Source organism: Thermosynechococcus sp. PP555, from assembly GCF_031583225.1.
Lineage (GTDB): Bacteria > Cyanobacteriota > Cyanobacteriia > Thermosynechococcales > Thermosynechococcaceae > Thermosynechococcus.
Window position 1 is genome coordinate 2,415,004 of the sequence record NZ_CP134168.1, and the last position, 57,671, is coordinate 2,472,674.

Below are 57,671 nucleotides of genomic sequence, written 5' to 3' on the forward strand. Positions count from 1 at the left end.
AGGTAATCACAGCCAGAATAATGCCGCTGAGCAACAGCGCAAAGACAGACTGCAACTTGCCAAAACCAAACTGCAGACCCGCAAGGGCAAAGTTGCGTAATTCTGACTCCAGTTGCTGGAAATTGATGTCTAGATTCCATCGCGCCAGAAACTGCTGCATCCTCTCAAGGGAGTCAATCCACAGATCAATTTGGCTGGGCAAATTGGTGATCAAGTCCTGCAACTGGCCAATGATCGCCAACCCAAGGGTAATCCCCAAGCCGATTAGAATTGCCAATGTCCCGAGAAACACAATGGTAACCGCCAAACCATGGGGCAAGTAACGCTTGAGCCAGCCCACGGGATAGTTGAGTAAAAACGCCAGAATGGCTGCAAAAAGAAACATCAGTAAGACGTAGGCAAAGTAGTGCAAAAGTTGCACGCCAATCCAGCCAAGAGCAAAGAGCAGCAGCAGGCGCAGTAGACGGTGGTTTTCGAGGCGATCGAGCCAATTGAACATAGATTGATGTCGGATGCCCTCAACGCCTTGACTATAGCTCATAGGCTGCGTTTTGCGGCTTAGTTACATTACTTTACAAAGCGTCTGACCCTTTGGGATCATGGGATGGGGTTTTAATCGTACGGAGTAGATCGGCGTGGATCAGCACAGTTGGCAAACCAGTTCGCAGTGGATCATGGTGGGGTTATTGCTCTTGTTTGCGATCGCCCACAGTGGATTGGCAAGCTTACGTCCTTGGGCAGAAAAGCGCGTCGGTGCCCGCCTTTATCGCATTTTTTTTGCCTTAGTGAGTCTACCCTTAGCGACAATCTTGATTCTCTACTTTTTGGCCCATCGCTACGATGGCGTCCAACTGTGGCAACTCCAAGGGGTGCCGGGGATGGGTGCTCTGGTGTGGAGCCTCTCGGCCCTCTCGTTTCTCTTTCTTTATCCGGCCACATTTAACTTGCTAGAGATTGCCGCTGTGCAGAGGCCAGAGGTACACCTCTACGAAACGGGGATTATTCGCATTACCCGCCACCCGCAGTTATGGGGACAGGTGATCTGGTGTGTGGCGCATACGCTGTGGTTGGGCACGTCCTTTACACTGCTGACCTCCCTTGGGCTGATTGCCCATCACTGCTTTGGAGTTTGGCATGGCGATCGCCGCTGGTACGCACGGCATGGAGAAGCGTTTACTGCCCTGAAAGCCCGCACCTCAATCATTCCCTTCAAAGCTATTTGGCAGGGCAAGCAACAACTGGTGTGGCAAGAATTTTTGCGCCCCGCCTATGGGGGAGTAGCCATCTTTGTCGCCTTGCTGTGGTGGCTGCATCCCTACTTTTACCGTGTGACACCGCAACTCTTGCCCTTTTAGCGTCTCCCGTGGAAATTGCGCATAATTGCGCATAATTAAGTTAGAGCTATCCCGTTTCAGGCAAATTTTTTCCACCAGTGTCCTCCCTCTCCCCCCTTTTTGCTGCTGAATCTCGCCTCACTCGTCTTTTCAATCAATTGCAACCGCCCCCGGAAACCGTCGTACTGGTCTTGGCAGTACTCATTGGCGGCAGTGCCGGGCTAAGTGTGCTGCTGTTTCGTTACCTGATTGAGACAATTCATCACATGGCCCTTGAAGACTTGATGGGGCTTATTGGTCGATGGGGCGCTTGGACACTGGCCTGTGTTCCGGCCTTGGGGGGCTTGCTGGTGGGGATCATCCGCTGGTTTGTCCAAGAGTTTAGTCCCAACCTGATGTCATTGATGGGTGCTGTAGAAGCAGGCAAGGAAATTCCCTTCATTCGCCCCATTGCCAAAACCCTTGCGGCGGCGATTTCCCTTGGTACAGGTGCGTCCCTTGGTCCAGAAGGCCCCAGTGTGGAAGTGGGTGCCAACATCGGCATTCTCTTGGGTCAAGCGCTGAAGGTTTCCCGAGAACGGCAAAAGTTGCTCCTCGGTGCAGGGGCGGCGGCAGGGTTGGCAGCAGGCTTCAATGCCCCGATCGCTGGCGTGTTCTTTGCCCTAGAGGTGGTATTGGGCACCACGTTTGAAACAACGGCTGTGAGTGTGGTGCTTTTGGCTGCTGTGATTTCTGCCCTGATTACCCAAATTGGCTTGGGGGCACAACCCGCCTTTGATTTGCCCACCTATGAGGTGCGCAGTTCCCTTGAGTTGCCCTTGTATTTGGGCTTAGGACTGTTGGCCTACGGCGTTGCCATTGTCTATACCCAGTTACTTCAGTGGCTCCCCCAAGTCTTTCAGGGGAAAATTCCACCCATGCAGTTTTTAGGTCGTATTCCCCTAGCGCTGCGTCCCCTAGTGGGTGGCCTCTGCGTTGGCCTTGTGGCTTTGCATTTACCGCAAGTGCTGGGCATTGGCTATGAAACGGTGGAAGCAATTCTCAGGGATGTGAATTTTTCCCTCGGCTTGCTGTTGATCTTGCTACTGACCAAGATGGTCTTAACAGCAGTGAGTTTAGGCAGTGGTCTAGTGGGGGGCATCTTTGCACCGGCGCTCTTTTTGGGCGCGTCCCTTGGTGCCGCTTATGGTAAAGTGTTGCCCATCCTGCTACCCATGTTTGCCAACAGTATTGCTGCTCCTGCCGCCTACGCAACGGTGGGAATGGCCGCCGTCCTTGCCGCTAGCGTCAATGCCCCCTTAACCGCCATTTTGCTACTCTTTGAAATGACGCGGGACTATCGCATTATTTTGCCTCTGATGGCAGCGGTGGGCTTGAGTGTCTGGCTAGTGAATAGTTTGAGTGTTCAAAAACGGGGCGAACTGCCCGCATTGGCACCCAGCGCTCAGACCCAGAAGGAGGAGCAGGAGGAAAGTCCCCCCAATCTTTCTGTGGCGGAAGCCATGCAATCGGAGGTGCTGTTTCTTAGCGAAGCAATGCCTGTGGTTGAAGCTGGCTTGCAACTGATTGAAAAAAAAGCCTACTGCGCCTTTGTGACCGATAGTCAGCAGGACTTGATGGGGTTGGTCACCCTTGGGGATATTAATCGGGTGCTGACCCGTTGGGAAGCGGATCAGGAAACAACCGCCTATCAAACGCAAATGGTGGGGAGTGTCTGTACGCGAGACTTGTTACTGGCCTATGGGGATGAACCCCTGAAGGACGCCCTCGATCGCATGGCAGCGCGGGATTTAAGGCAGTTGCCCGTGGTCGATCGCCAGAACCCGCAACGGGTGTTAGGCCTACTCACCAGAGAGAATATCCGCCTTGCCTATTCTCTGGATCAAACGCGACGTAAGCTTTTGCCCTATTTGGAGCGGGCAATGCTGTCGGTGTCCCTAGAACCTGTTTCTTCAGACCTAGTGGAGACTTCCGATTAACTGGGAGCGCAGGTGAATGACCTCGCCAATGACAATCAAGGCAGGCGTTTGAATCTGTGCCTCGTCATAGGTGGCGATCGCTCGCTCTAGGGTTGTCACCACCACCCGTTGTTGCGGTGTTGTCCCTGATTCAATAAAGGCCAAGGGCGTCTGGGGCGATCGCCCCCCTGCCAGGAGTTGCGGCACAATTTCCCGCAGATGATGGAGTCCCATGTAAATCACAATCGTATCCACCGCCGTAGCCAGAGCCGACCAATTTACACGCGGTTGATAGCGACCAGCAGCCTCATGGCCCGTGACAAAAACCACCGAAGAACTAAAATCCCGATGGGTGAGGGGAATGTGCGCATAGGCAGGTGCAGCCACCCCACTGGTGACCCCCGGCACCACTTCGACAGTAATGCCAGCCTCGACAAGGGCAAGACACTCTTCACCCCCTCGGCCAAAGACAAAGGGATCACCCCCCTTGAGGCGCACAATCACCGCATGGCGCTGAGCCAAGTCAATCAACAGGCGGCAAATCTCCGCTTGGGAGAGGGTATGGTTGCCCCGCCGCTTGCCCACATGAATTTTTTCCGCTTCGGGGTTGATCAAGTTAAGAATTTCGGGGCTAATCAGCGCATCGTAGAGCACCACATCCGCCCACTCCAGTAGCGTCTTGGCACGCACCGTCAGTAGCCCCACATCGCCGGGGCCTGCGCCCACTAAATATACTTTGCCAATTAATTGCGATGAACTCATTCTTGAATCAAACCTTGTATAACGGTTTCTATCTGCTGAAAAGCTGGAGTGGCTCACTCAACAGTCACCAGTTCTGCTGGTAGCGCTTCCCACCCTTGTCCCTTGCGTACCAGTAGCGGCGGCTCCACAGTGAGATCAAGGATACTCGACATTTGCTGTCCGGGGGGTTCGCCGGTATCAATCATTAAATCCACCCGTTTGTCAAAGGCATCGAAGAGATCTGCGGTATTCACGTAATACGTCTCGTCGTCGGGCAGTCGTGCTGAGGTGGAAATAATCGGATTCCCCAAGGCGGTCAATAGCGCTTGGCTCACAACGTGGTCAGGTACGCGAATCCCTGTGGTTTTGCGTTTGGGATTTTGGACAAGGCGGGGCACCAGTTTGGTAGCGGGGAGCAAAAAGGTGTAGGGGCCTGGGATCAGGCGACGCATGAGGCGATAAGCAGCATCGCTGACATAGGCATACTGGGCAATGTTGGAGAGGGAAGAGCACAAAAAAGTGACGGGTTTATCGTTGGAGAGTTGCTTGAGTTGGCGTACCCGTTGCACCGCTCCTTTGTGGTTCATGTCGCAGCCAATGGCATAGACGGTATCCGTGGGGTAGAGCATGACTGCCCCTTCCTTGAGAGCCTCAACAATTTGGGCGATCGTGCGGGGCTGGGGGTTAACCGGATGAAGCTCAAAAATCGCTGCCATTCAAAGATCCGCAAGGGCACTGCCGCTATAACGTAGTTTTAGTTTAACGGCAATAGCACGGGCGAATGCACCTCATCTAATGCACCTCATCTAGTGTTTTGAGCTAAGTGTCCGTTTCGGGGAGCCAACTCTGGGTCAAAACCCTCTCTAGGGGATAAGGGCAGGTTTCAGGAAAGGTGCTCAGCGGTAAACCCGTTTGCTCTGCTGCTTGGCGGCGAGCGCGTTCATAGCTTATGGCAAGTTGGCTGGCCGGATAATCCCGCAAGCTCGGACTATCAGCTATGGTCAGCTCAATTTGAGTGCGGGCATCCGTGATCGAATCCAACCAACTATCGGATCGGCGCTGGGGTTGATATTGCCACTTTAAGAGGTGTAGCAGCAGACGAGTTAACTGGCTATTGATGGCGCGCCGTTCACTTTTGCCCAAGTCCTCTACCTCAGCAATGAGATGGGGCAGATCCAACTCTTGCCATCGTCCTTCTCGCAACAATGCCACTGTTTCTGCAATCCACGCACTGTAATCTTGGTCGTACTGCTGCTTCATTGTTCCTAGATAAGGCGTGCCAGCATGATTCTTAGATGCAATTTTCAGAATAGCGGAACTACAAGACGGTACTCGCGGTCTTTAGCTCTAGCACTATGTGGAGTACAGTACACTAGATTCGGTTAGTGGATGGTTCTCAATGAAAAACTCCTTGCGCTATCTCCTGTTTGGCTTGGGTGTGGGGCTGGCGATCGCCCTTGTGCCCCGTTTACCTGTTTTGCACTCTCCCGATATGGTCATGGCGCAGGGAACCAGTCAGACCATTTCCCCCCAAGGGCTGGCGAACCACCTCAAGAAAATCAATGCCAAGATGTACGGTGCCTACTGGTGTCCCGCTTGCATGAAGCAAAAAGAACTCTTTGGCAGCGCTTTCAAAAGTATCAACTATATTGAGTGCGATGCCCGCGGTACCAATGGCCAGCCAGAACTGTGCAAGCAGGCCAATATCCGTGCCTACCCCACATGGGAAATCAACGGTAAACGCTATGAGGGGGTCTATCCCCTAGAGGGTCTAGCTCAGCTTTCGGGGTATCAGGGGCGCTAATGCTCGCAAAGCCTAAAAACTCTTCATGAGGAGAGAACTTGGCACCAATTTTTATCGTCGGTTGTCAATTGATTGTCTTGTTGTTTATCATCAAAAAGTAGTAGGGCGTTTGCGCTAGTCAGCGATCAAAGGTACTTAAGTCATTCTTGTGATTAGGATCACGGGAAAAACGTGCTTTCGATCACCAGTTAACGATATGTTGCCTTCTATGATGCAGGTATGTTAGACCCTCTCAATTGTGCCCCTGAATTCCAGCACGGTCGGTAGCGGCGTGGCTTAGGAGCGCATTATCCCCTATGAATACTTGGATAAAGACAAACGACTACCAACTGATTTATGAACACTTGCTGGAATGCGTGCAGCACGAGAGTCCACAGCAAGTCATTGAGCGGTTTCGTGCCCTTTTTCTCATGGGCTATACCTATCCCGATCGCCAGATTCAAGAGGTGATGGATCGGATTGTGACGGGGGCACGGGTGGCAGATAATTTTCGTCCCTTTATGAACCGCTGCTGCCACATTTTGATTAACCGCTGGCAGTCGCGTCCTTTGCTCCAAGGGGCAGTTCCCGAATTTCTGGCTATGCTGCAAACGCCTGTGGCGATGCCGGCGGGGGGTCTGAGCCGGGCACCGATTGTGCGTAAGCTGCGGCTGCTCCTCAAGGATTATTTAGAGAGTGAAGCCTTTCAGAAGCTCCAGCGCATGGTGCAATTTCTGCAAGAAGATGCCCAAGACGTTTCACAGATTCAGCAAAATAGCGATCGCCCCCTTGCCACCTTAATTCGCCGCTATCCCTATCTCTATAACCACTGCTTGGTGGGCGATGACACGACACCCGAAGACCTGCGCTACATTCAAGACTTTCAGCAAAAGGCCACTCAGCAGTTTGAAATGAACCTGAGTCAATACCTCACGAGTGAGTTTCGCCGTGCTCAGGGGCATAACAATATCCCACTGGTGAAAAATCCTACGTTGCTCTCTGCTGAGGAAGTCAGAACCTCGATTCAACATTTTGTCGGTAAGGTGGATGGCCGCCACACCTATCGCGACTTGGCCAGTCAATTTGGACAGCGGCTGCAACGCCTGAAATCCACCCGCGACTTTCGGGATGCCTTCTTCCACTACTTGACGGACACCACAGCGGATGTGGGGCGGGGTCGCTTTCGCCAGCGCTTTTACCAGTATTTGGAAACGCTGCCCCTCTTTCAGCAGCCACAACCTCTGAATGAATTTACGATTGTGCGCACCTGTAGCCAGACCCTCAACTACTTAGTGGTGGATAGCGCCCAAAATCCTAACCATCTGGTTTTTGTTGACTTGCTCAATACCATCGGCACGGCGGCAACGATTGGCTTATTGCTCAAGGTTGTGCTCCTCAGCAAGAAAGTAAAACCCTACCTTGAAAAACGCTTTGCGATCCTGTTTAACCACTATCAGTCCTTTAGTCGCGGCAAGGTACGCTGGCTGGTGAATTGCCTAGAGCATTTTAATATCGCCCATGTCACCCACTTTGGTAAGTTGGATTTTTCCTTCTTTGCCCGCTGGTAGGTGACTCTATTCCAAGTCCTCAGCCAAGACCTTGGCGATCGCCACCTGAGATTGTTGGCGAAATTGACTGACATCCACTCGTTTCAGAAGCAAGACAGCGGCCAGCATTCCCAGCATCGGCAGACAAAAGACAAATCCATAGGCGAGGATCGGCACGCCAAACAGTTGACGCCCAATATCAAGGGCCGTTCCGCCGACAACAGTCGCTGATCCCCGGGCAATGGCCTGCGCTAAGCCCCAAGCGCCAATAAATGTCCCCGCTGTTTCCGCCGCCGTTAAGTCCAGCATGAGACTGAGGGCACCCGTTGTTGTCACCCCAGCGGCAATGCCAAAGAGAAAGAGTTGCAACTGAAAGAGCCACACCTGCTGCGTGACGCCTGAGATGATCAAGAGCAAGAACATCAAGGCCACCCCCCAACAGCCATAGGTGGTGGTGCGGATCTTGCCGAGGCGGGGCACAATCAAAAATCCGGTGAAACTTAGACCCACAAGGGTACCCATGCCCCAGTAGGCATTCAAGCGGGTGGTTTCGGCGATCGTCATGCCAAAAACTTCACCGCCAAAGGGTTCCAGAATCGGTTCCTGAATAAATAAACTCAGGGTCATCAGGACAAGGAAGAGAAAAAAGCGCCACGTTTGGGAGTTGGCCGTGAGAATTTTCAGGGCGCGACCAAGGGTAATGTTTTCCGGATTGTCACAGGCACGGCTGCGCACATGGTAGCGGGAATACTTGGCCTCAACTCCCCAGGTGCTGGCGATCGCGAGGGCAAAGACCACCGTCAAAACCACCAAAAAGAGGCGATTAACACTTTGTTGTAGCAGTTCAATGGGGGGGTCTAGCTCCAACTGACGCAGCAGCACACTACTGAGAATGGCACCCGCCACAATGCCCACGGTCAACATGGACCAGACAATGCCCACCAATTTGCCCCGATCTTCCTCTTCGGAGACATCCACGAGCAGGGCAGCAAAGGGGGTCGAGCTACTACTGACACAAATGCCATAGGCGGCAAAGAGCAATCCCAATAGGCCAATCCACCCTTGGGTGATGAGACTCCAGCCCGCTTGATCTAAACTCTGCCCCACCTGCCAGATCACTTGAACAATCGCGTAGGTGACCAACGTAAAGGCCAAAGCCCCACCCCAGACATACCCCGTGCGATGATAGCCGCCAATGGGATGGGCATCGGAGAGCTGACCAAACCACACGCGCACCGGTGAGACAAATTGATGCATGGCGATCGTCAGCGTCACCAATGTGGCCGGCACCGCCAGTTCTTTAATCAGGATGCGGTTGAGCACCCCCAACACCAGAATCGACATCATCCCCAGTGCCATCTGAAACAGACCCAAGCGAAACATGACCCACAGGGGCAGCGGCGGGGGTGCAGCGGCAGAACGAGTGGCCATACCTCACTCAACTCACATCACTGATAGAAGATGATAAATGATTTTCAGGGCAAATTTAGATTGCCATCAAGAAGGAAATCGTCAATGATACAACTAGGGCAATCAGTGTCAAAAAGAGCGATCGCTTCAAAGATTCCGTATAAGCAGACATGGGTGGCATCACCTCATCAGTAGGATGTTTTGGGCTGTGTCCAATCGATGGGAAAAGGACTGTATTGTGTTAAGTTGTAGTCTTTTATTGTACTGCCTTTTTCTGGGGGTCTAAACCCGCCAAGGCAGGCATCCATCAGTTGAGGACGTATCACATCAATGGGGATCAACCTACGCTCACCATTATTCATTGTTTTACTCACAATTGTCATCGACCGTTTGGGTGAGAGTCTGATTTTCCCCATTTTGCCCTTCCTCGTGGAGCGATTTAACTTTGATGCGTTGAGCTTGACGCTGTTATTTTCTGCCTTTGCTGCTGCCCAATTCATTGCTGCTCCCCTTTTGGGTGCCCTCTCGGATCATTGGGGACGTCGCCCGGTGTTGCTGATTTGCATTGCCGGTACGGCCCTGTCCTACATTCTCTTTGCTGTGGCGACGGTTCCTTGGCTGCTCTTTGTCTCGCGGATTATTGATGGTCTCACGGGGGGCGTGGTTTCAACGGCTCAGGCCTATATTGCTGACACCTCTGCTCCAGCAGATCGGGCTAAGAACTTTGGTTTAACGGGGGCAGCCTTTGGCATTGGCTTCATTTTTGGGCCGGCCATTGGCGGCAGTCTAGCAGCCATTGATCTCAAGTTGCCGATTTGGTTTGCAGCGGGCTTGGCACTGGTGAATGTCATCTTGGCCTATTTCATCTTGCCAGAGTCATTGCCCGCAGCCCAGCGATCGCCCCTGACCCTAAAGAGCTTTGCCTTGCAGCAACAGTGGTTGGAGCTATTCAATCAACGCACCCTCCAAGCCTTACTCATGGCCTTCTTTATTTTCAACTTTGCCTTTGCTGGCTTTACCAGTATCTTCGTCCTCTTCTTGAAGCGGCAATTGAGTTGGGGACCTGCCCAAGCGGGGATCATTTTTGTGATTATTGGCGTGGTGAGTACGATTGTGCAGGCGGGCTTGATTCGCTCATTGATTCCTCGCTTTGGTGAGCAGCGCTTGAGCTTGGGGGGATTGCTCCTAGTGGCCTTGGCCTTGTTGGGGATTGCGGCGGTGCCCAGTGCGGGCGGCTTTAGTGCGCCCTTGCTTTATGGGTGTGTGGTGGGTTTGGCCTTTGGCGTGGGAATCATGTTGCCCTCGCTGCGAGGGGTGATCTCCAATCGGGTGCGAGATCAAGATCAGGGGAAAATTATTGGCGCTAGCCAATCACTCCAAAGTGTGGCGGGGATTGCTGGACCGGCATGGGCAGGGTGGGTCTTCGATCGCTGGGGTGGGGTGGCGCCCGCTTGGCAAAGCAGTGTGATGATGGCGATCGCCCTTGGCTTTTTGGCGCTGGGATTGGGCAAGCCCAAGGATGCGACCCCTAGCACTCTCTAAGCAAAATATGTCAAACTGCTAAGCAAAGACCTTTATTCGCCCATTTTTTCAACCTTTGAACCCTCTCGACGCTCACCTATGATGCGGTTGTCTTTTCCTCAGCCTTCTCGACAGCCCCGTTGGCTCCATGCTTGGCGACGATCGCTCCGCTATCACTATTTGCGCTTGATGCGCTCCCACAGTAGCACTGAGAGTATTGCCCGTGGCCTTGGAGCAGGGGTCTTTGCTGGCATGCTGCCCCTGTTTGGGGGGCAAATACTTATTGCCGTCACGGTGGCCCTCCTTGTGCGCGGCAACAAGCCTTTGGCTGCCCTTGCCACTTGGGTGAGCAACCCCTTCACCTATGTCCCCCTGTTTTGGTTTAACTTTCAGGTGGGTTGGTGGCTGATGGGGCAGCCTGCCCTATCTTTTGGTGAGTGGCAATCTTGGGAAAAGCTCCTCGAACAGGGGGGGCAAATGGCAACGATTCTGATTTTTGGCAGTGTTTGGGTGGGCGTGGTTGCCGGACTCCTCACCTACGCCCTGTGTTTGCGACTGCTACCCACCCTGCGACAACGCTTTCGGCGGCGTTCTGCTATGGCTGCTGTAAATTTTCTAAACCGGCCACAACCTTAGCGGATTGCAGGCGATCGCCCTGTTGGATCCTGTCCACCACGTCCATACCATCGGTGACATAGCCAAAGACGGCATAATTGCCATCCAGAAAATCCAGTTGATCAAGGGCAATATAAAACTGGGCTGAGGCCGAATCGGGGAGTTGCGATCGCGCCATGGCCACCGCACCGCGCGTATGATTGAGAACGGGTGAGACTTTGCCCGCTTGGCTATAGGTGGGGGTGTCACTGCCCTGACCGAGAATTTCTAGGGGAATGTAGCGGGGGCGATTGGTCGCGGGGTCAATGAATGAACCCGTGCCGTAGAGTTGCGGCGACACACTGGGGTCTTTGCTCTGGGGATCCCCGCCTTGAACCACAAAGGGTCGGGGTTCACGAACCACACGGTGAAAAATCGTGCCATCATAGACTCCCCGCTGCACTAAATCCACAAAATTGCCAGCGGTAATCGGGGCAGCATCCCCCTTCACTTGAATCGTAATCGGGCGATCGTTGACTGTCAGTACAACCGTTGCATCGCCATTGAGTCGAGGTAAATTGGCCATAGGGGTTGGGCTTTGTGCTCCTGGAATTGAACTGGTGTCAGCCACTGAGGAGAGTGACGCGCAACTCACCAGCAGAAGCACACCGAGCACCATCACCAACTGTGGCAGAAATCGGGGCAATCTTGTGCCGAACTTCAGGGGTTTCATTGACCAGCCACTCCAAGCTAACCGTTCTATTATGCCGTGCCCTTGCGCCCTAATGACTGCGGGGAAGGGGTTGCTGTGTTGGTTGTTGCCGCAGTTGCACTAAGGGTTCATCGGGGTTCACCAAGTCAATAAAGACCATTTGGCGGGGATCCAAGTACTGAGGTAACTGCTTGAGGCTGGCTAGGGCACTGAGTTGTTTCTTCAATGTGGGACTATGCCACTGCACCACCCCAAGATGAACCGGCGCGAGGGGGGTTTGGACAATTAGATTCTGTTCATTGCGCCAATCTAAACCCGTAATCGGTAAATCCTGCTGCTGGAGAATCTGGTGAATTTGCTGCCACTGCTGCTGGCGATCGCGATCGATGGCCATTGTCTGCGGGCGCGGTGCATCCTTAACGGGTACAAAATACCCCTGCAATTGGAGTGTGGGCATTGGCTTCACGGCACTGGCTTGATAGCTACTCAGCGGGGCAACAAATCCGAGGCCATCCACCAACCAGCGACTGGCAGGCCCTTGCAGCTGCCCGCTTGCACTCATTACCCAGCATTGATTGCAGGTGGCGACTGCGACAGGCTTGCGTTCTTGGGCTTCGACAATCAGTGTCGGCGGAAAGAGTTGGCGGGCGATCGTCACCCGTTGCAGAGGCAGCGTCGTTTCTAGGGCATGAATGATCTCCTGTGGCCGCAAACGCAGCAGTGACTCCGGATACTCAAGGGGCAATTGTGCCTGCAACGCTTCCGTTTTCAGCAGTTGATTGCCGCGAATCACCACTTGCTCCGGGCGGCGGATAACCCAGTCCGGCAGCGTCAGTCCCCAAACCAGTCCCCCTGTTAAGGTCAAGAGGACACTGGTACGCCAAAGCCCTGCCAGTTGCCGCCAGCGGCGTTTACTTTGCAATTGGCGGCGCCGTTCCCGAATGGCATCATGAGCCGTTGTCCCCTGAGGGGTGGGATTTACCATGGCCACGGCCTCAGTCTTGAGGAAAATTGGAACTTAGGATCCTGCACGGGCTGTCATTACTTGGTGGTAAGATACGCGATGTTGATTGTCCGCTTGACTGCCTCTATCTTAGTAAAGGCTTCGCACCATGCCCCTGAATACATTTGCTCACTGCTCAAGATCATCCCTGCTCCTCGGGGTGTTACTACTGGGGGTACTCCCGCGGGCGGTGTTTGCTCAGAATCAATCTTCTAGCCCCAATGTCCAGATTGTGAATCCCACACCCCCACCCAGCTCTTCAATCTATACCCTTGAGGGGGGCAAGCGCTTGATGGATGAGGCTGCCGCCGCAGTCAATAGCCAAAATTATGCCGTCGCCGCTCGCAAGCTCTTAGAAGCCCGTACGGTGATGAACCAACTCTCGAACTTTTACCAGTCCCTCAACTCTAGCTTTTTGGGGATTGATACTGCGGCTGCCGATAGCAACCGTCGCCGTGCCCTAGAAGCAGCACAACTGCGCGATCAAGCGACTTTTCAACTGGCTTTGGTCTATCGCGCTAATAACCAACCTGAGCTTGCCGTGCCCCTTTTGGTAGAAATTATCCGCAGCCAAAACCCCACCCGTGAACTGGGACAAAAGGCCTATCAGCAATTGCTAGAATTAGGTTTTGTGGATGTGCCCTTTCCGCGTACGGGGGCAATTCCTTCCGGAACGCCTGCGGCGAGTCCACCGCCAGCCACCTCTGCCAATCCCCAACCCCGTCAGTAACGCTTCATGAACGACTCTCTCCTCAGTAATGGCCACGCGCCTCGGTTGCGCCAAGCCACGGTCGATCGCCAGACGAAAGAAACCAAGGTTCACGTTGAACTCACCCTTGATGGCAATGGTCGAGCGGACAATCACACGGGGATTCCCTTTCTCGATCACATGCTGGATCAGCTTTGCTCCCACGGCCTTGTGGATTTGCGGGTGCAGGCCACAGGCGACACCCATATTGACGACCACCACACCAATGAGGATGTGGGCATTACCTTGGGGATGGCACTCGATCAAGCCTTGGGCGATCGCCGGGGGATTCATCGTTTTGGTCACTTTGTGGCTCCCCTTGATGAAAGTTTGGTGGAAGTTGCCCTAGACTTCTCGGGGCGTCCCCACCTTAGCTATGGGTTGCAGATTCCCACGCAGCGGGTGGGCACCTATGATACGCAACTGGTGCGGGAGTTTTTCGTTGCTTTGGTGAACCATAGCCGCATGACGCTGCATATTCGCCAATTGGATGGCATTAACTCCCACCACATTATTGAAGCGACATTCAAAGCCTTTGCCCGTGCCCTACGCATGGCGATCGCCATTGACCCGCGCCGCAGTCAGCACATTCCCAGTTCTAAGGGGGTGATCCAAGCTTAGGTGTGGACGTGCCCATCGGGCATAATCGCTCCCGTGAGGCGTGCCCCGGTCAGTTTCACTAGGAGGCGATTGCCTTGGCTCATCTTTGCTCCCCGTAAATCGGCACCCCGCAGATCAGCCCCACTCAAGTCAGCACCAATGAGATTAGCCTCTTGCAGGTCGGCATAGCTGAGATCTGCTTGCAGCAAATTGGCGCGAAAGAGATTGGCGTGGCGCAGGTTAGCACGGTGGAGAATCACGCGGTGCAAAAAGGCATCACTGAGATCGGCATAGCTGAGATTGGCATGGCTGAGATTGCGCCCCTCAAAGTCCTTTTCGCTCAGGTTGGCTCCCTGTAAATTCACCCCCGACATATCCTTGTGGGGAGGCGTCGTGCGGGGTGGTTCTGGGGGCGGGGGCGCGGCTGTGCGTTGGCGCTGATAGGTGCCGTAGGTGTGGTTGTGGTGTTGGCTATAGGTCTGGTGCGTCGTTTGCTGCGGCTCACGGGGCGCATGATAGCTGCGATAGGTGTAGGGATTGGATTGATAGCGTGGGGGTGGCGGCGAGGAACGATAGGTTTGCCGCTGGCTAGCAGTCCGCTGGGAGGTTTGGCTGCCGTGTCGGGCAATATGCTGCCGCAGTTGATCCCGCGCTTCATTAAACTGCTTAATTTTCTCTTGTGCCTTCTCGATTAGCCGTGTGTTGTCCTTCGGGATGCGATCGGGATGCCAAATAAACACCAAATCCCGATAAGCTCGGTTCACTTCCTCGAGGGTTGCCCCCGGCTCCAACTCCAGTACCCGGTAGCAGGTGTCTAAATCGAGCATTTTCTGACGGCTTATCATGGATATTGATGATCTTAACCACGGGACTGCTCACCTAGGGTTGCGAAAGAATGCGTTAGTATGAACTTATGTAAAGACTTTTCACTTTTCCTAGCGGAGGATGGCGATCGGTGAATAAACAATGGCGAAACGCAGGTTTATATGTTCTTCTTGCAATCGTGGTGCTGGCCTTGGCCACTGCCTTCTTTGATCGCCAACCCACGACCAAACAGACATGGCCCTACAGTGAGTTCATCCAACAGGTCGAAAATCAGCAAATCACCAAAGTCAGTATTACCCCCGACCGCTCGCAGGCACAAGCGATTACCCAAGATGGCACGCGAGTGCTGGTCAATCTTCCCAATGACCCCGAACTCCTTGACATTCTCACAACTAACAATGTGGACATCGCCGTCTTGCCCCAAAGCAACGATGGCTTCTGGTTCCGCGCCCTGAGCAGCTTACTGGTTCCCATTGGTTTGCTGGTACTGCTCTTTTTCCTGTTGCGGCGTGCCCAAGCAGGTCCTGGCAACCAAGCGATGAACTTTGGTAAGTCACGGGCACGGGTACAGATGGAACCCCAAACCCAAGTGACCTTTAATGATGTGGCTGGCATTGATCAGGCCAAGCTGGAACTGGGTGAAGTGGTGGAATTCCTCAAGTACGCCGATCGCTTTACCGAAGTGGGCGCCAAAATTCCCAAGGGGGTTCTCCTTGTCGGGCCTCCCGGAACGGGTAAAACCCTGCTTGCGCGGGCAGTGGCTGGTGAAGCGGGCGTTCCCTTCTTCTCAATTTCCGGTTCTGAGTTTGTGGAAATGTTCGTTGGGGTGGGTGCCTCACGGGTGCGCGACCTCTTTGAACAAGCCAAAGCCAATGCCCCTTGTATTGTCTTCATTGATGAGATTGATGCCGTCGGTCGCCAGCGCGGTGCTGGTCTGGGGGGGGGCAATGATGAACGGGAGCAAACCCTCAACCAACTGCTGACGGAAATGGATGGCTTTGAGGGGAATACGGGCATCATTATTATTGCTGCAACGAACCGTCCGGATGTTTTGGATGCAGCACTATTGCGTCCGGGGCGTTTTGACCGTCAAGTGGTGGTGGATCGTCCGGATTACAAAGGTCGCCTCGATATTCTCAAGGTTCATGCCCGTGGCAAAACCCTCGCTAAGGATGTGGATCTCGATAAAATTGCCCGCCGTACCCCTGGCTTTACCGGTGCGGATCTCTCGAACCTACTCAATGAAGCGGCCATTCTGGCGGCTCGCCGCAACCTGACTGAAATCTCCATGGATGAGATTAACGATGCCATCGATCGCGTCCTCGCTGGGCCTGAGAAAAAAGACCGTGTCATGAGCGATCGCCGCAAGAAGTTAGTCGCCTACCATGAGGCGGGTCATGCCCTTGTCGGTGCCCTGATGCCCGACTACGATCCCGTTCAAAAAGTGAGCATCATTCCCCGGGGGCGGGCAGGTGGTCTGACTTGGTTTACTCCCAACGAGGATCAGATGGATTCGGGTCTCTATAGCCGTGCCTACCTGCAAAACCAAATGGCCGTTGCCCTTGGGGGTCGCATTGCTGAAGAAATTGTCTTTGGTGAAGAGGAGGTGACAACCGGTGCCTCAAACGACCTGCAACAGGTGGCACGGGTGGCTCGCCAAATGGTTACCCGCTTTGGCATGAGCGATCGCCTAGGACCTGTGGCCTTGGGACGGCAAACCGGGAATGTCTTCCTTGGCCGCGACATTATGGCAGAACGGGACTTCTCCGAGGAAACGGCTGCCACCATTGATGACGAAGTGCGCAATCTCGTCGAGCAAGCCTATCGTCGTGCCAAAGAGGTCTTGGTGAACAACCGCCACGTCCTTGACCAAATTGCCCAAGTGCTGATTGAAAAAGAAACAATCGATGCGGAGGAACTCCAAAGCATCTTGGATCGCAACGATGTGAAGATGGCAACGATTCCCTAGGCTTGCCCTTTGCGATCGCCCCAAGGGTCGTGCTAATGTAGTATTCCTTGGGACTGCGGGCATGGTTTAATGGTAAAACCCTAGCCTTCCAAGCTAGAGACGCGGGTTCGATTCCCGCTGCCCGCTTAACACTCAACTCCTTGAAGAACCTGCATTTTGGCGTATTGCAAAGACTCTGGGATGCTCTTTCAAAGTCTCAAAATAGGCTCAAACTGGATTTAGCACCCTATTCTATTGGTGGCCTATGGCTCAGCCACTTCGGCTAGGATAGCGCTTCTGGATTGATGAATGATTCTCACTGAAAATCTCAATGTCCTCTGGGCGAGCGTCCTCTTTGAAACCCTCTATCGCTTAGGACTGCGGACAGTCGTTCTCTCGCCGGGATCACGTTCGGGACCATTGGCGATCGCGGCTGCTGCCCATCCCCATCTTGAGGCCCTGCCGATTCTTGACGAACGCTCGGCAGCTTTTTTTGCCCTTGGCCTTGTCCAACAGCAGGGACGACCCGTTGCCCTTGTCTGCACTTCAGGTACTGCTGCGGCCAATTTCTATCCCGCGATTATTGAAGCAAGCCTTAGTCATTTACCGTTAATTGTGCTGACCGCCGATCGCCCCCCCGAATTGCGCTTTTGCCAAGCGGGACAAGCCATTGATCAGGTGCATCTCTATGGTCATGCCGTACGTCACTATCGCGAACTAAGTCTGCCGGAACTTGCTTTGCTGCCCTACCTGCGGCAAACCCTCTGCCATAGCTGGCAAACTGCCCTCTGGCCAGATCCGGGGCCAGTCCATTTGAATATTCCCCTGCGGGATCCCCTTGACCTGCGCCCTGAGGCCAATTTTCATGGGGCACTGCCAAAGAACTTCTTTGATCAGGTGCAGCCCTTTGTGCCGCCTCGGGTTGTCACCGCTCTCCCTTGGCAAACATGGCAACAGATGCAGCGGGGGTTGATTATTGCGGGACCCAGTCATGGGGTGGAGCCTTTGGCGGAAGCGGACGCGATTGATCGCCTGAGTCGGTTTCTGCAGTGGCCAGTGCTTGCCGATGCCCTCTCCTACGCACGGGGACTGCCCCACGGCATTACCCATTACGATCTGCTGCTGCGAAATGGCCACCTACGGGAATCCTTGCGTCCTGAAGCAGTGATTCAACTAGGGCCGCTACCCACCAGTAAAGCCCTGCGGGAATGGCTCAGTGCCTGCGATCCCCTGATCTGGTGCCTTGACCCCACGGGCGATAACAACAATCCCCTCCATGGCCGCTGTCAAACGGTGGCGATCGCCCCCCAAGCGGTGGACTGCCCCCCCGACCCCCTACCCCCCAACCCCTACCTCAAGGACTGGCAAGACCACGATCAACGAGTACATGAGCAACTGAAGCGAACCTTGGAGGCCATTGATTGGTTCTGTGAAGCCAAGCTGATTTACCATCTGCCGCAGTGGTTGCCATCGCAAACGGCGATTTTTGTGGCCAGTAGTATGCCCGTGCGCGATGTTGAGAGTGTTTGGCGGGCGAGCGATCGCCACCATCGTTTTTACTTTAATCGAGGCGCCAACGGCATTGATGGCACATTATCTAGTGCCCTTGGGGTTGCCCATCGCGGTCAGCCCACCCTCTTGATCACGGGGGATTTGGCCTGCTTGCACGATACCAATGGCTGGCTGATCACGCCCCAGTTTCAAGGGTGTCTAACCGTACTGCTGATCAATAACAACGGCGGTGGTATTTTTGAGCATCTACCGATTCGGCGGTTTGATCCACCCTTTGAGAGCTTTTTTGCCACCCCCCAAGCGGTCAATTTTGCCCAGCTTGCAGCGGCCTACGGCATTCCCTATCACTGCTTACAGGACTGGGCGGATGTGAAAACCCAACTTTCCCTTGCCCCTTGGCCAAAGGTACGACTTTTGGAATTTAAGAGCGATCGCCAGCAAAATGCCCAATGGCGCCAGCAGGTACTGGCTCACCTCACAATTTAACTTGCGGTACCTCAGTGGCTATGGATGTGGTGGGAGAGCAACTGCTCCTCTAGCGCCGCAATCTGATTGTAGGCCGCCGTGAGTTGTGCCGTCAGCCGTTGAATTTGCACCTCTGGACTCAGGGGGCGATCGCCACTGAGGTTGCGTGTTTGGCTATAGTCATCATCCACCAAAATATCCTTGTGTTCTGGGGTACTCACCAAAGGACGCGGTTTGGGCAGAGGATTCTGCTCAGTAGGGGTTACAGGCAGAGGCTTGAGCCGCCCCTCCTCTAGGGCCTTAGAAACCTTTTGGTTGAGTTGTTCAACGATCTGGTAGAGGGCATCAATTTTGTTACTCAGAACCAGAATCTGTTTATGTAATAAATCCACAGGCCAAATCCTCTCGTGGTGAAATGCTGTAATTGTCAACTCAACTGCCTCTGGAGAAAGTAGCGGTGCACGGCATCGCTAACCCTAGGCACTGGAAATACGCTTGATAAGATAAACTAGGCATTTCTCCCAGCGTAGGGTGCCTAGAGCTAGGAGCATCGAGTGCGGAGACCAAGCTTGCCGAGAAACAAGGGTATTGCTATAGATCCAGCCTAGGGAAAGTCACTGGCTAATGGCAACTTTTTCAAAAAGACTTAAGACCAAGTAAACTTTTGTAAAAGTATGGATTGTTTTATCAATGCAGAACACCTGCCGACAAGTAATATTCCTAAAGAACTTCACACTTGGCTGAGCGAGGGTAGCTAGCTTTAACTCTCTCACTTGTTGTTTGATATGGGTTGATCAACGTTCTATCAACTGCCCTAGCCTTTGGAGACAGACGGTGGAAATTCAGCGACTAACCCTAAAAAATTTTAAGACCCACCGCGATCGCACGTTTGAGTTTCTGCCCGGTGTGAATGTCATCTGTGGCGAGAATGGTGCGGGCAAAACCAGTATTTTTGAAGCCATTGCTTGGGTTCTCTTTGATGCCACCTCGGGCTATGGCAGTGGCTTTAATAAGGCGATTATTCGCAAGGGTGCTAAACGCGCCGAAGCCACAGTTCAGTTTATCTCGGCAGCAGACGGTCGCTCCTATGTGGTACGGCGCAATACGCAAACGGGGTACGCGATTTATGACCCCCAAGTGGGAGACCTCGGTCTTTCGTTGCGTGAAGATGTGCAGGTGTGGTTGCAGGAGCACCTTGGTATCCGCAGTGCCTTTCCGCTTCGGGATCTCTTTGAGCAGATCATTGGCATTCCCCAAGGGATGATCACGGCGGATTTTCTCAAGCCACCCGCCCAGCGGCGGCAAGTTTTTGAACCGATTTTGCAAGTCAGTGACTATCGCCAAGCCTTTGACAATGCCCTTGCCCTCGTGAATTTTTCCCAAGAGCGGGTGGTGTCCCTAGAGCGGCAGTTGGCTGTGCAAAAGCAGGAACTGGCCACGCGATCGCAATATGAACAACAGGCAACCGCCTTGGCAGCGGAGCTAGAGCGCGATCGCCAGCAGTGCGAGGAATTACGCCAACAATGTCAGGCCTTAGCCACCGAAAAACAGCAATACGAAGCTGCCGTTGAAACGCTGAACCGTCTTGCGCAAACCTGTCAGCGCCTCGAAGCCCAACTGCGTCAGCAGGAGGAACTCTGTCGCGATCGCCAGCGCCAGTTGGCCGCAGCTCGCAATAGCCAAGCCCAGTGCCAGCAACTGCAATCCGACTATGATCGCTATCGGCAGCAAGAGAGCCGCTACCAAGAACTTGAGCAGCAACTACGGGGACGAGCTGCCCTTGAGCAGAACATTCGCAAGCTAGAGCAGCAGCAACAAAAGCTGGCCACCCAATTAGCTAGTATTGAAAGCCAACGCCAAGCGATCGCCACCATTGCTAGTCAACTTGCTGCCCTTGAACCCCAAATTGCTGCTGCCGACGCCCTCGATGCCGAAATTGCCCCCCTTGAGGCGCGCTACCAGCAAGCCCAGCAGGCGGATCAAGAACTGCGCCACCTCAAGCAACAAGCGGCAACGTTGCAAGCCCGCCTTGAGAAAATTGCGCAACAGGTGCAAGCCCTAGAGCAACAGCGTCCCATAGCCGCCACCTTGAGCGCTAAACAGGCAGAACGGGAGCGACTCCAAGCCCAACTCAGCCACGCCACCGCCGCCCATGCCTTTGCTGCTACCCTCGATCCCATTCTCAAGAGAGCGCAAACCCAAGCCACGGAAACGGATCCCCTTGTAGCGGCGGCGATCGCCGAACTCACTGCCGCTCAGCAATTTGCTCTAGTTCGCCCTGCCATTGAACAGGGGCTAACGGCACTCCAACAGCTGCAGGAGAACTACCGTTGGCTTTTGGATCAACTCACGGCACTGCGACAAACCCTCACAGATCCTGCCGCTATTCCTGCCCTCAACCAAACGTTAAAACAGTTAGAAACTGACATTGCCCGTGCTGCCGCCGCAGAACGATCCCTCTTGCAAGCCCAAGCCCTTGAGGAGGAACGCAGCCGTTTGGCAGCAGAGCTTAAGCAGTTGAGCGATCGCCAGCAAACCGTAGAACCCCTAAGCAAAGAACTCACTGATTTAGAACGCCGCTTGAACGAGTTACGGGAAGAACGCGCCAACCTTGGCCAACCCCATGCCCAGCGCCAACTGTTACTGGAGCAGCAGGCAGCAGCCCCCCAACTGGAAGCCGACTACGCACGTTTGGGTACCGAACAGGCCACCCTACAAGCTCGCCTCACCCCCCTTTATGAGGAACGCCAACACTATGCCACCCTTGAGGAACAGCGGCAACAGCTGAGGGATGAGCTAGCTAGACTACGTCCCAGCTATGATACCTATCTCCAACACCAGCAGCAGGCCGCCCAAGTAGAAAGCTATGAAGCGACCCTGAGAACAGCTATGCAAGCCGCCCATGAGTTAAAAGCTGCCCTTGCCAAAGCCCAAGCAGAGTACAACGCCCAAGAGCAGCGGGTGGATTTAGCCGCTCTGGAAGCCGTGCGCGATCGCTACGAAAACCTACACCGCGAGTATCAACGGCTCCTTGGTGCGATTCCTGAAAAAGAAAAGCAGTACCAAAGCTGCCTTGCCACCCTCAAGCATCTTGATGAAGTCGCCACCGAACAGGAAAAGACACTGCAAAAGCTGGTAGCGGCACAGAAACACCACTCTCTGATTGAGACGGCCCGCGAGATTTTCAAAAAGAGTGGCCCTCGCGTTAGTGAAGCCTATCTGCACACCGTTTCCAGCGAAGCCGATCGCCTGCTGCGCGAACTTCTCAACCGTCCCGATGTGGCGCTCCAGTGGACATCGGACTATGAGATTCAGGTGAATGAAGGCGGCTACTGGCGACCCTTCAAAAGCCTCTCCGGCGGTGAGCAAATGTGTGCTGCCCTTGCGGTGCGCTTAGCCTTGTTGCGGGTACTGGTCAACACCGACATTGCCTTCTTTGATGAGCCGACCACCAATATGGATCAGATGCGCCGCCAACAACTGGCCGAGAGCCTGAGCAACCTCAGAAGTTTTCATCAACTTTTTGTGATTAGCCACGATGCAACCTTTGAAGCCCTCACCGAGCACACGATCCATCTGGAGCGATCGCTCCCTTAGGCGTAGGCCGTGTGGAGAGCCCACCAAATGAGTGCCGCAATAAAGCCAAGAATCAAAACGGCAGAAATCGCGATCATCGCTGGGCTGTCGGCACCATCAAACTTCATAATGCCGCGATTAAAATCCGTGGCCATAGGAATAAACTCCAAGCACCATTGAATCCACAGTAACCAAATTAATTTTAGGCTGCTTTTTTGGCAGTGGGGTTGAGGATAACGACTTGTTACGATTTGTGGCGCTCCCTAAAAACCCTCTTAAATGTGATCAATATCACAGCAGCCCTAGGTGAAACAGGCAAAGGTAGAAGTAAGCACACAGCCTAGACCACTTGTTGAAGTGTCACGTTTTGTAACGTTGCTCCTGCCCTAACTCAAGCTGAAGGCGGGGAGGATTCAGATTTGCAGAGGGGATGATTTCTTGAGGGCTGTTGAAATACGGGGGATAGAGGTAATGAATAGCCTGCAACAGGAACGTCACGTTTTAATTTTGAATACCGTGGGTGGCCGGCGGGCGATCGCCCTTGAGGCAGCGGCCTACTCCCTTGGGCGCGATGAGAGTAATGCCATTGTTATTGACTTTGAAACGGTTTCTCGCCAGCACGCTATTCTCCTGCGGGTACCTGTCCCCGGTACCACCAGCTACCGCTATCGTTTGGTGGATGGCAATGCCAATGGTAAGCCCAGTACCAACGGCACCTTTGTCAATGGCAAGCGCATCAGTAGCCATGAATTGCAGCACGGCGATGTGATTCTCTTTGGTCGTAAAGCCAAGGCTTCCTATCTCATGCTCTCGATGGCGGATACCGAGTTCAGCCAATATCTGCAATCCATTGCCTTCCAAAGCATTAAATCCGATCTGCGGGGTGCCAAGGAAACCCTTGTGGGTATGGAGCTAAGTGGCGAACTGCGGCGAACCCCGAGCCGTGAATTGGTGGCAGCGGCAGCCACGCAGTTACATCCTGAAGCCGAATCCGCAAAAGAGACCTTGGCCAGTGAGAGCGACAGGGAGCCGCAGGGGAACAACAAAGAAACCGTCCATGAAAAAGAGAGCCAAGGCTCAAAAACCAGCCTCGTGGGTCTAGGGGCGATCGCCCTTGTGGTTGTTGCCATTATCGCAGGAGCCGTCTGGCGATCGGGCTTCTCCCCCAGTCAACCGCAGGGTACACCACCTGCCACTCAAACCGGCAACTAGCTCAACCCAGATCCTGCATTGCTTTGATAAATAGTTTCAAAGTATAAACAATTCCGTATAACAGTCGTTCCCCTGAGTGCCTTTGCTAAAATGAAAGCAATATGGAATGCGTTCTACAACTGCCTGTGGGGTTGCGATCGCTCTAAAGTCATGAGTTAAGCGGACAAACAGACAGACATTTCAAAAGCCAGTTTTAGGAGAGCTTAAATGACAAAGCGGGATCATAGCAAAGTTTATAGTGTCACACTGGTCAATGAAGCAAGAGGCTTGAATAAAACCATTCGTGTTCATGCTGACGAGTATATTCTTGATGCTGCCGAAGCCCAGGGCATTGCTTTGCCCTACTCCTGCCGCGCCGGTGCCTGCGTCAACTGTGCTGGTCGGATCATCAAAGGGACGGTGGATCAGTCGGATCACTCCTTTTTAAAGCCCAAGGAGTTGGATGCTGGATTTGTGCTGCTGTGTGCGGCCTATCCCACATCCGATTGCGTGATCTCAACCCACGAAGAAGATAACTTACTGAACTTGACTTAATCTTTTAGTTAATTTCGTCATTATTATCGCTCAAAAATTAAGTACCCCCTAGGAGCAGAACCACAAGTTTTTCTATGTGGTCTTTTATCTTTTATTAGTTATTGGCATTGCCGTCGGTGTAATACAAGGTTATTCAACGGTTACTGACTTGGCGAGGTTGCGGGGTTGATCGACATCTAAGCCACGGCGGGCAGCAATGTGATACGCCAACAGTTGCAGGGGGATCACCGTCAGGATGGGGGAGAGAAGCTCATCGACCTCGGGTACAGGTAAAAGGTTATCGAAGGTGTGCTGGGCTTCGACCCCGTCGAGGGGGGTGACACCAATGAGGCGGGCATCGCGGGCACGGGCTTCTTGGGCATTGGAGAGGACTTTCTCAAAGACACTGCCGGGCATGGCGATCGTGACCACCGGTACTTTGGCATCGAGGAGGGCGATCGGGCCATGTTTCATCTCACCGGCAGGATACCCCTCGGCATGGATATAGCTAATTTCCTTGAGTTTGAGGGCACCTTCGAGGGCAATGGGAAAGTTGATGCCGCGTCCCAAAAAGATAAAGTCTTGGGTCTCGGAAAAGTCATGGGAGAGAGCTTCAATATAGCGTTCTTGGCTTTCTAAAATTTGCTCCATCTGGGCAGGCAATTGGCGCAAGCCAGTGACGAGTTCCGCCAAGCGGGAGCGATCGCAAGACTGCCGCTGCCATGTCAATTCTAGGGTCAGCAGATAGAAGGCCATCAACTGGGCAACGAATGTTTTTGTGGCGGCTACGCCAATTTCAATACCGGCACGGGTATCAATAATGTGGGGCACCAGATGCCCAAGACTACTTTCTGGGCGATTGGTAATCCCCAGCAAACGAGGTTGGAGAGCGCCCGCGAGTCCTTGGCGGCGTTTTAGCTCCATCTCTAGAGCGGCAAGGGTATCCGCTGTTTCCCCAGACTGGGTGACACCAATGGTCAGGGTATGGGGTAGCAGGGGCGGCGGCGCGTAGCGAAACTCTGAGGCATATTGCACACTGGTGGGAATCTGGGCGATTTGCTCAAGAAGATATTTGCCCACAAGGCTGGCGTGCCAACTGGTGCCACAGGCAACAATTTGAATGTGCTGCAGATTTTCGAGGAGGCTGGGGTCTAGGTGCAACTGCACCGGGCTAAAGGAACTGTTCTCATCCCAATCGGCTCGCAAATAGTCCTCTAAACAGGTGCGCACCACCCCCGGCTGCTCATAGATTTCCTTGAGCATGTAGTGCTTAAAGCCCTGCTTCTCCACCATGACGGGGTTCCAGTTGAGGGTGCGAGGGGTTTTGCGTAGGCGATGTCCCGCAAAGTCATAGACTTCAACCCCTGTGGGCGTCAACCGAGCCAGTTCGCCATTTTCCAGCGGCAATACAGCACGGGTATAGGGAATGATCGCTGGGGTATCGGAGGCGCAGAAGAATTCCCCTTGGCCAAAACCAATCACAAGAGGAGCTTGCTGCCGGGCCACGATCAATTCATCGGGATAATCTGCACAGATAACGGCGATCGCAAACGCCCCTTCCAATTGATGCACAGCTTGACGCACCGCTTCTAGGAGGCCATTGGCGGTGGGGGTCTCAGGCAACGCTTCGGCAATCAGGTGGGGAATGACTTCTGTATCGGTTTCGGAGCGGAAAATGTGCCCCCGCGCTTGGAGTTGCTCCCGCAGTTCACGGTAGTTTTCAATGATGCCATTTTGCACCACGGCTAGGCGATCGCGGCTGTCGCGATGAGGGTGGGCATTGTGTTCCTCTGGTTTACCGTGGGTCGCCCAACGGGTGTGGCCAATGCCAACATGGGCAACAATGTCGAGCTGTTCAACTTTTTCGGCTAAGTTGTGGAGTTTGCCCTTGGCGCGCACACAGAGGAGTTCGCCCTCATTGAGGGTGGCAATGCCAGCGGAATCATAGCCCCGATATTCCAGCTTTTGCAGCCCCTGAAGCAGGACTTGGGTTGCTCGCTGTGGGCCAATATAACCAACAATGCCACACATAATTGATAGACCTCGTAAGCTGAGAGAAAGAGGAGTGCTCTAACGACGGCTGGCAAATTGCGGCAGTTCCACCTGTGACCGTTTGAGGGGGAGTCGCGAACGGGAGGCAAAGCGTTCTTTGGTGAATTCGGCTTGCCACGGTTGAATACCAATGGGTTGAATCGAACGCGGATGGGAAACTGCTGGCATGGTGATCGCGTCTAAGGGTTTCGAGGCGGTTCTGGAGGGAACCTGAACGCGGTGAATTGTCCTGTGCCAAGAGGTTTCAATCTGGCGGCGAGAATTGGCGATCGCTTGCCATTCTTGATCATCCATGTTCCAGTCTGTTTTGTGCCACTCACTCATCACCCAACACCCACACCTTAATGACATGTTATTATTCGGATTTTTATGAACTAGATTATCGGAATTTTAACAAAAGGCAAGCTTTGGGCAAAAATTGTCACAGGATGCTAGGGGGACAGCCTGTAACTCCCGTCACCTGCTGTGTTGAGCAATTACGCCAATCCGCTAGGGTCCATGCGCTTTCAGTGCAACTCAAGACACTTCACAAACTGGTACGTGCCTAGGCTGCATCTCCTCTCGCAGAATTCCTCATCCATACAGTGGGGTCGTTCATTGCCGTATCTTTTACAGCCAAGTGCCGTAGTGCCACAATACCCTAAACGGCCTATCACTGGAGATGCACAGCCATGAACCTACGGGAACTCCTGACGGCGGCAGAGATTACGCCGAGTTTTGAGCATCCTGCCCTCGATCAAGAGGTGAAGTCCCTGAGTACGAATTCTTGGGAGTGTCAGCGTGGCTCGTTGTTTATTGGCATGCCTGGCACGCGGGTGAATGGGGGCAATTTTTGGCCAAGTGCCTTGGCAGCTGGGGCGATCGCGGCTGTGGTGTCTCCGCAAGCCAAACCCCGTGAGGGAGATGCCTGTGTGATTGTGGCGCCCGATATTGAGCGTGCCTGTGGTCGGCTCGCGGCTGCTTTTTATCATTACCCCAGCCAGCATCTCAGCCTGCTAGGGGTTACGGGTACCAACGGCAAAACAACCACCACCCACTTGGTGGAACATCTCCTCAACAGTGTGGGCTATCCAACGGCACTCTTGGGAACGCTCTACAGTCGCTGGCCGGGACACTGTGAGATTGCCAGTCATACCACGCCCTTTGCGGTGACCCTTCAGGAACAATTAGCGGCAGCAGTCGCAGCGGGCTGTCGGTTTGGGGTGATGGAGGTGAGTTCCCATGCCTTGGCGCAGGATCGGGTGTGGGGCTGTCAGTTTGAGGTGGCGGCTTTTACCAACTTGACCCAAGATCATCTGGATTATCACCGCGATCTGGAGGACTATTTTGCCGCTAAGGCCAAGCTCTTTACTGCTGACTATCTCAAGGGTCGAGCAATTCTCAATGGCGATGATCCCTTTGGCCAGCGACTGGCTCAACAGTTGCCGCGCGATCGCTACTGGACCTATGGCCTCAGCGAAGATGCCGATTTTCGGGCTGAGCATCTCACCTATCGTGTCAATGGCGTGACGGGCACGGTTCATACCCCTATCGGTAGCGGCACCCTAGACTCGCCGTTGGTGGGACAGTTTAATGTGGCCAATGTGCTGGCGGCGATCGCCATGGGGGCAGCGGTAGGACTCCCCCTAGAATCGATGCTGAAGGCGATTCGTGACTTTGCGGGGGTACCGGGGCGGATGGAGCAGGTGCGCATTAGCCCAGACCAAGAGATTACGGTTCTTGTGGATTATGCCCATACCCCCGATAGCCTTGAGAACTTGTTAAAAGCTGCCCGTCCCTTTATTCCCGGTAAGCTAATCTGTGTCTTTGGTTGTGGGGGCGATCGCGATCGTACCAAGCGTCCCCAGATGGGAGCCATTGCCGCTCGCCTTGCGGATCAAGTGGTGGTGACATCCGATAACCCGCGCACCGAGGATCCCCGCCGCATTCTTGATGACATCCTTGCCGGTATCCCACCGCAAACGCCGCTGATCGTTGAGGCCGATCGCCGTCAAGCGATTCTGCAAGCCATTCTGAGGGCAGCGCCGGGTGATGGCGTGATCATTGCTGGCAAAGGTCATGAGGACTACCAAATTCTGGGCACTGAAAAAGTTCACTTCGACGATCGCGAGGAAGCCCGTACTGCCCTCGAACAGCGACGCAAACAACAACTGAATCAAGGCTAACGTGCCACAATAGGGGATTGTTGTTCCACAGCGAGCAGATTGTGATTGAGGCAGAGGTTCACCGCCAATTACGGGCATTTTTACGCAGCAGTGGCGATCGCCGGTGGCCTCACCATCTCACCTTGGCGCGGCTGGTTGCCCGTGCCCTACGGCTGCAGCGGGGGTGTTTACTTCAAGTCACTCAGCGGGCAGTGTTGCAACATCGCTATGGCCTGAGTTATCTGCTGCCGCTGCTGTTGTATCCTGAACCTGCCCTGCTCGTCGTCCCCCAAGAGCGACTGACACGACTACTGCACCAAGAAATTCCTGAACTCCTCACCTTCCTTGCGGTTGCGAAACCGATTCAGCATAGCCCGTACCCGCAGCCAGCCTTTGAGGGGGTGCTTGTAATGAGCCTCGAGGACTGGTGTCGCCACGCCACCGCCCATCCCAACGTTGTCACGATCATTGATGGCATTGAAGCCTTGCCCCAAATTGCCCAGCAGCAGATGACCTGCACCATTACCACCAGCGATTGGGAGCACCTGAAACTCGCGATTCCCAGCGCCGTTGGTGCGATTCGCCAAGTCTATGCCCAGTTGGTGCAGCACCTCTTTCAGCGGCCTCAGAATCCCTACGGCGACTATCTGCTCACCCCTACAGAACAGCAACCGCTCCTTGAACTCCTGCATCAATGGCCGCAGGCGCTGCCTCCCCAATGGTCGCAATTGCGGGACTACCTCAACCGCAGTGACACGGTGATTTGGGGACGGCGCCACCCCACGGTGGGGTACTTCAGCCTCCAAGGACACCCCCTCAGTTTCCGCGCCTATTTTAAGGATCTTTGGTCGCAAGCGCCTTTTGTCCTCATCGGCAGCGGCCCCGATACAGACTCCCCTCTAGCCTATGTGCAGCAGGAACTAGGGATTCCGCCCCAAACGACGATTAAATTTGCCAGCGATCGCCACAGTGAAGCGATTACCCTTGCGATCTCCGAAGACTTACCTCTCCCCAACACCCCGGAATTTGCCCCAGCCGTCCTGCGGCGTCTCTACGATCTCATTGGCACGATTGGCCATCGGCGGGCGGTGATCCTTGTGAGTGATGTGCCGCTGCGGGAACAGTTGGCCACCCAATTGGCTGCCCTCTACGGTTCACGGGTACAGGTGGAGACGCCAACCCTTGATACGAACACGATTTTAGTGACGGGGGAAGCCTTTTGGCTGCGTCATGGGGCGCAGTTGCCTTGCCCGGCGCTGTTTGTCTTGACCACACTGCCCTTGCCCTCGCCGGAAAAAGCGGTGGTAAGTGCCCGCATTGAATGGCACAAGCAGCAAAAACAGGATTGGTTTCGCCAGTATCTCTTGCCAGAGTGCTTGACGATATTGGATCGCGCCCTTGCCCCTGTGCGTCAGGATGAAACGTTGGTGGCGATTTTGGATCGGCGGCTCACGGAGCGCAGCTATGGCCGGGAAATTCTCCAGAGTCTCAGTCCCTACAACCGCGTTAGCGATCGCGCCCGATCACGGCGTTGAGCTTGCCACTGCGAAAGCCCTCCAGATCCAAGGTGACATAGGTAAAGCCAAGGGACTGAAAGTGGTTCACCAGCTTCTCCAGATCCGTCATCGTCACAAAGTGGGCAATCTGCGCTTGGGGCACCTCAATGCGCGCCGTATCGCCATGACTGCGGACGCGGCACAGTTCCCAGCCCTGCTTGCGCAGGTAGTATTCGGCATGGCCCACCCGTTGCAGCTTGGCAAGGGTAATTTCCTCACCGTAGGGAAAGCGCGAACTCAGGCAGGGTTGAGCAGGTTTATTCCACCACGGCAGACCCAAGGATTTGGCAATTTCGCGCACCTCTAGCTTGGTAATCCCCACCTCGGCAAGGGGCGATCGCACCCCCCGCTCTTTGGCCGCAGCAATGCCGGGGCGATAGTCTTGGAGGTCATCAGCATTTACACCATCGAGAATGTAGTCATAGCCCCACGCCTGTGCCAGTTCCCGCAGGCGATCGTGGAGTTCACTTTTGCAGAAATAACAGCGATTCACCGGGTTCGTGGCGTAGTTGGGATTGTCCAGTTCATGGGTTTCAATGAGTTCATGGCGAATGCCGATGGCCGCCGCCTGAATGCGGGCATCCTCTAGATCCGCTGGAAAGAGCGAGGGGGACACCGCCGTGACTGCCACCGCGCGATCGCCCAAGACATCCTGAGCAACTTTGGCCACAAGCGTACTATCAATGCCGCCAGAGTAGGCAATCAAGGCTTGATCGAGTTCGCCAATGAGATCCCGTAAGGCCGCTAGTTTGTCCACGCCCATCACCGACCAATGTTCCGAGAATTCTGCTCCTACAGTGTAGCTTAGGGATAGACGCAGCAAGCTCAAGCGCCCATTAAGCAAATGCTGCGAGTGCTCCCCCCTGCTCTACAATAAAATCACGAACTAATAACCGCTGATTGCTCGGGAGAACCTATGGGAATTTTCAATGGCATTATTGAGTTTCTTAGCAATATCAACTTTGAAGTGATTGCCCAACTGACCATGATTGCCATGATTGGCATTGCAGGGCCGGCAATTATCTTCCTATTGGCTGTGCGGCGCGGCAATTTGTAGGCCATTGTTTTGCCAAGAATTAGGAAGTCTCCCACCTTTGCGCTAGCCGTGCCAAATCCTTAGCTTGCAGCTGATACCAGCGTTGCAATCGTGTTAGTTCTGCGGTAATGCTCAGGGTGGGAGTAAATCCTTCACAGCCATAGCCCAAATGGCGCAGGATCGCTACAAGCGTACAGGGAGCAATCCAATAGGTTTGACTCAAGGCTAAAAGATTCACCTTAGTCTGTTCTTTGAGGTCATTTTGAATTGAGAGGATGAGGGTTGTCAGCGGAGCGATCGCCGGTCGTTGGCACCCTACATAGACCATTTCTGGTTGGGCAATGGCCAAGAGCCAACGCAAGTGGGTGGCAGAGGGCGGCAGTGACCAGAGAATGAGGGTGCGACAGCGATCGCGGGGGCGATCGTAGTGAATGGCTGCTGTGGTTAAGTTCGGGGGAACCTCAGGGCGGCCATAGCCATAGAGCAAGACATTGTCCCGCAACTGCGGCAGGAGCGTTGTCAAAGGCGGTAGGGGTTGCCAATGGGGAAGCGGGTGACTGGGCGGATTAGGGACGTACCACGCCAGTGAGGGTTTGACCCCCTTGAGTTCGAGTTCCAACTGGGTTTCGCCATTCCAAGTGTGGGCTGTGAGGTGATAGGCAATATCGACCGTGGTGGGCAACGGAAAAAATTGTCCCCAGCGCCAAGCCTTAGCGGTCATCTGCTGCCCATTCTGCTCTAGGGTGAGTTGCAGATGTTCCCGCTGCTGACCCATGGGTGCTTGTTCGAGAATCTTGACCCCGCGACTACAGAAAATTGGCTGCGGATTCTCACTGCCAAAGGGTTGCAGTTGCTCCACTTGGGTATAGAAGTCCCACGTCAGCTGCTCAAAGGAGACTTCGGCATCAAGGGTAACAAGGGGACGCAGATCCTCTGGTTTGAGACAGGTTTGGGCAAAGGCTCGCAGGCGATCGCGCCAAGTCGCTAAATGCTCTGCCCGTAGGCTAAACCCCCCGGCTGCCCTATGACCGCCATATTTCAAGAGCAGATCCTTGGTCGCTTCAAGGGCCTCAAAGACATGGAATTCGGGAATGCTGCGAATTGAGCCGCGAATGGTTGTCTCATCTTCATAGGTGCCAATAAACACCGGTACGCCGTAGCGCTCCACGAGCCGCGAGGCAACAATGCCAATGACCCCATGGTGCCAGTCGGGCTGGACGATCACTAAGACCCACTCCTGTTGGGGATCAAAGCCCGTCTCTTCAAGGTGGGCGATCGCCTGTCTCTCAATCTCAGCACAGAGTTCCTGACGGCGACGGTTGGTTTCCTCACACAGGGCTGCCAGTTCCTGAGCACGCTGCGGATCCTCGGTGGTCAGCAGGTCAATCACCACTTGGGGATCACCAATGCGGCCAATGGCATTGATGCGTGGTCCCAGCCGAAACCCTACCGCTGTGGGCTTGAGGGCGGTATTCTGGGCTGGCAAACAACCCGCCATCTGCATCAGCGCTTGCACCCCCACAAGAGAAGAGGTGGGAATTGTTTGTAACCCCTGCTTGACCCAGCGGCGATTCACCCCCATCAAGGGCGCCAAATCCGCGATCGTGCCTAGGGTACACAGTTCCCGCAAAGGCCGCACCAGTTCCCGCCAGTTGCCCAGTCGCTGTGCTAGGGACAGAGCAAGGATATAGGCCATCCCCACCCCAGCGAGGGTATGGTAAGGGGATGTTGGCGGCACCAGTTTCGGATTGAGAATGGCATGGGCAGGGGGCAGTTGCTCCGGCACATCGTGGTGATCCGTCACAATCACCGTCAGCCCCAGTTCCCGTGCCTTGAGAATGGGCTGGTGGGCAGCAATGCCGTTGTCCACGGTGAGAATCAGTTTCACACCGCGCTCGTAGCAGTCTTGAACAATCCGCTCATTAATGCCGTAGCCTTCCTGCATGCGGGAGGGAATTTCATAGTCAATGTCGGCTCCCAAATGGCGCAGCGCACGCAACAGCAGAGCGGTACTGGTCATGCCATCAGCATCGTAATCGCCACAAATGGTCATTTTGTCACCGCGGGCGATCGCCTGCTGCAGGAGTTCCACTGCCAGATCAAGGTCGGGAAAGACCGTTTGCGGTGGCGGTAGCGCTAGAGTTTCCGGCTCGAGAAAGGCCTGTACCGCTTCTGGAGTCGTCAGACCCCGCCGCAGATAAATTTCCGCTAGTGATGCGGGGCAACCCAAGGCCTGCCTCAAGGCGTCACAAGACTCGAGATCAATGGGTGGCAAGAGCCAACGTTGCTGGGGAAGGGCACCCATAATGCGGCGGGGGGAGATAGGCAAAGCGATAACCCCAATGCTAACTTGAGCGTGGCTTCGGTTGACAGACCGAAAAAATAGAATAATAATCGTTACCATTCTCATTTAGCCTTGGTGAATTCCCGAGGCCGTGTCTTGGTGTGAGGTAAGGAGGTCAGTGATGGAAAAATCCCTAACAACGGTTATGGTGGCTGCCATTCACCTTGCACTACTCAGTCCAGCCGCTGTTGCTGAACCTAGGATGCCCGCTCCCGCCAGCATCGGACAGGTGACCTCTGTCTCCCAACTGTCTGACGTGCGCCCCACCGATTGGGCCTATCAAGCCCTTGCGTCCCTTGTGGAAAAGTACGGCTGTATTGCTGGCTATCCCGATGGCACCTTTCGGGGCAACCGTGCCCTGACGCGGTTTGAAATGGCGGCTGCTTTGAATGCCTGCTTGGATGTGATTAGCGATCGCTTTGCCACCAAGGAAGATTTAGCCACCTTGCAACGGCTTAGGGAGGAGTTTGCCGCCGAACTGGCCACCCTACGCGGACGGGTGGACAACCTCGAAGCCCGTACTGCTACTCTGGAGGCCACGCAATTTTCAACAACCACCAAGCTCTCTGTGGATGCCGTGATGGCCTTTCAAGCCGGTGGCAATACTCGCCAAGTCGTTGACCCCATCTCTGGGAATACGTTCACTGGGGGCAGCTACAATCCGACGGTGATTAGCAAGGTGGAGATTAACCTCAATACCAGTTTTCGCGGTACGGATTTACTGACCACGACCCTCGAAGTGGGTAACAACGGGTTAGATACGTTTGGGGCAACGGGGATTGGTACTGACGGCTTGATTGCCGGTGGCGCTGCCGATTACAGTGGCGTTGGCGCAAATGTGGAATTATCTCGACTGTTCTACAGCTTCAAGCCCACAGAGGATTTAACGATTGGTGTTGGGCCGCAATTTTATCCCAGTGATATTGTGGATACCAATAGCTATGCCAACGATTCTTTCACGGATTTTAGTTCCAATTTCTTTATCAACAACCCGCTGATTGTGCCCTACGCCGTCAATGATCCCGGTGGGGCGGGTGTCAGTATTGAATGGAATCCGGGAGGCGGATTCTTCACACTGCGCGGTGTTTATGTGGCCGCTGCAGCGGGAGCACCGACGGGTATCCCTACGGGAGGAGGTCTTTTTGGCGATCCCTATCAGGGAACCGTGGAACTGGAGTTTGCCCGTGCCTTTGGTGCCAATGAACGGAACAACTTTGCGGTGCGCCTGCAATATACCAACTCCTCAACCCTGAATATTTCCCAGAATGCCGGCGGTGTCAATGTGGAACTCACCCTCGGTAAGTTTGGCCTCTTTGGCCGCTATGCTTACTCCGATATGAAACTCTATGGCGATGGAGCAACGATTAATGGCTTGGGGCCATTTACTGTGGATCCGGGGGTCTTTGTCATTCCCGCTGGTGGCCAAGTGAAGACCACTGCGCAAACATGGATGGCGGGTTTGGCCTATCGGGACTTGTTGGCGGAAGGATCATTGCTAGCAGCGGCGCTGGGTCAGCCCTTTATTAACTCGTTGGCATCACAACCCGGGATCAATGATGCTACCCAAACCAACTATGAACTCTTTTTCCGCTATCCCCTCAGCGACAATATCTCAATTACGCCTGTGTTTATGGCAATCACCAATGCCAACAATAGCGCTACCAATAGCCCCATTTTCCAAGGGTTGATCCGCACCACGTTTAGTTTCTAAATCAGACACGCCCTAAAGGCTTGGCGGAGCTGGTGCTCATCAAGGTTACGGCCAATAAAGATGAGTTCATTGCGCTGATGGCCAAGGGGGCGATCGAGGGGACGACCATCAAAGAGCATATGCACCCCCTGAAAAACAAAGGGCTGGGGCTGCTCCGCGAGGTGCAAAATCCCCTTCATGCGGAAAATATCGGGGCCTTGGGTTTGCAGCAACTGGCTCAGCCACGTTTGCAGCTTAGCGCCATCCAATTTGCCCTCAGCAACAATGGCCACAGAACCCACAGATTCATCGTGTTCATGGTGATCTGCGCCAAGAAAGTCTGGGTCGAGTTCGAGGGCTCGCTCAAGGTCAAAGCCCCCCACATCGAGGATGTGCTCCATGGGGATGGCGGCCTGCTGGGTGCAATACACTTTGGCCAAGGGGTTCATGGCATGAATGCGATCGCGCAACTGGGCGAGGTCTGCTTCGCTCACCAAATCCGTCTTATTGAGCAAAATCACATCGGCAAAGGCAATTTGCTCTTGGGCTTCGTCCGCTTGCCAGTGGTAGTGAATGTGCTTGGCATCCACCACGGTAATCACGGCATCTAGGTGAGTTTGGCTGCGGATGTCCTCATCCATGAAGAAGGTTTGAATGACGGGTGCGGGATCGGCAAGCCCCGTGGTTTCAATAACAAGGTGATCAAACTTGTGCCGCCGCTTCATCAGGTTGCCAATGATACGGATCAAGTCGCCGCGCACCGTACAGCAAATGCAGCCATTATTCATCTCGAAAATTTCTTCATCGGTATTGACCACCAGTTGATGATCAATGCCCACTTCGCCAAACTCGTTGACAATCACAGCGACCTTCTTGCCGTGTTCGTGGGTGAGAATGCGATTGAGGAGTGTGGTTTTACCGGCACCCAAGTAGCCAGTGAGCACTGTAACGGGAACGGTCATAGGCTGGACAACAGCTAGAGACTCTTTGAGCCTATCAAATATCCGTTACAGTCGTTGTGAAAAGGGCTGTAGGATAAAAAAATGCACAACTACGGAAAGTTTCAAGTCTATGCTGCATCCGCGTTTAGCCGCTGCCTTTGAGCAGCGTTCTGTTCTCAAGATTATTAGTGGCCTCAACAATTTTGATCGCGATCGCGTGCGGGCGGTGGTGACTGCTGCCGATCAGGGGGGTGCCACTTTTGTGGATATTGCTGCCGACCCTGAGCTGGTGCGCCTTGCCAAGGAACTGACGACACTGCCGGTCTGTGTGTCTGCGGTGGAGCCATTACAACTGCTAAATGCCGTTGCTGCTGGTGCCGATCTGGTGGAAATCGGCAACTACGATAGCTTCTACGCCCAAGGGCGGGTGTTTAGCGCTGAGGAAGTGCTGGTATTGACGCGCCAAACGCGCGAGTTGTTGCCCCAAATCATGCTGTCGGTCACAGTGCCCCACACGCTGCCCTTGGATCAACAGGTTGCCCTCGCTGAGGCCTTGGTGGCCGCCGGCGCCGATGTCATTCAAACCGAAGGGGGAACCAGTAGCCAACCCCACCACAGTGGCACGTTGGGTCTCATTGAAAAAGCAGCCCCGACATTGGCGGCAACCTACGAAATTTCCCGCGCCGTTGCGGTGCCGGTGCTGTGTGCTTCGGGGCTTTCGACAGTGACGATTCCCTTGGCGATCGCTGCTGGGGCTGCGGGTGTCGGGGTCGGCTCTGCCGTCAACCAACTCAATAGTGAAGTGGCCATGGTGGCCAGTGTGCGTGCCCTCGCCGAAGCAGTCAAAGGTGCCATCGCCCTCCACCGCTAAGCCTGTGGTGAAGCTCTCCCGATTGGCTGTGGCCTGTGCTAACCGTCTCTTTGAGACTGCCGGCGATCGGGAGCGTTTTTTAGAGGCTCTCACCACTCCCCCGCCCTACCCTGCCACGGTGCTGTGGTGTCGCGAGCCAGCGTCTCCCTTACCCTTTGAGCCATTGCCGCCACTTTCTTGGCAGCCCCCTTGGGTGAGTCGCTTTGCCCCCGGCAGCCGTACCGGTCAACACCCTCTCCATGAGGCCGGGGCTTATTATTGCTTGGATAGCTCATCGGTGTTTGCGGCGGTTCCGCTGCTGACGCTGCCCCAAGAGCCGTCATTGGTGATTGATGTGTGTGCGGCGCCCGGCGGCAAGAGCCTCTTTGCGTGGCGATCGCTGCAACCCCGCTACCTCATCTGTAATGAAACCATTGGCAAACGGGTGGGGATGCTGATTAGCAATCTCAAACGCTGTCGAGTGCATCCAGTGGGCGTCACCGCTTGGGATAGTGAAGTGCTGGCTGCTGAGTTCCAAGGCGCTGCTGATGTGGTGATTGTGGATGCTCCCTGCTCTGGGCAATCGCTGCTGGCCAAGGGGCAAAAAGCTGAAGGGTGTTTCCATCCATTGACGATTCGCCACAACCAACGGCGGCAAAAACGCATTCTCGCAACTGCAACAGCCTTGGTGCGCCCGGGGGGATGGTTGCTCTATAGCACCTGCACCTTTAGTCAGGATGAAAATGAGGATGTGGCGGCTTGGCTGATGGCAAGGTTTCCGCAGTGGGTTCCTCAACCTGTGGCGGCACTAGCGGCCTATCAATCCCATCTAGCAGCCTTTCCCTGCTATCGGCTGTGGCCCCACCAAGGGGAAGGAGCGGGCGCCTTTACGATCCTCTGGCAGCATCAGGGGTCTGGGGAAGCCAATCCTTTACCGCAATTGGCTGAAGGTTGCGCCTTGGGCGATCGCTGGCGCTGGCAATCGAATTCCCAACCGGCATAGGTAATGGCAGCAACGGCATTTTGATCTAAACACCGCCCGAAAATGCGACTACCGGCGATCGCGTCCTGACCCATTAAGGTAGCTCCCAGCAGTTGTCCTTGGCGGTTGATCACCACTTGACCCAAGCTCTGACCCTCGGAACTAAACTGCTGAATCTCCCACAGTTGAACGGGTTCCCTGAGGCGTTGCTGGGCTTGCCGCGCATTCCAACCGACGCGGGCAATGGGAACAGGTAGGGCAATCCACCACGGTTGACGGTAGTAATCAAGGGGCAGGGATTTTCGCTGTAAAATCTGGCGGGCGATCGCAAAGGCCTCAAAGTAGGTCAGGGAAGGCAAATGGTACCCCCGCTGCCAACCGCCACAGGCATAGACTTGGGGATGACTGGTGCGCCCTTGGGAATTGATCCGCAGCCACCCTTGAGCATCTCGCTGGAGGCGGTGCAGGTTCAAAGGAGTTGGATCGGGGGCTTTGCGCCTTCCCAGTGGGGGAACCCCTAGACCGAGGCCACTCAGGGCAGCATGCAGGCGATCGTTGAACCACGCATCTTCTGTGGCCACAAGCGGCAGACCTTGTGCATCGGGATGCGAGGCTTTGCCAGACCAGTGGTGCCAACAGGCCAGCTCAATCCTGCTGAGGGCGTCCATATCCTGAGCATCCATTGCCGCAGGCGCATCAAGGAGGAAATAGCCTCGCGCATAGAGGCGATCGCCCCCCACCTGAAAATGACAGCGGGGCTGCCAGACAAATTCCCCCGCCCCTGTGATCACATCGACCCCCACCAATTCCAAGACCCTAGGGGCATAGCGACGCTGTCCGTGGCTGAGGTGGGCTTGAAAGTGCTGCCACTGCTGAGTATCCAATCTTTGAGGGGGAAACTGCGACAGCCACCAGCGTTGCCACTGCCATTGCCACTGCGCATCAGCGGCTGGGATCACTAGGCCAATCCGCCCCAAGGCCGCACACCGATAGGCAATGTCCAATGCCAAAGGACTCGCCGCCACAATCAGCAAATCATACTCAAAGCGCATAGGAAATTAAGATAGAAACGACGACACTGGCAGCTCCTATGAAGCCCATCCGCACGTTTAACGTTCGTCCTCACCTGCCGCAACGTTTGGAACCCCTGCGGGAACTGGCCTACAACCTCTACTGGACGTGGAACACGGAGGCGATCGCCCTCTTTCGCCGTCTCGACCCAGAACTGTGGGAGCAAACCAACCACAATCCCGTCGCCCTGTTGGGACGTATTCGCCAAGATCGCCTCTTGGATGCGGCGGCCGACAACGGCTTTTTGGCACAGATGGAGCGGGTGATCAGCCAATTTCAAGAATATGCCCAGCCTGTGCAGACGTGGTACCAGCAAACGCGCACGGACGCGCCTCCCGGCGAGTGTATTGCCTATTTTTCCCTTGAATTTGGCTTGACAGAGTGCCTGCCGATCTATTCTGGGGGGTTGGGGGTGTTGGCAGGGGATCACCTCAAATCTGCTAGTGACTTGGGACTCCCTTTGGTGGGGGTGGGGCTGCTCTATCAAAAGGGCTACTTTTCGCAGTACCTCAGTGCCGATGGCTGGCAGCAGGAACGCTATCCCAGCAATGATTTTTATACCCTGCCCCTGAAACTCGTCACGACTCCCCAAGGCCAAGAACTCCGCATCCGGGTTGATTACCCCAATCGGGACGTGCAAGCACGGATCTGGCAAGTTCAGGTGGGTCGGGTTCCCCTTTATCTTTTAGACACAAACCTGCCAGAAAACAGCGCCTACGATCAGCAGATCACCGATTACCTCTATGGCGGCGATATGGATCTGCGCATCCATCAGGAGATGCTCCTAGGCATTGGGGGAGTACGCCTGCTCCACAGCTTGGGGTTGCGGCCAACGGTCTATCACATGAATGAGGGGCACTCGGCCTTTTTGTCCCTAGAGCGGATTCGTCAACTGATCACCGAAGAGCAGCTTACCTACGATGAAGCCTTGCAGGTGGTCAAGGCCAGCCAGTTGTTTACCACCCATACCCCCGTGCCTGCGGGGATTGATCTGTTTCCTGCCGATAAGGTGACGTACTATGTCGGCCACTATGCGGAGGCCTTTAACCTTTCGCAGCAGGAGTTTCTCTCCCTTGGCCGTGTGAATCCGGGGGCTTTTCAAGAACCCTTTAGTATGGCGAACCTAGCCATTCATACCGCCAGTTTTGTCAATGGGGTGAGCGCGCTCCACGGTGAAGTCTCCCGCCAAATGTTCCAAGGCCTGTGGCCCAATCTGCCGCCGACGGAGGTGCCGATTACCTCGATTACCAATGGCGTCCATGCTCGCAGTCGCGTTTCTGAACCATTGCAATACCTGCTGGATATTTACCTTGGGCCGCAGTGGTCTGATGCGCCCTTGGCGGATCCCCTCTGGTCGCGGGTCAGCAGTATTCCCGATGAGGAGTTGTGGCGTATCCATGAGATTTGCCGCTATCAGTTGGTGATGTTTGTGCGATCGCGCCTACAACGGATGCTTGAAGAGCAGGGCGCCTCTAGTGCTGAATTGACGCAAGCGGCAGAAGTGCTGGATCCGACCGCCTTGACCATTGGCTTTGCCCGTCGCTTTGCTACCTATAAACGCGCCACTCTCTTTTTGCGGGATGTGGAACGGCTGCGGCGAATTTTATTGGGCTCAGTACCGGTGAAAACGGGGGCGAAGCAGCGGCGGCCGATTGTCCAGTTTGTGATTGCGGGCAAGGCGCACCCCAAGGATAACCCCGGCAAAGAACTGATTCAGGAAATTATTCACTTTACGCGCCAAGAGGGCATGGCCAACCACATTGCCTTTATCCCGGATTACGATATGCACGTGGCGAAAATGATGGTGGCAGGCTGTGATGTTTGGCTGAATACCCCTTTGCGGCCTCAGGAGGCCTCCGGCACCAGCGGCATGAAGGCGGCCATGAATGGCTTACCCAATCTGAGTACCTTGGACGGTTGGTGGGACGAGGCGGACTATGTGAAAACGGGTTGGGCGATTGGCCACGGCGAAACCTATGACGATCGCCACTATCAAGATCTGGTGGAAGCCAATGCGCTCTATGAACGGTTGGAGCGGGATGTCATTCCCCTGTTTTACGATCGCGATGAAAATGGGGTGCCGCGCGGCTGGGTGCAAAAAATGAAGGCAGCCCTTGCTCTCAATACGCCTCAGTTTAACACCGCGCGAATGGTGCGCGAGTATGCCCATCGGGGCTATTTCCCCGCCAGCGATCGCTACTTTACGCTCAAGGAAAATAACTATGCTGCAGCCAAGGAACTGGCACGCTGGAAAGCCCATATCTTTGAACACTGGTACTCAATTCAGATCATCAGTGTTGAAACCTCGGCTGAGCACAACCTCGAAGTCAATGAAATAGTTGAAGTCAAAGCTGTGATTGCCCTCGGTGCGCTCTCCCCCAATGACGTACAGGTGATTTTGTTCCAAGGGCGGGTGAATGACGCCGGTACCCTAGAGGAGGCTTGTCCTACCCTGATGACGTTTGTGGGTACCACCCCTGAAGGCTATAGCCTGTACACCGCCGAGATGAGCTACGACACGAGTGGCCACCAAGGCATTGCCCTCCAACTGCTACCGCGCCACGTCTATCTGAGTCATCCCTATGAAATGGGACTGGTCTTGTGGGCTTAGGAGAGAATCAGGTTGCGATTAACGGATCAGCAAGTGCAGCAAATTTGCCAGATAGTGGCGGCGCTGGTGGGTAGCGAGGCTGAGGTGTGGTTGTTTGGTTCGCGGGTGGACGATCGCCTGAAGGGCGGCGATGTGGATTTATTGATCCGGCTGTCTCACCCCGTTGAGAATCCTGCCCTTGTCAGTGCTCGACTCAGTGCCAAAATCAGCCGCGCCATGGCAGGTCGTAAAGTGGATATTCTCCTCTGGGCACCCAATCTCCAGCGGCAGCCGGTTCACGATTGGGCCCAACAAACGGGAGTTCGCCTTCAATGTTGAGTCCTCAACTTCAGGAACGCCTACATCACCTCTGCCAACTGGTGGAGCGAGAAGTGGCACACCTACAGGTGACGGATCAACGCCTCTTTCAGGAGCCATTTACGGCACGGCGGGCAGCACAATTGGAGGAGGATATTGACCTAGCGGAGCGGGTGGATGCTTTTGTGGCACGCTTTGGTCGCCTTCAAGATACCCTAGGGAGCAAGCTGTTGCCCGCCTATCTGAGTGCCTTTGGCGAACCAGTGGCAACTTTTTTGGAAAACCTTGACCGTGCTGAGCGACTCGGCCTTGTGCCTGATGCAGACGCTTGGTTTACTATGCGGCAACTGCGCAATCAAATGGTTCACGACTACATTCGAGATGCAGCCATTTTAGCCACGAGTTTGCAAGCTGCCCACGAGTTTGTTCCTGTCCTGATTGAAACTGCAACTCGGTTTTGCCAACGAATAAAGCACAAATCGTTCGGCAACTCCTAGCTTTTCATCTTTATTTCATGTTTATTTCATGTGCCTTTGCCAAAATCAGCCTTAGTAACACACTGTGGTAATGCTGAATCGAATTCTTGGGTGGTCAATTGTCCAACGTTGGTTGGTGGTGCTCGGGGCGATCGCCCTGACGATTTTCGGTATTTTTCAACTGCGGCAAATGCCCCTTGATGTACTGCCAGAGTTTGCGCCCCCCCAGTGGAAATTCAAACGGAGGCACCGGGCCTAGCACCAGAGGAAGTGGAATCGCTGATTACGCTGCCCATTGAAAGTGTCGTCAATGGTACGGCAGGGGTTGAAACTGTGCGCTCTGCATCGTCTCTTGGCTTATCTGTTGTCAAGGTAGTTTTTAGTTGGCAAACGAATATCTATCAAGCACGGCAACTGATTACCGAGCGGTTGCAGGAGGTGCGCGATCGCCTACCACCTAATGCCTCACCCCAAATTTCACCGATTACCTCCCCCATTGCCACGATTTTGATGTATGCCCTTGCCCCCAAGGTGCCCACTGCCCCAGATGACACCTCCCTCATGGAACTGCGACAGCTTGTGGATCAAAAGGTGGTGAATCGCCTCTTGGCAGTGCCGGGGGTGTCCCAAGTGATTGCCTATGGTGGAGATGTGCCCCAGTATCAGGTGCTGGTTCATCCCGATCGCCTCGCCGCACAACAGGTCTCCTTGCAGGACGTGGTGGCGGGGGTGAGTGGCGCCAATGAAAATGCAGCGGGTGGGGTCATTGTCACTCCCGATCAGGAGTTAATTGTGCGGGGCATTGGTCGGGCAACATCAGTCGCTGATTTAGCGGTGGCGTTGGTGGCGCACCGCAATGGCCAACCAATTCGCGTGCAGGATGTGGCAACAGTCACGAAAGGGCCTGCCTTAGCGCGGGGAGATGGCAGTGTCAATGGACAGCGAGCAATTATCCTTATATTGACTTCTATATCCAAGAGGGGGAAGACCATATTCCCGTGGGTACTGCTACCGTTACTGCTGATATTGAAACGCTAACGGGCGATCGGGTCACTCTACCGATGACCTATACCCCTGAGGACAAACACTACACCGCACGGCTAGCCAATCCCGTGGCAGGAGACTATCGTATTGTTCTCCTTAGCACCATCAATGGTCAACCCATTAACAGTCGTTTTCGCTTTCGTTATGAACTCAATCAGGGAGGAAGACAAGAATGATGCTACCACGCTTTATCCAACCCACCCTCTTGGGACTGGCCATGCTCTTGAGTGGGGCGATCGCCACCCTTGGGATTGCCCAGCAACGGCAAATGCCTATGCTTCATGACCACCATCACCTGCACCACAGTCCCAACCATGAGCAGGCAGACGGCTCTGCTACGACCCATATGGAACTACTGAATGCGCCCGCACCTACGCCTCAACAACCAACCACCTTTACGTTGGCGATTCGCACCCACACTGGTGAAGCAGTGACGCAGTTTGAGCGTTTTCAAGAGGCGCTAATGCACCTGATCATCGTCAGTGATGATTTTCAAGTGTTTCAGCACCTGCATCCCCGCTATCTGGGTGAAGGTCAGTTTCAAGTCACAACCCCATTGCCCCAAGGGGGAGGCTACACCCTCATTGCCGATTATAAACCCGCTGGCGCTGACGAAACGGTGGCGATGATCCCGATCGCGGCTGAAGGAACGCCGCCCGCATCGAGTACGCCAACCGCTCAAACCACCCAAGTGATTGGCACAACGGCAGTCGAACTAAAACTCCCTCAACCCCTCAAGGCTGGATCAGCGGTGGAAGTGGCCTTTCGCCTACGGGATGCTGCCACCCAGCAACCCCTTAGGGATCTGCGCCCCTACCTTGGCGAAGCAGGGCATCTGGTGATTTTGCGAGACACGACTCCCCTCGAACCTGCTGATTATCTCCATGCCCATGCCGTGGATCATCAACCTAAGGAGGTGATCCGTTTTATGACCCAGTTTCCTGTGCCCGGACGTTACAAGCTCTGGGGACAGTTCCAGCGGGGTGAGCAAATTGTTACTGCTCCCTTTTGGGTGACGGTGAATTAGGGGATTGCACGGATGAAGGTGTTGCTGCTTGAAGATGAACCGGATTTAGGAGCCGCCATTCAGCGCGTGTTGCAACGAGAAGGCTATGTGGTGGACTGGGCGCAGGAGGGGGAACTGGTTTGGGCCTACGTTGAGCAGTTGCAGGTGGACTACGGTGTTGCGATTTTGGATTGGATGGTTCCTCGGCTGTCGGGGTTGGAGGTTTGTCAGCGACTGCGTATCCACCACTACACGGTGCCCATTTTGTTGCTGACGGCACGGGATGGCCTCAGCGATCGCGTTCAGGGATTAGATGCGGGGGCAGATGACTATTTGATTAAGCCCTTTGCAATGGCTGAGTTGCTGGCGCAGCTGCGGGCTTTACTGCGGCGATCGCCCCAATTCCAACCCCAGCAATTGTGTCAAGGGGCATTAACGTTAGACTATGGTACCTTCACCCTGAGAAATAGGGCGGGTACTGAGGTGCAGTTAACCGCTAAGGAATTCCAGACCTTGGAATACCTCATGAAACGCCCCCAGCGGATTCTCAGTAGCGACCAACTGATGATGCAGCTTTGGGAAGTGGGCAGTGAACCCAGTAGTAATGTAGTGGCAGCACAAATTCGCCTGCTGCGCCGCAAACTCGCCCTCCTTGGTCAAGAGCACTGCATTGAAACCCTCCATGGGTTAGGCTATCGCTTTGTTGTCGATCATGGTTGATCATAAGCTCTTCCGCCACAGCCGCAGTCGTCTTGCCCTCTGGTATGCCCTCACCATGAGCGCTATTCTCAACGGTTGCTTACCCTACAGAAGCACAGCAAGCACAGGTGGCTGTGGGTCAAGCTCTAAATATCACTGTTGCAGGACTTCCCAATCGTGTTTTCCGCAGTCGTATTGAACTCATTGATAGTGTCGTTGATCCCGCCACGCAGCAAGTTGCGGTACGCGCCAGCTTGGCTAATTCCAGCCAAAAACTCAAACCTAGTAGCTTTGCGACTGTCCAAATTTTTGACGATCGCCAAACCCGCAATGCCGTGATGATTCCCCAGTCCGCGATCGTGGAGCCAGTCGATCAGCCCCCCCTTGTGTTTGTGCAGAATGGTACTGCCTTTGAAGCTGTCGAAGTGACCCTTGGCCAGCGAGTTGGCGATCAGGTAGAAGTGATTAGCGGTCTTTATGGGGGCGATCGTATTGTTACCCAAGGTACGATGCAACTCTATGCCCAATCTCTGTGGGGGGATACCTCAACCGCTACTTCAGACACAAAACCGGAAACAGACTCTCCACCGTGGATTTGGTTGGGGGCGGCTGTTGGGGCGATCGCTCTATTTGGGGCAGGTCTAGGTTGGCAAGCCTATCGAACACAACGGCTGAATTCCGCAGCGCATACCGAACCCTCTCAATCTTCTACCCCCACGAAGGTCAACCCTTAGAAATCGCAAAATGCCACTCGATCTTCTCCATTCTGAGGGGTTTGTGTGTCACGAGGACAGGGTGTCTGCCAAACTAGGCAAGATATTAGTTAGAGTTTTGAACACCTTGAACAGGCAGATAGTGATGCGATCGCCCCCCCCAAAAACGGTTGTTGATCTCCCCACCGTCACCCTCACCCTCGAAAGTCAGGGGAAAATGTTGACCTATTCCCTGACCCAACCGGAGCATCGCCTTGGACGCGATTACCAATGGGCGGATTTAGTAGTGCCCGATGAGCCACTCTGGTCAGTGATTTCCAACCGCCATGCCGTTTTTAAGCAACAGGGGGCAACCTACTACCTTTGGGATGGAGATGGCCATCAACGCCGCAGCACCAATGGCACGTTCTACCACCAACGCCGCATCGGCATTGAAGAGGGCTTTGCCCTTGGGGAAACCCTACGTCTAGAGATTGGCCAAAACCCCAGAAATAAGGTGCAACTACTGGTGCAGATCCAGTCTTTGGGAGCGGCGAGTCCACCTCCTTTGCCCCAGCAGCGCCGCCTTGTCCTCAAAGCCCTCAAGGAATGGCCGCTGACTTTAGGGCGCGAAACCAGCAACAGCTATCAGCATTGGCAACTGGCTGCCCCCACGGTCTCCCTACGCCATGCCAGTATTGATCGCACGGGTGCGGGTCTCTATATTTTGCGAGATTTGGGCAGTACCAATGGCACCTATGTGAATGATCAATTGCTGAGGGGACCCTACACGCTGCGCAATGGCGATCAAATTCGCATTGGCCCCTTTGTCCTGCTCTACCGCCACGAGACCTTGGAGATTACGGATCAGGGCAGCCACATTCGCATTGATGCTTGGGGATTGGAACGATGGGTGAAAACGGCTGCCGGCGATCGCCCCCTCTTAGCGGATGTCTGCTTTGTGGCGGAGCCGACGCAACTTGTGGGGATCGTTGGAGGCAGCGGCACTGGTAAATCCACACTGCTCAAGGTGTTAATGGGGCTTGCCCCTGTCCAAAAAGGCCAAGTACTGCTCAATGGTCTCAATCTGCATCGCAATATCGCTGCCTACCGCCACCAGATTGGCTATGTTCCCCAAGAGGATATTTTGCATTCTCGCCTAACCGTGGGCGAAGTCCTCAGCTATGCGGCGCAACTGCGCTTACCAGCGGATACCGATGCCCAAAACCGCAAAGCCGCCATTCAGCGAGTTCTTGAACAGGTGCAGTTAACGGGAACTGAAGATCAACTGGTGGCGAGTCTCAGTGGCGGTCAGCGCAAGCGGGTGAGTATTGCCGTTGAGCTATTGGCCAACCCCAAGCTCTTTTTCCTTGACGAACCTACCTCGGGTCTGGATCCGGGGCTAGACTTTTTGTTGATGCAGTTGCTGCGGCAATTGGCAGATGAAGAACGCACGATTGTCTTGGTGACCCATGCTACGAGTCATGTGCATTTGTGCGATCGCCTGCTGGTTCTAGGCTCGGGTGGGCGTCTTTGCTATTTTGGCTCTAGCGATCGCGCTTGTGAATTCTTTAGCCCTGATCGCCCCCTGAATTCCGTGGCTGAAATCTATGCCCTCTTAACCTCAGAAAACAGCGCCGCGTGGAGTCAAAAATTTCGCCAATCCACGGACTATCAACGCTACCTTGCCAGCCACCTCAGCATGGGGCAGCACTATGAGAGCACCAGTGTTTTGGGGGGCGAAAACCGTGCCAGTGCCGAATCCTCTCCCCAACAGCCAGCACCCCCTCACCTCTATCAATGGCGGGTGTTGTGTCAACGCCAGTGGCAACTCCTGTGGCGCGATCGCCTCAGCCTTGTCTTGAATCTGATCAGCGTCCCCATTGCCCTGCTGCTCACCCGCTTTGCTATTGATCGCTCCCCCTTTGTCCCCCAAGATCCCCCCGGCCTGCTGCAAGCGGCGCAAACCCTGCGCATTCTCTTTGTCTTTACCTGTGCCTGTCTTTGGGTGGGACTTTCTGGCTGGGCGCAAGCCTTGATCACAGAGGTGGCCATCTATCGCCGCGAACGTCTTGCCAATCTCAGTCTCTGGGCCTACATGGCAGCCAAACTCACCCTTGGCAAAGGCATGGCTTTGGTACAAACGCTACTCATTACCCTTGTGGGACTGTTGGCCTTTGGTCTGCCAAAGGGGGCGCTGCTCCCTTGGCCAGTGGGGTTTGGCATCACCACCTTCCTGACCCTGGTGGCCAGTCTCGGCTTGGGACTCCTGATCTCTGCAGCTGTAAATAACAGTGAGCAGGCCAGCAAGATTTTACCGCCGTTGCTGTTGCCCCAAATTATCTTTGCTGGCGTCCTCTTTAAGCTCACAGGGATTGCAACGGCTCTCTCTTGGCTGACGATTGGCCGTTGGACAATGGGTGCCTATGGTGCCTTGATTGACGTGAATGGCATGGTACCGCCGCCCCTCGATTTTGGCCTTTTTGAACCACCGCCTCAGCCCTTTGATCCAACACCTGTCTATGCTCCCACTTGGGGTAATCTGCTGCTAAATTGGGGACTGCTGATCCTCCACAGCCTCATTTACACGGGCGTGGCCACCTATTTGCAATGGCGCAAAGCGCCACCTTAAGGCCATCGGGGGTTGATCTTCCAACCAGAGGCAGGGTTCAACCGCATATTGACTCATTACAATTGTGCATATTTACTTATTGCAATTATGGCTGTCCTGCGAGATGATCTAACAAATGACCCAAAATTGTTCCTATTGAACATAGACTGCTGCCGCACCCATGGAGAGCGATGTTGTTTCCCTGTATGGGCGCGATTATATCCCCATTGTCGCCCCGCCCCCGCCGGCTACTAAAATTCGAACTCACCCGAAAACGGTTCCGGTGCTCAAGGACGACGATGTGCTGCTCATTTGTGATGAGTTGGGCAATATCTGTAATGACGAGCAGCAAACGGCTATTACAGGTTTATTTTGTCAGGATACCCGCTTCCTCAGTCAGGCGGAATTGCGCGTGGGGGGCGATCGCCCGATTCTGCTGAGTTTTCATTGTACAGGTAGCCATGCGCTCAAGGTGGTGTGCACCAATCCCAAGCAACCTTCTCTGCCCGCGGAGGCCTTAGCAATTGAACGATTCCTAGTGGTGCGGGGTGCCCTCTTTGAAACGATTCTCATCACCAATCATCAGGCGCAGCCGGCCAGCGTGGAGATTCGTTTAACCTTTGCGGCAGACTTTCAAGATTTATTTGAAATTCGCCAATACGGCGGTGGTCGCCCACAGCGGGGAAAAACGCTGCAACCCGTCAGTTGTGAATTGCGCCACACCAAAGGACGGGCGGATCTGTGCTTTGCCTACCAGGGGCTTGATGGCGCCCTTATGGAAACCCAAGTGCAGTTCTTGGGCACCCCTCCGGATCGTCTTGATGACACCACCGCCCTCTGGCGTCTCAAGCTAGAACCCCAAGGCTACCACAGCATTCACTATTGCATCCGCCCCTTTACCAATGGGGCACCCACAGCCCATGTCCCTGTGCCTTCATCCCTAGCGGCTGCCGATCAAGCGGCTCAACAGGAGCGGCAACAGTGGTGGTCAGACTGCACGGAAATTGTCACCTCAAATCCGCAGTGGAATCGCATCCTACGGCGGGGGATGGCAGATCTCTATATGCTCTTGCAGTCCTTTGGCCATGGCAAGGTGCTGACGGCTGGCATTCCTTGGTTTGCCACCCTGTTTGGCCGTGACTCGATCATCTCAGCCATGCAGACACTGATCCTCAATCCAGCGATCGCCCGTGATACGCTGCGCACCCTTGCCCATTACCAAGGGAAACAGGTCTGTCCTGAGCGCGATGAGCAGCCGGGGAAAATTCTCCATGAACTGCGCTTTGGCGAGATGGCGCGCAACCGCGAGATTCCCCATACCCCCTACTATGGTACGGTGGATGCCACCCCCCTGTGGCTGATGCTCTATGCCGACTACTACGCATGGACGGGCGATCGCACCACGGTCGAGGCGCTCTGGCCCCATGCCCTTGCGGCAATGAACTGGGTGGATCAACAAATGGCCGCCACGGGCTACCTCACCTACGATCGCCAAGCAGCCAAAGGCATTGACAACCAAGGCTGGAAAGATTCTGGCAATTGTATCGTCAACCGTCGCGGTCAACTGGCTCACAGTCCCATTGCCCTCTGTGAAGTTCAAGGCTACGTCTATGCCGCCAAAACCCGTCTGAGTGCCCTTGCTCGAGACTTTGGCTATGGCGAGTGGGGCGATCGCTGGCGGCAGCAAGCAACGGATCTCAAAACTCGCTTTAACCGCGACTTTTGGCTTGAACCGGAGGGATTTTATGCCCTAGCCCTCGATGGCGAGGGTCGCCCCGTTGATAGCCTCACGTCCAATGCAGGTCAGTGCTTGATGACAGGAATCTGTGACCCCGAAAAAGCCCAACGGGTCGGACAACGTCTGCGGCTGCCGGATCTATTCAATGGTTGGGGCATTCGTACCCTCAGCAGCACCTCCCCTGCCTACAATCCCATTGGCTATCACTTGGGGTCGGTCTGGCCCCACGATACGGGTCTGATTGCCTTGGGGCTGCGCGCCATTGGTGATAGTGACTTTGCCCTGACCTTGGTGGATACCCTTTTTGATATGGCCTGTCGGCAGCCAGATTTGCGCCCACCAGAACTTTTCTGTGGCTTCGATCGCCAGACCTATCCCCAACCGGTGCAATATCCCGTGGCCTGCTCTCCCCAAGCTTGGGCAACGGGCAGTCTGTTTCAATTCATTCAGATCATGGCTTGGCCGCTGGTGGATGTGCCCCAAGGCAAGTTTTTGGTGCATCAGCCCCTGTTGCCCAACAGTATCGAGGAACTCCACCTCCGTAATTTGCGGGTCGGTGACACTCGCTTTCACCTGCGGCTTTGGCGCACGGGCGAGAAGGGCTGCGACTGGGAAGTACAGCCGGCGTAACGAATCGTAACTCGGGACGATCGCCCTCGCTAGAGTAGAGGTGGCTCAATTCCCAACCTCTGTAACGCAAGCAACGGCATGACCCGAACCACCGCCTACGACATTTGGCGCGCTGGTCATCAACCCCTGCGCCCCCTCTTTGCCCCCAAAAGTGTTGCTGTCATCGGTGCCAGTGAAAAAGAAGGCAGTGTTGGCCGCACCCTTCTCTGGAATCTGATTCAAACCCCCTTTGGCGGAACGGTTTTTCCCGTCAACCCGCGCCGCAGTTCGGTGTTGGGCATCAAGGCCTATGCCCGTGTGACGGCGATCCCCGAAGCGGTTGATCTCGCAGTCATTGCCACCCCTGCGGCTACAGTACCAGCGGTGGTTGCCGAGTGTGCAGCAGCGGGTGTGAAGGGGGCAATTATTGTCTCGGCGGGATTTCGGGAAGTGGGGGCGGCGGGTCTTGCCCTCGAAGAAGAGATTTTAACCATCGCCCGTCAGGCGCGGATGCGCATTATTGGTCCCAATTGTCTGGGAATAATGTGTCCGCCCACGGGGCTGAATGCTACCTTTGCCGCGACAATGGCGCGATCGGGTCATGTCGGCTTTCTCAGTCAAAGTGGCGCCCTGTGCACTTCGATTTTGGACTGGAGTTTGCAGGAGAATGTCGGCTTTAGTGCTTTTGTTTCCATTGGCACGATGCTGGATGTGGGCTGGGGCGACCTCATTTACTACCTAGGCGATGATCCGCAAACCCGCTGCATTGTTATTTACATGGAATCTCTGGGGGATGCGCGATCGTTCCTCTCCGCCGCGCGGGAAGTGGCCTATGTCAAGCCAATCATTGTCATCAAAGCAGGACGCACTGCCGCCGCCGCTCAGGCCGCCGCTTCCCATACCGGAGCATTGATGGGGTCAGATGCTGTTTTTGATGCGGCACTGGAACGCTGTGGGGTGCTGCGGGTGGAAACCATTGAAGATCTGTTTGACATGGCCGAAGTCCTCGACAAGCAATCGCGCCCCAAAGGCCCCCATTTGACGATTCTCACCAATGCCGGTGGACCTGGGGTCTTGGCGACCGATGCCCTGATTCGGGCGGGTGGTCAACTGAGTCCCCTCTCTGGGGATACCCTCAAGGCACTGAATCAAGTGCTCCCCCCCGCTTGGAGCCACGGTAACCCCGTGGATATTTTGGGGGATGCCACTGCGGATCGCTATCTCAAAGCTCTGCAATACTGTGAAACCGATCCAAATAGTGACGGTTTGCTGGTGGTACTGACGCCCCAAGCCATGACCGATCCGCTGGCGATCGCCCAAGGTCTTGCTACCTATGCCAAAAACCGTCCCAGTGGTGCCAAGCCGATTCTGGCCAGTTGGATGGGGGGCACAACGGTCAAAGAAGGGGAAGCCATTCTCAATCAGGCGGGCATTCCCACCTATGCCTATGCCGATACTGCTGCCCGCATCTTTAGTTATATGTGGCGCTATAGCGATCACCTGCAGGCGCTTTACCAAACCCCCTCGCTGCCCCTAACCACCACCCCCCCGGATCGGAATGCTGTCAGTCAACTCTTTGAGCACGTGCGCAGTGAGGGGCGTACCCTATTAACGGAGTGGGAAGCCAAGGCGGTTCTTGCTGCCTACGGCCTACCGGTGGTGGAAACCTGTATTGCCCGCAGTCAAGCAGAGGCAGTGGCTGCTGCCGATCGCCTAGGGTATCCTGTAGTTCTCAAGCTCTATTCGCCCACAATTACCCACAAAACGGATGTCGGGGGTGTTGCCCTCAATCTTCCCGATGCGGCTGCGGTCATTACCGCCTACCAACAGATTGAGAAAAATGTCACCACTGCTGCTGGCGCGGATCATTTTGCTGGTGTCACCGTGCAGCCGATGATCCCATGGAAGGGGTTTGAACTCATTTTGGGCAGTTCCACCGATGCTCAGTTTGGGCCGGTGATTCTCTTTGGTACGGGGGGACAGTTGGTGGAAGTCCTCGAAGACACCGCGATCGCCCTTCCCCCCCTGAACACCACCTTGGCACGCCGTCTGATTCAGCAAACGAAAATCTCCCGTGCCTTTGCCGGCGTGCGGGGCTGGCCAGCCGTCAACCTTGCCCTATTAGAAGATCTGCTGGTGCGCTTTAGCCTGCTGGTGGTGGAGCAGCCGTGGATTAAGGAAATTGACATCAACCCCCTCTTGGTGGCACCCCCGGATCGCCTGATGGTCTTGGATGCCCGCATTGTGCTCCACAAAGAGGAAAGCACCTTTGTCAAGCCTGCGATTCGTCCCTATCCCACCCAATACGTGAGTCCTTGGCAGTTGCGCGATGGTACCCCAGTGCTGATTCGACCGATTCGGCCAGAGGATGAACCCCTAATGCGGCAGTACCATGCCACCCTCTCGGAGCAGAGTGTCTATTTGCGCTATTTCCACCTGATGAAGTTGTCGCAGCGGGTTGCCCACGATCGCCTAGTGCGCATCTGTTTTGTGGACTACGATCGCGAGATGGCTCTGGTGGTGGAGCATCAAGGCGCCAGTGAACCGCAAATTATTGGTGCGGCTCGCCTCAGTAAGGATCACTTTAGCAATACAGCCGAGTTTTCGATGTTGATTAGCGATCGCTGGCAGCGGCAAGGCCTTGGCACTGAATTACTACACCGCTTGATTCAAATTGGCCGCGATGAGGGGCTAAGTGCCATCCACGCCTATGTTCTCAAGGATAACGAGGGGATGATGCGTATTTGCCGCAAATTGAACTTTGAGTTTGCTGCGGGTGATGATCCCAGCGTTTGGTTTGTGCAGCTTGCCCTCTAGGGGATACAAAGCATAGAACCCTAGGATCATTGGTGTAGGACAATAGGTTCCGTTGAGTCGATTAGAGGAAGCGTGAACAAAGTAACCAAGATTGGGGTGATTGGTGGTGGTCAGTTGGCTTGGATGTTGGGGCTGGCGGCCAAGGAAATGGGACTCTCGCTGTGGGTACAAACGTCTGCGGCAACGGATCCAGCCGTCGCGGTTGCTGCGGGGGTCTGCTATGGGGCGATCGCCGATGTGGCAACGACAGCGCAACTGGCTAAGCAGGTTGATGTGATTACCTTTGAGAATGAGTTTGTCGATCTCGAGGGGTTGCAGCGCCTTGAACAGCAGGGGATTTGTTTTTATCCCCGCCTTGCCTCCTTGGCTCCCCTCTTGAACAAGTACCAGCAGCGCCACTTTTTGCAACAACTGGGGATTCCTGTACCCGCCTTTGGCTATTTGGGCGATCGCCCGCCCAGCATTCCCTGTGTGATTAAAGCCTGTCGCCACGGCTATGACGGCCAAGGCACATTTGTCATCTCCGATGAGCAGGCATGGCAGCAGTTTCAGCAGCGTTGGCCAGAAATTCCGCCCCAAGGGTTTTTGGTGGAAGCCTTTGTGCCCTATGTCAAAGAACTGGCGATCATGGCAGCGCGATCGCCCCAAGGAGACATTGCCCTATACCCCGTGGTGGAAACGCAGCAGGTGGCTGCCATCTGTCGCTGGGTGATTGCCCCTGCCCCGGTTGACCCCCAAGTGAGTGAGCAAATTCAGCAGATTGCCCGCCAAATCCTAACGGCACTTGATGCTGTGGGTATTTTTGGCATTGAGTTTTTCCTCACAGCCACGGGTGAGGTACTCGTGAATGAAATTGCGCCCCGCACCCACAATTCTGGGCATTACACCATTGATGCCTGCGTCACGAGTCAATTTCAGCAGCACTTGCGCGCCATTAGTGGCCAGTCCTTGGGCAGTCCCGCCATGCAGGTACCGGCAGCGGTGATGGTAAATCTCTTGGGCTTAGCCGAACCGCAGGTTGACTATGGGGCAAAATGTCAGGTCTTGGCGGCTCTCCCCCACGCGAACCTTCACTGGTATGGTAAAAGTCAAACCTACGCGGGCCGCAAGTTGGGTCATCTTACAGTGCTGTTGGCAGAACCAGCGGCAGCCCTACCCATGATCCAGCACATTGAAGCCCTCTGGTATAGTACGCCTGTTGCTGTGTGACCGTTCCTGCTAATGCGTTCTCACTCCTTCCCTCAGCCCCTTGATCGCGCTGCTTTGAGTGTGTTCCTTGTGGCGCTGGTGCTGACCCTTTTGCTGTTGTGGGGGGGCGATCGCACCCAGGCCCAAGTGCGGGACTTTACGTGGCAAGACCGCGATGTGGGCGCCGACGATCGCGCCTTTATCCTCGCCTTTAATCGGCTGATGGATTGGTCATCGGTGGCGGCGCATCTCAAGATTGAGCCACCCCTTGAGGGCAAGGCCAGTTGGTCGGGGCGTCGTTTTGCCTACACGCTGACACAGCCGATTCCCTACGGTCAAACCTTCAAAGTCTCCCTCGAGGATGCCGTTTCTGTGCCCCAAGGGAAACCGATCAAACCCTTTCAGGGGCAGTTTCGTAGTCGTGATCGCGTGCTGGTCTATCTTGGCTCCGGGGTTGAAGAGGGGCGCCTCATCCTCTATAACCTGACGCTGCAACGGAAGATATTCCTTACACCTGCCAATCTACGGGTGTTTGACTTTCAGCCCTATCCTGCTGGCGATCGCATTCTCTTTAGTGCCGGTCAGCGCGGCGAGCAAATGGGTTTTGACCCCCAACTGTACACCGTGACTACCGGGCTATACTTCAATGCCCCTGAAACCCCCCGCCGGCAACCTCGACCCGTGGGCGAAATTTCCCTGATCCTTGACAATAGCGAGTATCAAAACCTGCGCTTTCAGTTGGCCAATGATGGCAGCAAAATCGTGGTTCAGCGGGTAAATCGTCTCCAGCCTGCGGATAGCTCCCTGTGGCTCCTCGATGAAAATTTTCAGCCTCGGCGGCTCAACCAAGCGGCTGCCGGTGATTTTCGCATTGCCCCCGACAACCAGCATTTAATCATTGCCCAAGGGCAGGGGTTAGCGATTGTGCCCCTAGAAGCCGGCAATGGTGAGAGTGACTTTGACTTTTTGCCCCAGTATGGCATGGTGCTGGACTTTAGCCGCGATGGCCGGCAAGTGGCAGCGGTGAAGTTTAACCCCAATTTCTCGCGATCGCTCTATGTGGTGGACATCTTTGGCGAGCATAGGGAACTGCTAACCATCAATGGCTCAATCATTGCCGGCCAATTTGACCCCAAGGGGGAATTTCTCTATGCCATCCTCACCCGCATTGAAGGGGAAGGCTCTTACCGCGAAGTTCCCTATCTTGCCCTCTTTGATCTGAAAACTAAGGAACTGTTCAAGCTCAAAGATTTTGACCCGCAGCAGGAACTCTACCTCAGCTTGGCACCCGATGGCCGTACCTTGGCCGTTGACTCTGTTGAGGGACGGGAAATGCCCGATGTGGTGGATAATAGCGATCTGTATAGCGAGACTGCCCCTGTCAACCCCAGTCCCAGTGATCTGGCAGAACTGCCCACTGACCCCCAAGCACCCCCCCCGCCACCGCGTCAACTTTCCCCCCAACAACATCAAATTTGGCTTTTCCCCCTAGAATTAAATCAAGATAAAATTGCTGTTGGGATGCCAGAACCTTTGGCACCCGGCTTGCACGCACGGTGGTTACCCTAACATGGCAGCAGGAACGGGTCGGGTCGTCCTCAATCACTCCACTCACATTGAAGGTCTCATTCCCGTCTTGGAAAAATTGGCCAAGGTGGCAGGCATTAGTACCCTCACGCCCGGTGTCATTGCTCCCGTCAAAGGGAAATCCCCCCATCTGCATCTACGGGTGTCGGTACCGATCAAGGGCGGATTTAAGCTGATTGCGCGGCGAGGCAAAACGGTGCAGGAGGTGTTTGTCATTACCCAACTGAGTGAAGCAGAACTCAAGGCTGCTATTGATGCCGTGCTGGCCTCTAAATAAGCCATGGGTAAATCCACTGGTCAAGGTCTTGGGAATGAAACGAGCCGCCTGATTTTGCAGCGCTTGGGGGAAGCCCTGATCACGCTGCTGTTGGCCTCGGCGTTAAGTTTTGCCATTATGCAGTTGGCACCGGGCAACTATCTGGACAATCTCAAGGCGGATCCCCAAATTTCTTTGGAACGCCTGCAGGAATTGGAGCGGCAATTTGGTCTTGACAAGTCGCCCGTGGAGCAATACTTGCACTGGCTGTGGCAGATTATTCGCTATGGCAACTTTGGCACTAGTTTTGTCTACCAGCGATCGGTGGCCTCCCTATTGTGGGAGCGGGTACCCGCCACCCTCCTGTTGTCCGTAAGTTCCATTCTGCTCACCTGGGGATTAGCCATTCCCTTAGGTATTTGGGCAGCGGTGACGCAAGATCGTTGGAGCGATCGCCTGCTGCGGGTCATTAGCTACATTGGCCAAGGCTTTCCCAGTTTTATTACGGCTCTGTTGCTCCTGTTTCTGGCGCAAAGTACGCCTTTGTTTCCCGTAGGGGGCATGACCAGTTTGTTTTACGACGACCTCCCTTGGTGGGGCAAAGTTCTGGATATTGCTTGGCACCTGATTTTACCGACTATCGCCCTCACCCTCAGCAGTTTTGCGGGTTTACAACGGTTGATGCGGGGTAATTTACTAGATGTGCTGCGGCAAAACTACATTCAAACGGCACGAGCCAAGGGACTCCCAGAATCGCGGGTGATCTACGTCCATGCCCTACGCAATGCGGTGAACCCCCTCATTACCCTGTTGGGTTTTGAATTTGCCAGCCTCCTCAGTGGTGCTTTTATTGCCGAGTTTTTCTTTAACTGGCCGGGTCTGGGGCGCTTAATTTTACAGGCGGTAACTGCCCAAGATATTTACGTGGTCATGGCCAGCCTGATGATGGGGGCAGTGATGCTGATTATTGGCAACCTCCTTGCAGATTTACTCCTGAAATGGGCTGACCCCCGCATTCGGTAACCCCGCAGAACCCAATTTTTACAAAAATCTATAGAGAGGCAACAGCTGAGCAAGGCGCTGGCTGGGCTTTGAGGCAGTAGCACCAATGGAACCATGTACAATGGGGCAAAGAGCAGTTTGAGGCTAGTCAGCCATGGGTCTAAACGTGGTTCATCTAGTGGGTCGTGTCGGCAGTGATCCCGACGTTCGCTATTTTGAGTCGGGGAGTGTGAAGTGTCGGCTGACCTTGGCCGTGAATCGCCCCACCAAGGAGGATCAGCCCGATTGGTTTAACTTGGAAATTTGGGGAAAAACCGCTCAGGTGGCTGCTGATTATGTGCGCAAAGGAACGCTGTTGGGTATCAAGGGC

General features: G+C 54.7%; 50 protein-coding genes, 1 tRNA gene and 1 pseudogene (2 of these 52 only partly in view). 36 read left to right on the forward strand and 16 right to left on the reverse strand.

Annotation, left to right across the window (positions count from 1 at the left end):
- On the reverse strand, positions 1 to 499 hold the start of the coding sequence (locus RHH27_RS11885; protein WP_302678365.1) for an AI-2E family transporter. The gene continues 569 nt to the left of window position 1, outside the view; the window shows 499 of its 1,068 coding nt (coding positions 1–499); the start codon lies at positions 497 to 499; its stop codon lies off the left edge, out of view.
- 175 nt (positions 500 to 674) lie between these two features.
- Between RHH27_RS11885 and RHH27_RS11890 the strand changes: the two genes are divergently transcribed.
- A complete protein-coding gene (locus RHH27_RS11890; RefSeq protein ID WP_399373400.1) occupies positions 675 to 1,355 on the forward strand; it encodes an NnrU family protein in 681 nt (226 codons plus the stop codon).
- A 77-nt stretch (positions 1,356 to 1,432) separates the two neighbouring features.
- Positions 1,433 to 3,313 carry a chloride channel protein gene (locus RHH27_RS11895; protein WP_302678366.1) on the forward strand — a complete coding sequence of 627 codons (1,881 nt, stop codon included), beginning with the start codon at positions 1,433 to 1,435 and terminating at the stop codon, positions 3,311 to 3,313.
- Here RHH27_RS11895 and cobA read toward each other — a convergent pair.
- From cobA to RHH27_RS11910, 3 genes are all read right to left on the reverse strand, one after another.
- The gene (gene cobA / locus RHH27_RS11900) at positions 3,293 to 4,054 is read right to left on the reverse strand and encodes a uroporphyrinogen-III C-methyltransferase (protein ID WP_302678367.1); all 762 of its coding nucleotides are present in this window, start codon (positions 4,052 to 4,054) and stop codon (positions 3,293 to 3,295) included. The two genes, RHH27_RS11895 and cobA, sit on opposite strands and share 21 nt — an antisense overlap.
- Positions 4,055 to 4,107: 53 nt before the next feature.
- Complete coding sequence (locus tag RHH27_RS11905) at positions 4,108 to 4,749, reverse strand: L-threonylcarbamoyladenylate synthase (RefSeq protein WP_302677473.1); 642 nt, start codon at positions 4,747 to 4,749, stop codon at positions 4,108 to 4,110.
- A 103-nt stretch (positions 4,750 to 4,852) separates the two neighbouring features.
- Complete coding sequence (locus RHH27_RS11910; protein WP_302677472.1) at positions 4,853 to 5,293, reverse strand: DUF29 domain-containing protein; 441 nt, start codon at positions 5,291 to 5,293, stop codon at positions 4,853 to 4,855.
- Between the two features lie 139 nt (positions 5,294 to 5,432).
- On the opposite strand from RHH27_RS11910, the gene RHH27_RS11915 reads away from it, so the two are divergent.
- Together RHH27_RS11915 and RHH27_RS11920 are read left to right on the forward strand one after the other, a co-directional pair.
- Complete coding sequence (locus tag RHH27_RS11915; protein WP_149819669.1) at positions 5,433 to 5,837, forward strand: hypothetical protein; 405 nt, start codon at positions 5,433 to 5,435, stop codon at positions 5,835 to 5,837.
- A gap of 296 nt (positions 5,838 to 6,133) precedes the next feature.
- Positions 6,134 to 7,384 carry a hypothetical protein gene (locus RHH27_RS11920; RefSeq protein WP_302678368.1) on the forward strand — a complete coding sequence of 417 codons (1,251 nt, stop codon included), beginning with the start codon at positions 6,134 to 6,136 and terminating at the stop codon, positions 7,382 to 7,384.
- A gap of 6 nt (positions 7,385 to 7,390) precedes the next feature.
- Here RHH27_RS11920 and RHH27_RS11925 read toward each other — a convergent pair whose 3' ends face one another.
- The gene (locus RHH27_RS11925) at positions 7,391 to 8,794 is read right to left on the reverse strand and encodes a BCD family MFS transporter (RefSeq protein WP_206200310.1); all 1,404 of its coding nucleotides are present in this window, start codon (positions 8,792 to 8,794) and stop codon (positions 7,391 to 7,393) included.
- A 309-nt stretch (positions 8,795 to 9,103) separates the two neighbouring features.
- Here RHH27_RS11925 and RHH27_RS11930 point away from each other — a divergent pair, with 309 nt between their 5' ends.
- Entirely contained in the window at positions 9,104 to 10,315 is a 1,212-nt protein-coding gene (locus tag RHH27_RS11930) for an MFS transporter (protein WP_206200311.1), read from the forward strand.
- 78 nt (positions 10,316 to 10,393) lie between these two features.
- Entirely contained in the window at positions 10,394 to 10,930 is a 537-nt protein-coding gene (locus tag RHH27_RS11935; RefSeq protein WP_206200312.1) for a DUF2062 domain-containing protein, read from the forward strand.
- On the opposite strand, the gene RHH27_RS11940 is transcribed toward RHH27_RS11935, so the two are convergent.
- Entirely contained in the window at positions 10,890 to 11,621 is a 732-nt protein-coding gene (locus tag RHH27_RS11940; protein ID WP_206200313.1) for a peptidylprolyl isomerase, read from the reverse strand. The two genes, RHH27_RS11935 and RHH27_RS11940, sit on opposite strands and share 41 nt — an antisense overlap.
- 49 nt (positions 11,622 to 11,670) lie before the next feature.
- Positions 11,671 to 12,585, reverse strand: a complete 915-nt coding sequence (locus tag RHH27_RS11945) for a cell division protein FtsQ/DivIB (RefSeq protein WP_302678369.1) — start codon at positions 12,583 to 12,585, stop codon at positions 11,671 to 11,673.
- Between the two features lie 127 nt (positions 12,586 to 12,712).
- Here RHH27_RS11945 and RHH27_RS11950 point away from each other — a divergent pair, with 127 nt between their 5' ends.
- A complete protein-coding gene (locus RHH27_RS11950; RefSeq protein ID WP_206200315.1) occupies positions 12,713 to 13,333 on the forward strand; it encodes a hypothetical protein in 621 nt (206 codons plus the stop codon).
- A gap of 6 nt (positions 13,334 to 13,339) precedes the next feature.
- Positions 13,340 to 13,972: an imidazoleglycerol-phosphate dehydratase HisB gene (hisB, locus tag RHH27_RS11955; RefSeq protein WP_302678370.1), complete on the forward strand. Its 633-nt coding sequence runs from the start codon at positions 13,340 to 13,342 to the stop codon at positions 13,970 to 13,972.
- On the opposite strand, the gene RHH27_RS11960 is transcribed toward hisB, so the two are convergent.
- Positions 13,969 to 14,796 carry a pentapeptide repeat-containing protein gene (locus RHH27_RS11960; protein ID WP_206200317.1) on the reverse strand — a complete coding sequence of 276 codons (828 nt, stop codon included), beginning with the start codon at positions 14,794 to 14,796 and terminating at the stop codon, positions 13,969 to 13,971. The two genes, hisB and RHH27_RS11960, sit on opposite strands and share 4 nt — an antisense overlap.
- 110 nt (positions 14,797 to 14,906) lie before the next feature.
- On the opposite strand from RHH27_RS11960, the gene ftsH3 reads away from it, so the two are divergent.
- The 3 genes from ftsH3 to menD all read left to right on the forward strand — a co-directional run bounded on the left by ftsH3 (position 14,907) and on the right by menD (position 18,722).
- Complete coding sequence (ftsH3, locus tag RHH27_RS11965) at positions 14,907 to 16,745, forward strand: ATP-dependent zinc metalloprotease FtsH3 (protein ID WP_206200318.1); 1,839 nt, start codon at positions 14,907 to 14,909, stop codon at positions 16,743 to 16,745.
- Positions 16,746 to 16,800: 55 nt separating this feature from the next.
- Positions 16,801 to 16,871 (forward strand) — tRNA-Gly (locus tag RHH27_RS11970).
- Between the two features lie 162 nt (positions 16,872 to 17,033).
- Positions 17,034 to 18,722: a 2-succinyl-5-enolpyruvyl-6-hydroxy-3-cyclohexene-1-carboxylic-acid synthase gene (gene menD / locus RHH27_RS11975; RefSeq protein ID WP_302678371.1), complete on the forward strand. Its 1,689-nt coding sequence runs from the start codon at positions 17,034 to 17,036 to the stop codon at positions 18,720 to 18,722.
- Between the two features lie 11 nt (positions 18,723 to 18,733).
- Here menD and RHH27_RS11980 read toward each other — a convergent pair whose 3' ends face one another.
- Positions 18,734 to 19,093, reverse strand: coding sequence for a hypothetical protein (locus tag RHH27_RS11980; protein WP_206200320.1), 360 nt, complete (start codon positions 19,091 to 19,093; stop codon positions 18,734 to 18,736).
- Positions 19,094 to 19,535: 442 nt separating this feature from the next.
- On the opposite strand from RHH27_RS11980, the gene RHH27_RS11985 reads away from it, so the two are divergent.
- Positions 19,536 to 22,298 carry an SMC family ATPase gene (locus RHH27_RS11985; protein ID WP_302678372.1) on the forward strand — a complete coding sequence of 921 codons (2,763 nt, stop codon included), beginning with the start codon at positions 19,536 to 19,538 and terminating at the stop codon, positions 22,296 to 22,298.
- On the opposite strand, the gene RHH27_RS11990 is transcribed toward RHH27_RS11985, so the two are convergent.
- The gene (locus RHH27_RS11990) at positions 22,295 to 22,432 is read right to left on the reverse strand and encodes a hypothetical protein (RefSeq protein ID WP_024125599.1); all 138 of its coding nucleotides are present in this window, start codon (positions 22,430 to 22,432) and stop codon (positions 22,295 to 22,297) included. The two genes, RHH27_RS11985 and RHH27_RS11990, sit on opposite strands and share 4 nt — an antisense overlap.
- Before the next feature lie 316 nt (positions 22,433 to 22,748).
- On the opposite strand from RHH27_RS11990, the gene RHH27_RS11995 reads away from it, so the two are divergent.
- Positions 22,749 to 23,489 carry an FHA domain-containing protein gene (locus RHH27_RS11995; RefSeq protein ID WP_206200322.1) on the forward strand — a complete coding sequence of 247 codons (741 nt, stop codon included), beginning with the start codon at positions 22,749 to 22,751 and terminating at the stop codon, positions 23,487 to 23,489.
- A gap of 207 nt (positions 23,490 to 23,696) precedes the next feature.
- Positions 23,697 to 24,023 (forward strand): 2Fe-2S iron-sulfur cluster-binding protein, encoded by a 327-nt coding sequence (locus tag RHH27_RS12000; protein WP_206200323.1) that lies wholly within the window; start codon positions 23,697 to 23,699, stop codon positions 24,021 to 24,023.
- Positions 24,024 to 24,152: 129 nt separating this feature from the next.
- On the opposite strand, the gene glmS is transcribed toward RHH27_RS12000, so the two are convergent.
- Together glmS and RHH27_RS12010 are read right to left on the reverse strand one after the other, a co-directional pair.
- Positions 24,153 to 26,033, reverse strand: coding sequence for a glutamine--fructose-6-phosphate transaminase (isomerizing) (gene glmS, locus RHH27_RS12005; RefSeq protein WP_302678373.1), 1,881 nt, complete (start codon positions 26,031 to 26,033; stop codon positions 24,153 to 24,155).
- Positions 26,034 to 26,072: 39 nt separating this feature from the next.
- Entirely contained in the window at positions 26,073 to 26,378 is a 306-nt protein-coding gene (locus RHH27_RS12010; RefSeq protein WP_302678374.1) for a hypothetical protein, read from the reverse strand.
- A gap of 347 nt (positions 26,379 to 26,725) precedes the next feature.
- On the opposite strand from RHH27_RS12010, the gene RHH27_RS12015 reads away from it, so the two are divergent.
- A complete protein-coding gene (locus RHH27_RS12015) occupies positions 26,726 to 28,219 on the forward strand; it encodes a UDP-N-acetylmuramoyl-L-alanyl-D-glutamate--2,6-diaminopimelate ligase (RefSeq protein WP_302678375.1) in 1,494 nt (497 codons plus the stop codon).
- Positions 28,220 to 28,239: 20 nt separating this feature from the next.
- Positions 28,240 to 29,733 carry a helicase C-terminal domain-containing protein gene (locus RHH27_RS12020; RefSeq protein WP_310745003.1) on the forward strand — a complete coding sequence of 498 codons (1,494 nt, stop codon included), beginning with the start codon at positions 28,240 to 28,242 and terminating at the stop codon, positions 29,731 to 29,733.
- Here RHH27_RS12020 and larE read toward each other — a convergent pair.
- Complete coding sequence (gene larE / locus RHH27_RS12025; protein ID WP_302679171.1) at positions 29,705 to 30,517, reverse strand: ATP-dependent sacrificial sulfur transferase LarE; 813 nt, start codon at positions 30,515 to 30,517, stop codon at positions 29,705 to 29,707. The genes RHH27_RS12020 and larE overlap by 29 nt on opposite strands.
- 153 nt (positions 30,518 to 30,670) lie before the next feature.
- On the opposite strand from larE, the gene psb30 reads away from it, so the two are divergent.
- The gene (psb30, locus tag RHH27_RS12030) at positions 30,671 to 30,811 is read left to right on the forward strand and encodes a photosystem II reaction center protein Ycf12/Psb30 (RefSeq protein WP_149819710.1); all 141 of its coding nucleotides are present in this window, start codon (positions 30,671 to 30,673) and stop codon (positions 30,809 to 30,811) included.
- A 19-nt stretch (positions 30,812 to 30,830) separates the two neighbouring features.
- On the opposite strand, the gene recJ is transcribed toward psb30, so the two are convergent.
- The gene (gene recJ, locus RHH27_RS12035) at positions 30,831 to 33,119 is read right to left on the reverse strand and encodes a single-stranded-DNA-specific exonuclease RecJ (RefSeq protein WP_310742746.1); all 2,289 of its coding nucleotides are present in this window, start codon (positions 33,117 to 33,119) and stop codon (positions 30,831 to 30,833) included.
- 136 nt (positions 33,120 to 33,255) lie between these two features.
- Between recJ and RHH27_RS12040 the strand changes: the two genes are divergently transcribed.
- Positions 33,256 to 34,845: an iron uptake porin gene (locus RHH27_RS12040; protein WP_302678378.1), complete on the forward strand. Its 1,590-nt coding sequence runs from the start codon at positions 33,256 to 33,258 to the stop codon at positions 34,843 to 34,845.
- Here RHH27_RS12040 and RHH27_RS12045 read toward each other — a convergent pair.
- Positions 34,842 to 35,786 (reverse strand): GTP-binding protein, encoded by a 945-nt coding sequence (locus RHH27_RS12045; protein WP_302678379.1) that lies wholly within the window; start codon positions 35,784 to 35,786, stop codon positions 34,842 to 34,844. The two genes, RHH27_RS12040 and RHH27_RS12045, sit on opposite strands and share 4 nt — an antisense overlap.
- 109 nt (positions 35,787 to 35,895) lie before the next feature.
- Between RHH27_RS12045 and RHH27_RS12050 the strand changes: the two genes are divergently transcribed.
- Positions 35,896 to 36,636, forward strand: coding sequence for a DUF561 domain-containing protein (locus RHH27_RS12050; protein WP_206200330.1), 741 nt, complete (start codon positions 35,896 to 35,898; stop codon positions 36,634 to 36,636).
- Complete coding sequence (locus RHH27_RS12055) at positions 36,614 to 37,618, forward strand: RsmB/NOP family class I SAM-dependent RNA methyltransferase (protein ID WP_302678380.1); 1,005 nt, start codon at positions 36,614 to 36,616, stop codon at positions 37,616 to 37,618. Before RHH27_RS12050 ends, RHH27_RS12055 begins: the two co-directional genes overlap by 23 nt.
- Here RHH27_RS12055 and RHH27_RS12060 read toward each other — a convergent pair.
- The gene (locus tag RHH27_RS12060; RefSeq protein ID WP_302678381.1) at positions 37,522 to 38,649 is read right to left on the reverse strand and encodes a hypothetical protein; all 1,128 of its coding nucleotides are present in this window, start codon (positions 38,647 to 38,649) and stop codon (positions 37,522 to 37,524) included. The genes RHH27_RS12055 and RHH27_RS12060 overlap by 97 nt on opposite strands.
- Positions 38,650 to 38,687: 38 nt before the next feature.
- On the opposite strand from RHH27_RS12060, the gene glgP reads away from it, so the two are divergent.
- From glgP to RHH27_RS12140, 16 genes and pseudogenes are all read left to right on the forward strand, one after another.
- Entirely contained in the window at positions 38,688 to 41,279 is a 2,592-nt protein-coding gene (gene glgP / locus RHH27_RS12065; protein WP_302677450.1) for an alpha-glucan family phosphorylase, read from the forward strand.
- Between the two features lie 12 nt (positions 41,280 to 41,291).
- Entirely contained in the window at positions 41,292 to 41,597 is a 306-nt protein-coding gene (locus RHH27_RS12070; protein WP_302678382.1) for a nucleotidyltransferase domain-containing protein, read from the forward strand.
- Positions 41,591 to 42,073, forward strand: coding sequence for a hypothetical protein (locus RHH27_RS12075; RefSeq protein ID WP_206200335.1), 483 nt, complete (start codon positions 41,591 to 41,593; stop codon positions 42,071 to 42,073). The genes RHH27_RS12070 and RHH27_RS12075 overlap by 7 nt, the downstream gene beginning before the upstream one ends.
- 70 nt (positions 42,074 to 42,143) lie before the next feature.
- Positions 42,144 to 43,090: pseudogene (locus RHH27_RS12080) on the forward strand (efflux RND transporter permease subunit).
- Positions 43,051 to 43,272, forward strand: coding sequence for a hypothetical protein (locus RHH27_RS12085; protein WP_302678383.1), 222 nt, complete (start codon positions 43,051 to 43,053; stop codon positions 43,270 to 43,272). The pseudogene RHH27_RS12080 and the gene RHH27_RS12085 overlap by 40 nt, the downstream one beginning before the upstream one ends.
- Positions 43,269 to 44,123, forward strand: coding sequence for a hypothetical protein (locus RHH27_RS12090; RefSeq protein WP_302678384.1), 855 nt, complete (start codon positions 43,269 to 43,271; stop codon positions 44,121 to 44,123). The genes RHH27_RS12085 and RHH27_RS12090 overlap by 4 nt, the downstream gene beginning before the upstream one ends.
- Before the next feature lie 12 nt (positions 44,124 to 44,135).
- The gene (gene rppA / locus RHH27_RS12095; protein ID WP_302678385.1) at positions 44,136 to 44,822 is read left to right on the forward strand and encodes a two-component system response regulator RppA; all 687 of its coding nucleotides are present in this window, start codon (positions 44,136 to 44,138) and stop codon (positions 44,820 to 44,822) included.
- Between the two features lie 113 nt (positions 44,823 to 44,935).
- Positions 44,936 to 45,535 carry an efflux RND transporter periplasmic adaptor subunit gene (locus tag RHH27_RS12100; RefSeq protein ID WP_302678386.1) on the forward strand — a complete coding sequence of 200 codons (600 nt, stop codon included), beginning with the start codon at positions 44,936 to 44,938 and terminating at the stop codon, positions 45,533 to 45,535.
- 124 nt (positions 45,536 to 45,659) lie between these two features.
- A complete protein-coding gene (locus RHH27_RS12105; protein ID WP_302678387.1) occupies positions 45,660 to 48,125 on the forward strand; it encodes an ATP-binding cassette domain-containing protein in 2,466 nt (821 codons plus the stop codon).
- A gap of 160 nt (positions 48,126 to 48,285) precedes the next feature.
- Positions 48,286 to 50,472: an amylo-alpha-1,6-glucosidase gene (locus tag RHH27_RS12110; RefSeq protein ID WP_302678388.1), complete on the forward strand. Its 2,187-nt coding sequence runs from the start codon at positions 48,286 to 48,288 to the stop codon at positions 50,470 to 50,472.
- 78 nt (positions 50,473 to 50,550) lie between these two features.
- Positions 50,551 to 53,268 carry a bifunctional acetate--CoA ligase family protein/GNAT family N-acetyltransferase gene (locus tag RHH27_RS12115; RefSeq protein WP_302678389.1) on the forward strand — a complete coding sequence of 906 codons (2,718 nt, stop codon included), beginning with the start codon at positions 50,551 to 50,553 and terminating at the stop codon, positions 53,266 to 53,268.
- Between the two features lie 72 nt (positions 53,269 to 53,340).
- The gene (locus RHH27_RS12120) at positions 53,341 to 54,477 is read left to right on the forward strand and encodes a 5-(carboxyamino)imidazole ribonucleotide synthase (protein ID WP_302678390.1); all 1,137 of its coding nucleotides are present in this window, start codon (positions 53,341 to 53,343) and stop codon (positions 54,475 to 54,477) included.
- 12 nt (positions 54,478 to 54,489) lie between these two features.
- Complete coding sequence (locus tag RHH27_RS12125; protein ID WP_302678391.1) at positions 54,490 to 56,025, forward strand: hypothetical protein; 1,536 nt, start codon at positions 54,490 to 54,492, stop codon at positions 56,023 to 56,025.
- A gap of 1 nt (position 56,026) precedes the next feature.
- On the forward strand, positions 56,027 to 56,320 hold the full coding sequence (locus RHH27_RS12130) for a DUF2103 domain-containing protein (protein WP_302678392.1): 294 nt from the start codon (positions 56,027 to 56,029) through the stop codon (positions 56,318 to 56,320).
- A 3-nt stretch (positions 56,321 to 56,323) separates the two neighbouring features.
- Entirely contained in the window at positions 56,324 to 57,322 is a 999-nt protein-coding gene (locus tag RHH27_RS12135; protein WP_302678393.1) for an ABC transporter permease, read from the forward strand.
- Between the two features lie 133 nt (positions 57,323 to 57,455).
- Positions 57,456 to 57,671, forward strand: the 5' portion of a protein-coding gene (locus tag RHH27_RS12140; RefSeq protein ID WP_302678394.1) for a single-stranded DNA-binding protein. 147 nt of this gene lie beyond the right edge of the window; 216 of the gene's 363 nt are visible here — the first part of the coding sequence; its start codon is at positions 57,456 to 57,458; its stop codon lies beyond the right edge, outside the window.

What these genes read in the sequence shown, in the direction of transcription:
- RHH27_RS11950 (WP_206200315.1), top strand. Translation starts at nt 12,713, where the DNA reads ATGCCCCTGAATACATTTGCTCACTGCTCAAGATCATCCCTGCTCCTC.
- RHH27_RS11890 (WP_399373400.1), top strand. Translation starts at nt 675, where the DNA reads ATGGTGGGGTTATTGCTCTTGTTTGCGATCGCCCACAGTGGATTGGCA.
- RHH27_RS11960 (WP_206200317.1), bottom strand. Translation starts at nt 14,796, where the DNA reads ATGATAAGCCGTCAGAAAATGCTCGATTTAGACACCTGCTACCGGGTA.
- RHH27_RS12050 (WP_206200330.1), top strand. Translation starts at nt 35,896, where the DNA reads ATGCTGCATCCGCGTTTAGCCGCTGCCTTTGAGCAGCGTTCTGTTCTC.
- RHH27_RS11935 (WP_206200312.1), top strand. Translation starts at nt 10,394, where the DNA reads ATGATGCGGTTGTCTTTTCCTCAGCCTTCTCGACAGCCCCGTTGGCTC.
- RHH27_RS11905 (WP_302677473.1), bottom strand. Translation starts at nt 4,749, where the DNA reads ATGGCAGCGATTTTTGAGCTTCATCCGGTTAACCCCCAGCCCCGCACG.
- RHH27_RS11945 (WP_302678369.1), bottom strand. Translation starts at nt 12,585, where the DNA reads ATGGTAAATCCCACCCCTCAGGGGACAACGGCTCATGATGCCATTCGG.
- menD (WP_302678371.1), top strand. Translation starts at nt 17,034, where the DNA reads ATGATTCTCACTGAAAATCTCAATGTCCTCTGGGCGAGCGTCCTCTTT.
- RHH27_RS12015 (WP_302678375.1), top strand. Translation starts at nt 26,726, where the DNA reads ATGAACCTACGGGAACTCCTGACGGCGGCAGAGATTACGCCGAGTTTT.
- RHH27_RS12090 (WP_302678384.1), top strand. Translation starts at nt 43,269, where the DNA reads ATGATGCTACCACGCTTTATCCAACCCACCCTCTTGGGACTGGCCATG.
- RHH27_RS11920 (WP_302678368.1), top strand. Translation starts at nt 6,134, where the DNA reads ATGAATACTTGGATAAAGACAAACGACTACCAACTGATTTATGAACAC.
- hisB (WP_302678370.1), top strand. Translation starts at nt 13,340, where the DNA reads ATGAACGACTCTCTCCTCAGTAATGGCCACGCGCCTCGGTTGCGCCAA.
- RHH27_RS11990 (WP_024125599.1), bottom strand. Translation starts at nt 22,432, where the DNA reads ATGGCCACGGATTTTAATCGCGGCATTATGAAGTTTGATGGTGCCGAC.
- RHH27_RS12060 (WP_302678381.1), bottom strand. Translation starts at nt 38,649, where the DNA reads ATGCGCTTTGAGTATGATTTGCTGATTGTGGCGGCGAGTCCTTTGGCA.
- RHH27_RS12000 (WP_206200323.1), top strand. Translation starts at nt 23,697, where the DNA reads ATGACAAAGCGGGATCATAGCAAAGTTTATAGTGTCACACTGGTCAAT.
- larE (WP_302679171.1), bottom strand. Translation starts at nt 30,517, where the DNA reads ATGGGCGTGGACAAACTAGCGGCCTTACGGGATCTCATTGGCGAACTC.
- RHH27_RS11915 (WP_149819669.1), top strand. Translation starts at nt 5,433, where the DNA reads ATGAAAAACTCCTTGCGCTATCTCCTGTTTGGCTTGGGTGTGGGGCTG.
- RHH27_RS12130 (WP_302678392.1), top strand. Translation starts at nt 56,027, where the DNA reads ATGGCAGCAGGAACGGGTCGGGTCGTCCTCAATCACTCCACTCACATT.
- RHH27_RS12045 (WP_302678379.1), bottom strand. Translation starts at nt 35,786, where the DNA reads ATGACCGTTCCCGTTACAGTGCTCACTGGCTACTTGGGTGCCGGTAAA.
- RHH27_RS12125 (WP_302678391.1), top strand. Translation starts at nt 54,490, where the DNA reads ATGCGTTCTCACTCCTTCCCTCAGCCCCTTGATCGCGCTGCTTTGAGT.
- RHH27_RS12010 (WP_302678374.1), bottom strand. Translation starts at nt 26,378, where the DNA reads ATGAGTGAGTGGCACAAAACAGACTGGAACATGGATGATCAAGAATGG.
- RHH27_RS11995 (WP_206200322.1), top strand. Translation starts at nt 22,749, where the DNA reads ATGAATAGCCTGCAACAGGAACGTCACGTTTTAATTTTGAATACCGTG.
- glgP (WP_302677450.1), top strand. Translation starts at nt 38,688, where the DNA reads ATGAAGCCCATCCGCACGTTTAACGTTCGTCCTCACCTGCCGCAACGT.
- RHH27_RS11930 (WP_206200311.1), top strand. Translation starts at nt 9,104, where the DNA reads ATGGGGATCAACCTACGCTCACCATTATTCATTGTTTTACTCACAATT.
- RHH27_RS11925 (WP_206200310.1), bottom strand. Translation starts at nt 8,794, where the DNA reads ATGGCCACTCGTTCTGCCGCTGCACCCCCGCCGCTGCCCCTGTGGGTC.
- RHH27_RS12110 (WP_302678388.1), top strand. Translation starts at nt 48,286, where the DNA reads ATGGAGAGCGATGTTGTTTCCCTGTATGGGCGCGATTATATCCCCATT.
- RHH27_RS12115 (WP_302678389.1), top strand. Translation starts at nt 50,551, where the DNA reads ATGACCCGAACCACCGCCTACGACATTTGGCGCGCTGGTCATCAACCC.
- RHH27_RS11910 (WP_302677472.1), bottom strand. Translation starts at nt 5,293, where the DNA reads ATGAAGCAGCAGTACGACCAAGATTACAGTGCGTGGATTGCAGAAACA.
- RHH27_RS12135 (WP_302678393.1), top strand. Translation starts at nt 56,324, where the DNA reads ATGGGTAAATCCACTGGTCAAGGTCTTGGGAATGAAACGAGCCGCCTG.
- RHH27_RS11940 (WP_206200313.1), bottom strand. Translation starts at nt 11,621, where the DNA reads ATGAAACCCCTGAAGTTCGGCACAAGATTGCCCCGATTTCTGCCACAG.
- cobA (WP_302678367.1), bottom strand. Translation starts at nt 4,054, where the DNA reads ATGAGTTCATCGCAATTAATTGGCAAAGTATATTTAGTGGGCGCAGGC.
- RHH27_RS12075 (WP_206200335.1), top strand. Translation starts at nt 41,591, where the DNA reads ATGTTGAGTCCTCAACTTCAGGAACGCCTACATCACCTCTGCCAACTG.
- glmS (WP_302678373.1), bottom strand. Translation starts at nt 26,033, where the DNA reads ATGTGTGGCATTGTTGGTTATATTGGCCCACAGCGAGCAACCCAAGTC.
- psb30 (WP_149819710.1), top strand. Translation starts at nt 30,671, where the DNA reads ATGGGAATTTTCAATGGCATTATTGAGTTTCTTAGCAATATCAACTTT.
- RHH27_RS12040 (WP_302678378.1), top strand. Translation starts at nt 33,256, where the DNA reads ATGGAAAAATCCCTAACAACGGTTATGGTGGCTGCCATTCACCTTGCA.
- rppA (WP_302678385.1), top strand. Translation starts at nt 44,136, where the DNA reads ATGAAGGTGTTGCTGCTTGAAGATGAACCGGATTTAGGAGCCGCCATT.
- RHH27_RS12105 (WP_302678387.1), top strand. Translation starts at nt 45,660, where the DNA reads ATGCGATCGCCCCCCCCAAAAACGGTTGTTGATCTCCCCACCGTCACC.